This is a genomic window from Lysinibacillus sp. GW821-FHT14F06, assembly GCF_058803665.1.
Window position 1 is genome coordinate 57,469 of record NZ_JBXAPF010000008.1, and the last position, 56,511, is coordinate 113,979.

Consider the following 56,511-nt stretch of genomic DNA (forward strand, 5'->3'; position numbering starts at 1 on the left):
AACTGGTTTTGTTAACCCTGATATGGTGATTATCGCTCCAGATGTGACGGATGTACTTTTAAAAGACCCAGAAATGCTAAAGTTATTAGACATTCGAAATATCAATATTGGTGAATTTAAACCTGAGAAACTTCCGAATGGTGCGACTTATATCGGCAAAATTGCAGGTGTAGGTAATATTTATGAATACACAGCAACATATTATGATGATTTAGATGAACAAGTTAAACCGATGGTTCCAGCTGGCACAATTGCCTTAGCTTCGTCTGAAGTAGATTTTTCAATGGCGTATGCAGCGGTTACAATTGCAAAAGATGATGATTTAGTAACATATGAAGCTGATCGCGTTCCTGATTCTTGGACGGAAAAACGTCCAGCCCGAAAAATCTTACAATTAAGCTCTAAACCACTACCAATTCCAAAAGAAGTTGATGGTTGGTTCGTGGCGAAAGTACTGTAAGGGGGAATAAATGATGCTTAGAGCAAAACATCCTATTCGACATAACGATGTTGAATACAAAAAAGGTGCCATTATTGAGGGTCTTACAAAGCTGGAAGAACAACGTCTAGTACGATTAAAGTCAGCAGAGTATGTTATAACACCTGAAGAGGAAATGAAAAAGCAACAAGTGGCCGACGAAGCCAAAGTGATTCCTCCAGATGTATTTAAAGAATTACAAGAAGCACTCGATCAGGAATACAATGCTGAAGAATTAAAACGTGATGCTAAAAAAGCTGGCGTCGATTTAACAGGATTAACACGTAAAGACGAAATTATCGATGCTATTATTGAGCAAGGCAAAGCCGATGAGCTTTTAGAGGATGATCACAATGAGTAAAACGTTTAAAGACTTCGTTATGGAGGATTTGGACGTTTTTTTTAATGTGGATGAATTGGCAGAGGAGCACGAGTTAGAAGGAGAAACTTTGCCATTAGTCATTGTAGATAATAAGTCAAACAATGCTCTCACAGGTTTTCCAAGTGCTCAAATGTATGTATCTCAAGAGGTATTTAAGCAATTTAAAACAGTCTATGTGAAGGCCTCGGATTTTCATGTCCCTAGAATTGAAAGCATCATCGTGTTAGATGGAGAAGAGTACTACGTGGAGGATGCGAACGAGGGAAGTGGGGGCGTTATACGTATGCTGTTGAGCCTCTATGAAAGTTAGGTGATGTTTTAAATGATTGAAATTAATATTGTTCAGGTAGAGCAGTTAAAAGAGATATTTAAAAATACACCAGAGCAGATACCTATTGTTTTGTCTAGAGCTATAAATCGAGCAGGGCAAGCAGGGCGAACGCAAGCTGCTAGAGAAGCAAGGTCAAGGTATACAGTTCGACATGGTGATGTACTGAAAACATTAAAAATTAATCGTGCCTCAAGAGGGAATTTACAAGCTTCTATAAGCTCAAGAGGTGAGTTGATACCTTTAAGTTTATTTAATCCAAGAGTGACGAAAAAAGGTGTAAGTGTAGCTGTGAAAAAAGGAGAAAGGAAACAGTTAAAATCATTATTCATAACTACCTTAAAAAATCCTAGATATGGGGCAGGTGCTACAAATGTATTTGGGCGAGTCTCTACAGAGCGTTTTCCATTAAGAGGTCATTATGGTCCATCTATTCCTCAAATGATTGAAAATGAAGATTCTATGGCATCTGTTGAAGGAAGAATTGCCGAAGTTTTAAATGATCGAGTAAGACATGAGATTGATTTTTTACTAAGGGGGTAATTAACGATGCATGGAATAAATTTAGTGGATTCTTTAGTTAATTTTTTAGAAGAAATTTTAAAAGAATTAGAGCTACCTACAAAAATATCTGATGTTTATAAAACACCTAATATTTATGGAGGATATGCACCACCAAAACCAAATCAACGGAATGATGAAGATACGGAAGGGTATCCATTTGTTATAGTGCGGTATTTGGGCCAATCAGATGTGTTATACGATAAAAAAACTATAGCTGTACGTATCGTAATTGGCACATATAGCAAGGATGAGCAAAATGGTTGGCGTGATAATTTGAATGTATGGAACCGGATAGAGTTAGCGCTAAAAGAGACACAAATAATTGGAGCGTTTGCTTTAACTGGCAAAATAGAGGTGGATCTTTTTGAGGAGCAAATGCGCCCAACATGGCACTCTACTGCAATCATAGAGTTTGAAGCGCCACAAGTACAAAGGGATAGGAGTGTTTTACAAGATGAGTATTAAAATTGAAAAAGAAAAAGCGTCTCCAACACAAGTTGGAGATGCAATTAAAGAGGCATCTGCAAAGGAAAACGCAGATGTCCTTATTTATGTTGGTCCAACAGTAAAGCAGCTTACTCGCTATGCATCGTTTGTGGGTGGTAAACCAGAGCATTTAAAGGAACACTTTGAAAAGTGTAAGGTGCTTGAGAAATTGTTTATCCATACGAAAGATTTTGCAGCATTTGAACAGCAACTTACAGATGCGAATTCTGTTGAAACAATGTTATACAACAAAGTTCAAGATTATTTCCAAAGTGAGGTGAAATAAATATGGCATTTCGACATGGTTCCCGGGTTACTGAAGTTCCAACTTCCTTAATGACTCCTGTTGTGGCAACTGCAGCATTGCCTATTGTTTTTGGTACAGCGCCTGTTAACCTAGCCAAAACACCTCATATTAATCAAATCGTGGTGGCTTATTCATTTGGTGAGGCACAGGAGGCATTAGGTTATTCGGACGATTGGAAGAACTATACGTTGTGTGAAGCGATGGATGCAGCATTTCGTTTATTTAATGTAGCACCGGTTATTTTCGTCAATGTGTTAGATCCGGAAAAACATAATGAAACCGTCAAAGAAGTAGTACCAGTGGTCAATAAAAAAGCTGTCGTTAAAAAGACAGGGATTTTGATGAAAACTTTAAAAGTGAAAAAAAGCGTAGAAGAAAATGATCCGGTTTTAAAGCTGGATGAGGATTATGTTGTTTCCTTTGATGATGATGGTCAAGTTGTTATTGTGACTTTAATTGAAGCGACTCAATTACACATTGAGTGTACACGTATTGCGCCTGAGAAGGTAACAGCGAATGATGTTATCGGAGGTTCGGATATAAATACTGGCAAGTTAAAAGGCTTGGAATTGCTGAACAGTGTTTTCCCTAAAACAGGTATGATACCTGGCTTAGTTGTTGCACCAAAATGGTCCAAAGATCCAACGGTAGCAGCTGTTATGAAGGCGAAGGCATCTGTAGTAAATACCTATTTCCGAGCGGCATCCGTATCTGATATTGATACTGCAGAAGCAAATGTTTATACAAAAGCGATTGAGTGGAAAAATCAAAATAATTACACAGGCACTAATGAGTTTCCTGGTTGGCCATTATTGGGGTTAGGAGACAAAGTGTACCATTATTCAACGCAACTTGCTTTTCGAATTACGAAAACAGCGTCAGAAAATGGTGACTATCCACATGTAAGTCCATCTAATCAGTCTTTGCAAATGACAAAAATGTTAAATGAAGCAGGCGACGAAATTGATTTAGGGCCAGACCAAGCAGAGTTACTAAATAGCCAAGGCATTACAACGGCTCTTAATTTTATGGGTGGTTGGAAGTGTTGGGGAAACCGAACAGGCGCATTCCCTGCTAATACAGATGTAAAAGATATTTTCATTCCTGTTCGCCTTACACATAACTGGATTGCAAATACCATCATTTTAACAACGTGGAGCAAGGTAGATGCACCGATTACACGTCGCTTAATCGATAGCATTGTAGACACAATGAACATGTGGTTCAACGGTTTGCAATCACGCGGTGTCATTTTAGGTGGACGTGTAGTATTCAAAAAAGAAAATAATCCAATTCCAGATTTAATTAATGGAAAAATTCGTTTTAACTACTACGTAGCAGAGCCAACACCAGCTGAGGACATCGAAAATATTTTAGAGTTCGATCCAATGTATTACAACAATCTATTTAATTAATAGGGGGACATGTGAATGAGTATCATTCCAGAAAAATTAAATGATTTTCGGGTTTTCTTGAGTGGTAAACCTGACTTGAAGGGGGTTGCAGACTTGCAGCTCCCTTCTTTAGAGTACCTGACGGAAACCGTCAATGGTGCAGGTATTCTTGGGGAATACGATTCACCTGCCTATGGTCATTTCCAAAGTATGAAATTTACCATCAACTGGCGTGTAACAAGTGATGAATTATTAGATTTCTATAAACCTGAAGCTATTACGGTTGATTGTCGATTAGCCAATCAGGAGTATGATGCGGTAAAAGGTCGCCATCACTTTAAACCAAATAGGGTTTTAGTGCATGGATTGGCCACAAAAAATGATTTAGGAAAAGTTCAAAAAGGCTCACCTTACGATTCCTCTACAGAAATCGAAGTCCTTTATATGAAAGTAGAACGTGAAGGAACAGTCTTGTTAGAAGTCGATAAAATTAACTATATCTATATTGTAGATGATGTCGATTACACAGCTCGCCTACGCGAAGCATTAGGAATGGTCTAATTAAAAGGAGGAACAGACAATGAAAAACGAAAAACACAATGGACAAGAAATGCAAACAAATCAAGAGGTACGAAATCCAAATATAATCAACTTGGAAATTACAAAACCAATTCAGATAAATGGTAAAAAAACGAATGAGTTAGTACTAGACTTCACGGATCTTACAGGGAAAGATATTCTAAAAATCGATATGGAATTGCGAATGAATAATCGTCCAGGAGGTTTTGATAGTATCTATAATCAAGATGCACTATTGTTGTTAGCTGCACGTGGCATTGGTTGCGTTCCGGATGATTTAGAGGAATTACATGGTGTAGATTTTTTTGAGTTGTTGATGCAAGTACGACTTTTTTTCATCCAGTGATAGGTGACAAAGGCGGAGCAAAAGAATTTAGAAAAACATTTTTAGCATTGTCTGCGAACAATAACACTAGTATAGAATTTTGGCAATCTTTAAGTCTGATAGAGTTAAGAGCTTGGGGGGAAGCGGCTACTGAGGAGGTAGACAACGATGGCTAGAAAAGCATTGGAAATGACTATCGAAATTGGTGGACGTGTAGCGGGCACTTTAGGGAATGCATTTAGACGAGCAAATGGCGATATTGATGATTTACGTAATCGATCACGAGCAGCACAACGCGAATTGAATCGTTTAGGAAATGAATTCCGTCAAGGGCGAATTACTCAAACACAATATGCAGAATCGACAGCACGTATCACTGGAGAAATGCAACGACTAGAAAATTCCCAACGGCGTATTAAAGCAATTAGTGGCACTCTTCAAAGTGGATTTAATACAGGAAAAGCTGTAGCTGGTATTGCGGCAGTTGGAACAGCTACTGTAGCTGCAGGTGTAGCTATGTCATCACTTAATACAGCAGCAAATTTTGAACAACAAATGTCTAAAGTTTCTGCAATCTCAGGTGCAGCTGGTGCTGATTTTGATAAATTAAGGAATCGAGCAATAGAACTAAGTAAAACCTCCAAATTTACAGCCACTCAAGTTGCGGAAGGGGAGGAATTCTTAGCTTTAGCTGGTTGGAAAACCAATGCTATTGTGGAAGCTATGCCAGGAATGCTAAATCTTGCTGCAGCTGGTGCTATGGATTTAGGTCGAGCTGCAGATATTACGAGTAAACAAAATTGCTCGGTTGTGGAGAAATCCGCAGCATAAAACAGTGGGTGAATTCAGGGAAAACCTAAGTCTTACGAGATATGGCAATCCTGAGCCAAGCCGTTTGGAAACGAGCGGAAGGTGCAACGACTAGACGAAGTAACCTAACCCATTTGGTACGGTGAAACGTCCAAGAGCGCCCACCACCTAAACAAGTAAGGTTGTAGGTGAAGATATAGTCTGAGCCGAGGATGAAACAACATCCTATAATGCGGTGAAAGCCCCGGAAGTAAGGATAAAGAGCCTTACGATAACAAACTGGATACGATGCAAGCGTTTAGCATGAATGCAGATCAAGCTGGCCATGCCGCTGATGTGTTTGCATACGCACAGGCAAACGCAAATACCAATGTTGAGATGATTGGTGAAGCTATGAAATATGCAGCTCCTACCGCAAATCAATTTAGATGGTCGCTTGAAGAAACATCTGCAGCAATGATGGCAATGGCTAATCAAGGTTTGAAGGGTTCGATTGCAGGTCAAGCATTTTCAAGCTCAATGGGTAAATTAGCTGAAGATAACGGGAAAGCAGCGAAAAAAGCAAAAAAATTAGGCATGGAGTTTTTTGATGCTCATGGAAAAATGAAGTCTCTACCTGGCGTGATAAAAGAGATTGAAAAAGGTACAGCAGGAATGACTGATAAGCAGCGAGTTAATACGCTACAAACAATATTTGGTCTAGAAGCATTTAAACATTGGGCTATTCTGCTTTCAACTGGATCAGAAGAACTTCAAAAAATGACAACGGCATTGGAGAATTCTGACGGAGCTGCAGCGAAAATGTCTTCCACAATGATGGATAATTACGGTGGAGCTCTTAATAATTTACAAGCTAGTATCCAAACAGCTCAAATCGAGTTTATGTCGCCTGTCCTACCAGTGTTTCAAAAGTTTTTTGGCGGTATATCAGGTAATATCGAAGACAACATGAGTGTTATTAAAAAAGCTGGAGAAAAAACAGCACAAATCCTTAGTGATATTACCGAACCATTCCATTCAAAACCAATTAAACCAAAGATTCTGCCTAACATGGATCCAGCAGATACACGAGATATGATGATCCAATACGGTAAAGATATGAAGAAATACAATATGTTTAAAGATATGGATCTTGGTGATAAAGTAATTTACATGTTGGATACAGCTACTGACAAAATGGAAACTTGGTTAGGTGGTAGCGGCGGCGAAGCCATGACCAGAATATTCTCGAAATTAGGAGAAATCGCTTTTAAAGCTTGGCTCGGTGCATTTAGAAGTTCCTTAAAAGCTGCTAAAGATAATCTGATGGATGGAAACATTGGCGGAGCAGTTGGCATGGGTGCAGCTGCATGGATGATGGGTGGCGGTTTAATGGTGAAAGGGGCCATTGGGGCGGGTAAATGGGGTAAAGATATTTATAAATCAAGACGTGCTACTACTTTACCACCACCTCCAAGCCCAACACCAACGCCTCCAGCAAATCCGCCAAATCCATTGATTGGTCCAAGTCGTACCGGAACAATTACTAGGTATGGAGGAGGTCCGGCACCAGCGCCTTCACCAAATCCATTCGTTGGACCAAGTAGAACTGGAACAATCAATAGATATGGGGGAGGTCCGGCACCTCCTCCTGTGCCACCACCGAATCCACCTCCATCAAGAGGGGCTCGGATAATGGGGCAAGTTGGTAAAGTAGGTAAAGTTGCAGGGAAAGCATTGCTACCTCTCAGTATTGCAATGGAAGCCTACAATATCAGCAAGTCCGATGATAAAGTAAAAGCAACAAGCGAATCAGTCGGTGGACTTGCAGGTGGAATAGGTGGAGCCAAAATCGGTGCAGGTATTGGTACAGCTATTGCACCAGGTATTGGCACGGCTGTAGGCGGTATACTTGGTGGGGCTGTCGGCTATTTTGGTGGTAAATGGTTTGGTGGTAAAGCGGTCGATACTGCACGTGGAGGTAGTAGCGCAACAGCAACAAGCGCGCCTGCACCTACACCATCAAAACAAACAACTGAAAGCAAAGCGACAACTACTCAAACACTAGATACAACACAACTAAATGCATCTGCTACAAAACTAGCAGCAACGTTTGAGACAACCAATACAATGATGGCCAGCCTATCCACAAGTTTTGGACAAGTAAGTTCGACTGTCACAACTTCCTTTACTTCACTTCAAACTAGTGCTAGTACTACAGCTACTAATATGGATAATTTAACGATGTATTCAGGACAAGTAAGCACTGATTTTGTGACATCCTTCTACTCGTTGAAAACAACCACGGAGTTGTCTAGTGCGAATATGTCTACTTTAGCAGCAACCATTGGACAGGCTAATGGATGGATTAGTTCCATTCAAGGCATTCAAAGTGCTGCTAATAATGTAATTACAGCACTTAATAGCCTTAAAACACGTATAGATAATGTACAGCTACCAACTGGAGGCGGTGCTTCATCGAGGAGGACACAATATGAATAGTTATACTACTATCCAGAACGATACGTGGGATTTAATTGCATACAAATTATGGGGAAGCGAATATTTGCTTCCTCTTTTATTAGAGGCGAATCCGAAACACCGACATACCTTATTTTTTTCGGGTGATGTAGTGCTACATGTACCTGACATTGATACGGCTATTTATACAGCACGTCCTGCATGGCTAGGAAAGGATGAGGACTTATGAGCGAAGTATTAACAGCCAAACGCACATTTTTAGATCTGGACTATAATCATGAGAATATAAAAGAAGAATTAGAAAAGTATCTACTTGATTGGACATTTACAGACAATCTATCAGGTGAAATTGATGATTTAAATATTCGTTTGGAAGATAAAGATGCCTTGTGGTTAGGAAAATGGTTCCCAACAAAGGGCTCTTTATTAGAACCGACTTTAATTCGATCCTATTGGGCTGATAAACCCATAAAAACGAAGCTTGGGCGATTTGAAATTGATGACATATCAGGTGCCAAGTCTGTCATTACAATTAGTGCCTTGGCCACCTCAGAAGCAAATAGCCTTCGAGGTGAGGAAAAGTGCAAGGCATGGGAAAAAGCCACACTAAAAAAAGTAATTGGGGATGTCGCAAAAGCCAATGGTTTAAAGCTTATTTGGCAAACGTCTGAAAATCCTAAAAAAGATCGATATGAACAAGAAAATGAAACAGACTTAAAATATATTTTCCGTCTTTGTAAAGATGAAGGGCTTTGTCTAAAACTATCATCGAATACGATTGTCATTTTAGACGAAAAAGATTATGAGAAACAACCTGCAGTAGAAACGATCCGCAGAAACAGTAAAGGGACCGATGTGATTAAAGTGATTAATCGTTCCTTTAAAACGACATTAACAGATATTTATTGGGCTTGTCGGGTATCTAATCATGATACGCCCAAGAAAAAAACGGTTTCGGCTATATTCACAGCACCCAAAGCTCCAAAGGTGGGGCGTACTCTTGTGATAAAAGAAGATGTGAAAACGGTAGCGGAAGCTAGACGATTGGCAGAAAAAAAACTGCGCGAAAAAAACAAAGATGCCACAACCATGACTTTAGAGGTCATTTCCAGCATGCATATTGATGCGGGCATGACCTTTAATCTTGTGGATTTTGGCAAATTAAATGGTAAATATATTGTAACAAGAGTGGTCTATACGCAATTTACTGTAACGCTTGATTTAAGAAGATGTTTGGAGGGGTACTAATGAAAATGGAAGAGTGCATTGTATCCTCCGTCTATCCAGAGCGAGGTACTGTTCGTGTGAAACGTGAGCAATCGGATGGAATAGTTTCTCAGGAGTTGCCAATATTGTTTCAATGGACCCTGAAAAATCAAGAGTATACTATGCCATCAATAGACGAGCATGTTGTCTGTATTTTTAATGGATCCGTAGGCTATGTGTTAGGTGCTGTCTATAGTAATGTAACGGAGCCACCGGTGAAGGATGTCAATAAACACTATATCCGATTTGAAGATGGTACTTTTATTGAATATGACACAGCGGAACATGTAATGGATATAAAATGTGTCGGAAACATCTTTATTAAGGCAGACGAGGATATTTTCATGGACGCAAGAGAAATTCATTTGAACTCTGGAGGTCGATAATATGCCAGCAGCAATTAGAAAAGGTGATTGGTGCAAAGGACATCAGGATTGGGTACCGCGTAAAAATGATGAAGGTAGCCCGGATGTGTTTATTAATGGCATTCCAGCACATCGAAAAGAGGATCATTGGATGATTCATTGTAATTCTGCACCAGAGTGTCATGATAGTAGAGCAGCAGAAGGTAGTCCAAATGTTTTTGTCAATGGTCGACCATTATGCAGGGAGGATGACAAAACGTATTGTGGCTCGCCAATGGGGCTTACCAAAAGTCCCGATGTTTTCGTGAATGGTAGGTGATATTTATGGCTGTTATCGGCAGTTTTGGAGAAATTGTTTTTGAGGTGTCAGACAAAAAAATACAAACCTATGATGAATTTCAACGCACGAATAGCCCACGTTGGCAAGAACATGCCATTATTGGACAAAAGCCAATTTTAGAATTTGAAGGACCAGGTGTGGACACCATTTCCTTTACTGTTGTGTTACGAGCAGATCTTGGGGTAAATCCAGAGGAGCAATTGGTGAAGCTAAGGAAGTTTGCACGTTGGGGGCAGAAAGCGCTCTTTATACGTGGAAATCAACCAATCTCAACAAATTACTGGGTGATTGATAGTCTCATAGAAAAGCATCGTAACATCGATAAATTAGGAAATGTCTTAACCATTGAAGTGGAATTGAATTTAAAAGAATATGTCAATCAAACAGCCACTACAGAAGCCAAAAAAACAACGTCTTCCAATCAAAATGCAAATAATACAACAACATCTAAAAAAGCAACCGGCACTATGACCATTACAGTGAAATCAGTGCATATTCGTGGTGGTCCTGGTGTGAATAACAAAGTATTAGGGTATGCCATGAAAGGTGATACGTTAACGGTCTATGGTGAAAAGGATGGATGGTATTCATTAGGTGGTGGAAAGTATATTAGCGCAAATAATGCCTATTCCTCGTTTAAGAAAGGGTGATGTAATTGTATGAAGTAGAGCCAATGAAACATATAAAATTTGGAGCAACAGGTGTGGAAGAGATTCTGCAGAATGTTGCTTTTGTTTTGTCTACGCCTATTATGAGTTGCCCACTTGATCGCGAATTTGGTTGGAACACTGGTATTGATGATCCGATTCAGTTAAGAAAAGCGCGCTATGTGTATGAAGTGACAGAGGCTGTAATGAAGTTCGAACCAAGAGCCATTGTTTCAGCCGTTGTTTTTGAGGAGTCGGATGTTATGAATGGGCAATTAAGACCGAGAGTGAGAGTGAGTATTAATGACGAATCGCTTTAATTTGCCAGATTTAAATTTCTTTGAAAAAGAACCGGACTTGATTGAGCGTGAAATGCTATTACATGTTGAAGGAAAAACAGGCTTGACGCTGCAGCGTGCCGATCCAAGGCGAAAATTCTTGCAATCGTTAGTACCATTTGTGTCGGTAGAACGTAATCGATTAGATCATAAGTTAAAACAAAATCGACTTGCTTATGCAGAGGATGATACGTTATTGCACATGGGTATGGAAATGTCTACAGATAAGTTGGAAGCAAAGTCGGCAGTCACAACTATAGCATTTATACTCGAAGAAGATAGACCAGGAACCATTACTATTCCAGCGGGTGCCCTTGTAGGAGAAGAACCGTATTTTGCATTAGATGAAAATTTAATCGTTCCTGTTGGAGAAAATATTGTGACGATTGGTGCTACTTGTGTAGAAAAAGGCGAAATTGGTAACGATTTTTTACCTGGAGAAATTGATACGCTGGTGGAACCTCTACCCTATGTAAAATCGATTCAAAATACAACAATTTCAACCGGTGGTGTAGAAGTGGAAACGGACGATGCTTATGCAGAGCGTATTCGACTAGCACCTGAAAGCTTCTCGGTGGCAGGTTCAGAGTTGGCTTATATTTATTGGGCTAAATCTGCTAGTCAAGAAATAGTGGATGCAACAGCCGATTCACCTGAAGAGGGAGAGGTCGATATCCGTATTTTAATGAGAAATGGGCGTGTACCGACTGAAGAGGAAATAAAGCTTGTTGAAGAAACTGTATCACCTAAAAAAGTACGTCCTCTTACAGATAAGGTAGCTGTAGGAGCACCAACAGTAATAGAATATGAGGCAGCGGCTGAGTATTGGATTGCTCGCAAAAATGCTACAGTATCTACGATTATTGAAAAACAAGTAATGGCTGCATACCAAGATTACTTGATATGGCAGCGTGAAAAAATGGGGCGTGATGTAGACTTATCAGAATTAATAGCGAGATTAAAACGAGCAGGAGCTTCACGCGTAGCAGTAAATTCTGAAATGTTTATCGAGGTAGGTAAAACTGAAGTGGCACATCCTACTTTAACATCATTGACATTACGAGGATTGGCTGATGATTGACATAGACATGTATAACAAGTTGTTGCCCTATAGTTTGTCGCAAGATCCAGTCCTGGTTGCAATGTTTGAAGCCCTAGTGATTCAGTTAAAAGAGGCATATGATGAAGCAGATTTGCTCTTTGATTTAGTCAATATTGATAAATTGCCAGAGCCTTTACTTGATTTGATTGCTTACGAAAAACACGTTGATTTTTATGATCATCAATTAACGGTAACTCAAAAACGCGAGCTCATTAAATCATCAATTAGCTGGCATAGAAAAAAAGGCACGCGTTGGGCTGTGGAGCGTGTTGTCTCCATTGTTTATCCTAATGCCAACGTATATGAATGGTTTGAATATGATGGTCATAAATATCGATTTAAGATTGAAGTGGATGAACCTTTTATAGCAAGTAAAGACATGAAGCGATTACGTGAATTAGTAGAAGCGACAAAAAATAAGCGATCTTGGTTAGAATATATCGCTATTAAGATGCCGCAGACACAGTATATCGAATTGGAATCAGACCAATATCAATATCCTGTGTATTTGCCGATTTGCGGTACTTTCCGATGTGAAGGTATGCCAAGTAAATCAAACGAAAAAACAATTGAACTACAGCAAATAAACTACACATATCCAGTGTACTTACCGATTTGTGGTGATTTTTTTCCAAGTGAGGTGATGGATGAATGGTAACTCGTATAGTCATAGATCGAACGTTAGAATTTTTAAAGAGTATGGCCAAAAAAGCAATTGTCACAATTGATGATCAGCCACAAGAAAAAGAGTTTCATTCCCAATTAATCGAGGGCGACATGGTTAAAACATATATCTATCTAGATGATGGACATGGCGTAGTGTCAGAAGCGAAATTGGTGGATGAGCATGGTATTGAATTAGATAAATATACAGTGCAAATAGAGCAGAGTGAGGACGGTTTAATGATTGTATTCATGTTATCTGTCACACTTAAAGGAGTGATTCAAAATTGAGATTTTCGTTTAAAAATGATTATGAGCTGTTGCACTGGTTAGATCATTTATTAAAAGTCGGTCTAGACGGCAAATACATTCCTGTAAAAGATAAGGATGGAAATATTGAGTACAATCCACTTACAGGATTGCCTAAATACGAAGCTTCACAACAAGGGACTCGTGTATCAGCAAAACGTCTAAATCACATGGATTTAGGTATTTATATGGCACATGAATTTTTAGTAGAATTAGCTTCTTTGGTCAGACGGATGCAAATACAGCTTGAACTTGATGGACGTGTACCAGGTAATTCAGGAACGTTTTCAGATACGCTAGATGGTAGTACCAATAAAATCGTACTAGATAAGACATTGACTGATATTATCGAGCCTGTTTCTATTGGGACAACAGTTTTAAAAGTGGCTAGTGTAGAAGGATTTACACCATTTACGCAAGTCACTATTTTTGATGATCTGCATATGGAAAATGTCATAATCACATCCATTGGAACCAATACAATTACTGTCCAGGCTTTACAGCATAATTATAAAAAAGGTGCTAAAGTGGCTCGTAGTAATGTAGCTATTGATACAACATTGTCAGAGATGGGTATCGGGGATTGGCAGACCTACAAAGTAGAATTAGTGGAGGTGGTTTAGGATGGCAAGGTATTTTTGGTATAGATACAAAGCTAAAGCTAAATATACTTTTAAAGATACATTTTTACAAAACGAAAATATACCACCTGTATATGGATATGCGACAAATAATGTAGATGATACACGTCCTCCTTTTATTAATCCAAGAAGTGAACAAAATCCTGTTTTACATGAAATAATGCTGGGAGCAGATGGCAAAAATGACGGTGCGTTTATATTTGTTTTCAATAAACCTGTATCAGATTTTGTTACGAAATATGTAGCAGCTGGAGCTAGTAATTTTGCAGTTTATCGTCATACAGTTAGTTCTACCACCTATTCACCTGGTGAATATTTAACAACTATTACTGCCGATGAGAATGCATATATAAATAATGCTCGAAATGCTGATGGATATTGGTATGTAAGAGGTGAAAAAGCAAATACACCACCTACTTATACTCAGATACCGACACAATCTACTAAAAAAGATTTAACCGTTACAATTAATCTAGCTAATTATTTTAGTGATCCAGAGGGAGATCCATTGACCTATGCAGCTTCATCAAGCAATCCAAGCGTAGCGACAGCTAGTGTGGCAGGCAATACATTAACCTTGACTGGTAAAGAAATTGGTAGTGCTTGGATTTCAGTAGATGCAAATGATGGAGAGTTTACCACGTCACAAGGTTTTGCATTAAATGTAACTAATACAGCGCCAACGGTATCTGTAACTTCACCAAATGCAAATATGACCCTGTATGAAAATGATGTATTTAACATCGCTGGATCAGCAGCTGATGTAAATGCCAATCAATCTGTGACGATATATGGCCAAGTTAATCTTGAGTCAAAATTCGTAATGGGAATAGGACTAAGTAACGCGGCCATTCCGTTTAGCAAACAGCTTAAATTTAAAGGTGGCAGGCTATTTGACGGTGATATAGGTGTTACAAGGAATTTAACAGATGGTGTTCCCCATACGCTAAAAATATGGGCGCAGGATAGTGATGGTGGACAATCTACAATAACAGAACGTACATTTTATGTTGTGCCAAATAGACCACCTGTTTTAACTGTTGATACCGTACAACCAAGTGGCATCATTAATACTGATAAATTCAAAATCAGTGGTACAGCGAGCGACCCAGACAATAATCCTGTTACAGCTGCTTATCGATTAAACGGAGGCAATAGCGTAGAGTTGGAAATTGTAGAGGGTAAATGGGCTTTTGATATTACACTCGCTCAATTGCAGGTCGGTCAAAATGCCATCGTTGTAGAGCTGATGGATAGTTATGATTTCAAGGTTTCTAAAACCATCAAATTAAATAAAAATGAAGTTAACACGCCTATTTTGCAATCCGTTGCTCGTTACAAAATCGAGCCACCAAAGGGATCTGCAAAGGGCGTTTTATTATTCCTGGAACGTGACGAAGATATGGAGCTTGAAGTCTCTTTATCGATGACATTAATTGGTGAGCAGGAGCAATATATTGTTCTTACGCCTGAAAATACGGCACCTATGCCAAATCAAAATAATGTCGTAGAGGATACGTTCTATTATGAGGCAACTGAGCCAAAGAACAATATTATCCTGAAGCTTTCTACATCGCGTGAAACTGTAGACATCAATCATAAAATCCACTTAATATCGGGGGTTGTTGAGTAATGGCGATGGAGTATAAAGTCCGTGATCAAAGTGGTGATTTAGGTGCACCGAAAAAGGCCGGCACTGATGAAACAGCAGAGGAAAAAGCTGCACGTTTAGAGCAAGAAAATAAAATACTGAGGCTACAAAATCAAGCCAATACAGAGCGCATGGATTTCATGGAGGACCTGATTGCAGAAATTGCAACAAAGGTGTATGAATGATGCGCTTTTTACAATGGATTTTATTGTATTTGAGGGGAGGTGAAACCATGATGGCTATGTTTTTCGCACAACGAGTAATCTTAGAAAAAACAAAATTCAGTGAAGTACCTTCATCTTTACAAGAGGGTGTTAAAGAAATCTTGGAGGAATCAGGAGTAGGTTTCTTAGCTGAATAAATAAATGCGGGAGGTGCGGTTATGATTGAGTTTTTTGCCGACTTGATTAAACTTACGCCAATACAACATTTATTAAAACATGGGAGTTATTGGCTGATGTACCTAGTAATGCTATTTGGCGTGTTAGCTATATCATCCAAATTCCCAAGCGTTTGGGAATTTACCACAAACGTAAAAAAGAGGCTTGCTAAAAAGCGAGCCTCTTAAATACTGAATAAGAACGTGTGTTCCTACTCGATATTCATTATAGTGTATCGGGAGGAAAAAAGATATGAAAATTTGTAAAAATACCATTTATAACATGGATTGCCTAGAAGGTATGAAGTACATTCCTGACAAATCGGTTGATTTAATCCTGACAGATCTCCCTTACGGAACTACAAATTGTAAGTGGGATTCAATTATTCCGTTTGAGTCATTGTGGAAACATTATGAGCGAATAATTAAGGATAACGGTGCCATTGTGTTAACAGCAAGCCAGCCATTTACAAGTAAATTAGTTATGTCTAATCCTAAACTTTTTAGATATGAATGGATTTGGAAGAAAGGTAATCACGTTACAGGGTTTCCGAATGCTAATAGGATGCCATTAAAAAACCACGAAAATGTTTGTATTTTTTATAAAAAATTACCGACTTATAATCCACAAGGTGTTGAGTATGTTAAACCGAAAGTTGTTATTAAAAATTCACCTAGAATGCAAGTCTTAGGGAAAAATAATGACACTTTGAATAAACCACATGTTGTTAGAAAGAAAAAATTCCCTAAGTCAGTTGTGGATTTTCCACGCGATAGTGGTACATTTCATCCAACACAAAAACCTCTTTCATTGTTTGAATACTTGATTAAGACATACACAAATCCAGGTGAAATAGTCCTGGACAATTGTATGGGTGGTTTTACGACTGCAGTAGCATGTGATAACACAGCGCGTAATTGGATTGGCTTTGAATTAGAAGCGGAATATTGTTTAAAAGGTCAAGAACGTATTAATGAAAATCGCCAAAGGTTAAGTTTACCAGTAACGAAAATTATTAAAGTCTAAAGTCACAAACCTGTAGGGGTTGTGGCTTTTTATTATGCTAAAAGGAAGTGCTTTAATGGAGTTGACAGCAATAGTAGGTGTGTTAAGTGCGTTATTTGGCATGCTTTTTACGTATCTTGCATTCCTGAAAAATCGTGATAAAGATGTACAACAAAGTGCAGCAGAATCGGCTGTGATCAGCACTAAGTTAGATGCTATTAATAATGGTGTAGAAAATATTCGTGTGGATATGAAAGTTGAGCAGAAGGCGCGAATGGACCTGTCAGAACGTGTTACACGCGTTGAAGAATCAAGTAAACAAGCACATAAACGAATTGATGAATTGGGGGAAAAAGTATATGAAAATTAACTGGAAAGTACGTTTGAAACACAAACCATTCTTGGTGGCAGCATTCGCATTACTGCTTTTACTGGTACAACAAATTGGGTCATCATTTGGTTACGACACAACAATTTATAATGAGCGAGTGACAGAGTTATTTAACACTGTACTCGCTTTTTTAGTGCTGATTGGTGTGGTTATTGATCCAACGACAACTGGTACTGCAGACAGTGACCAAGCACTTGGATATAACAAACCACGTGATGATTTGGAGGGGAATAAATAATGGTAGTAATTCGTAAAAAGCTAGTATCTGATGCTCAAGCAGCAAAGGTCACAAATGGAAAAGGTAATACAAAAAGAAAAGTAGTTATTCATGGCACAGATAATTACCGTACAGGGGCAGATGCGGATGCACATGCTCGCTTACAAGCGAATGGCAATAGTCGTTCTGCTTCATGGCATTGGCAAGTAGATGATAAAGAGGCAGTACAATCTTTTGAACATACCTGGAAATGTTGGGCTGCTGGAACAGCTAAAGGTAATTCAGAAGGCATCCATGTTGAAATGTGTGTGAATGCTGATGGCAATTACAACAAAACGTTAGAAAATACTGCTATGTTAGTTGCAGAAATCTTAAAAGATGAGGGGCTTACAATTAACGATGTTGTGCAACATAATTACTACAGTGGCAAAAACTGTCCTCGTGAAATTCGAGCAGGCAATGTCGCTTGGAATATCTTCTTGAAAATGGTTAAAAACGCTGGCACTACTCAGCAACTAAAGCCAGAAACTGACAATAATAAATACCGAGTTATGACAGGCACATACAGTACAATTCAAGCCGCTGAAAACGTACTGGATGTTTTAAAACATCGGTTTGGTTGGGTGGCTTACATTGAAAAAGACGGCACAAAATGGCGTGTTAAAACAGGTACATTTACAGGTGCTGTAGCTGCACAAGCTGGCGCTAATAAAATAAAGACAGCTAAACTTGCACAAGTTGCAAACGTTGTAGCTGCATAAAAGCAAAAAAAAGCCCAGGTACTCAATTACTTTGAGCCTGGGCTTTTTCTATTTAAATTATTGGTATATTTAGTAATTAGAAGTATACTTATAATAGCAAATATTAGGAGCGATGAAGCATGGTTAAAGCATTAAATTGTCCAAACTGTGCTGCAGTATTTGACCCAAAACAAAATAACTGTGAATACTGTGGTAGTTACATCATTACGTCAGAAGCAAAACAGATTACCTTCGATTTAAAAGATTTCAAACCAACCTATAAAAAAATCTTTTTCCATGAAATTGAGATGGGCGTAAATGAATTACCAATACGTTCAGGTATGGCTAATATATATTATAGTGCAACTAAATCTGATGGAGGTCGTTTGTTATTAACAAATCAACGTCTGATTTTTTGTGCCCATGCCTTAAATATTAATCCAAATCTATATTGGGAATTAAGTTTAAAAGAAGTAAATCGAGCAGAACTAGGTTTAAATCTCCTTATCTCTCAAAGAGTGAAGATTCTAGATTTTAAAGGTAATGAAACAACCTTCGTAGTATATGGCGGAAAAAGTTGGATAGACGAAATCGAACGAGCTTTACATACAATAAAATAAAATTTAGGAATCAAATAGACCAGGGTCATTTTCAAAATGAACACCTGGTTTTTTATTTTGCTCAGAAATTACCACTTGATAAAATGCAAACGTTTGTTCTAAAATATATACAAACAAACGTTCTTGTAAAAGGAGTGTAGAAGAATGAAAGAACAATTAGTTAAAGCAATGCAACGTAATCAATTTGTAAATATGATGTACATGGCTCGGGATGGCAAAATATCAAAACGTCGTATAAGGATTATTAAGATTGTTGGTGATTCGTTTCAAGCATTTTGTTTTACAAGACATGCTAAACGTACATTTATTATCAGTAATGTTTTAGCGATTGTTCCCATTCTTCATAAGGAGCAGGAAGCTATTATATGATTAAATACGATCAGCAAAGACTATTGCACAAATTTGTATTATTGGATCTGGCCATTCAGTCGTTACAGCGAGATTTTTCGGTTATAGAAAATTTAAAAATGGTGAAAGTGTATGCTCCGATTATAGAAAATTTATTGAAGGCTATAAGTAGTGATCACTACACCATAAAAAGAGAATTAGCAAAAGAAAAAATAAAAATAGTAAAGTGGGAGAAGATTGATGAATACTTTAGCGACTTGACTGTTACGACACCAGGAGAGGACGAAGTATTACGCTATGCCAACCAAGCGTTAAAAACGCAAGTGGAAGAATTACTATTAAGCCATATAAACAAATGACCAGGACTCATTTCAAAATGAGTACCTGGTCTTTTTTTCGTTTTATAAAAGGGATTAAATAATTTATATTTCATACCCATCAATTTAATATATTTCCTTATTTGATAAACACGCATAAAAAACACGTATTATTTTTAGGGAAACTATTTACACGCATCATTAATGCGTGTTATAATTAGTGCAGAAAGGAGGTAAGGTAATGGGAAAGCAAGTAACTACAAGAGAAGTTCTCCAAAAACTAAAGAAAAGTGGATTCATCAAATCGCCTCAAAAAGGGAAAGGTAGTCATCAGAGATACATACATAAAGATGACCCAACAAGATTTGCAGACATAAGTGTAAAAGCTGATGGTCGATTGATTCCATTAGGCACACTTAAAAGTATTGAGCAGACTTCAGGGGTTAAGTTCTAACCCCACTCTGCTTTACCCATTGCCTTGCCTTATTGTAAACTGCCTTAAATTCACTTAAGGTTAATTAAATAACTACAAAAATTTAATTAGAAATGAGGTATTAAATTGAGTTACTCAAACCATTTTGTTTATCCGGTCGTGGTTGAAACTGCTGACGATGGTGGTTTAGGAATGTACTTTCCTGATTTTCCTGGTACAGCTATTTTAGCTGACAATATTACAGAAGGTATCCAAGAAGCGAAAGATATGTTAGCTTATCGTATTCTTGAAGTAGAGGAGAATTCTATACATCTTCCTGTTCCTTCAAATCCTGCCGATATAGAATTACATGCAGTAACAGATCGAATTGTCTTTATTGATGTGTATATGCCACCATTTCGTAATGAATCAGCTAATAAAGCTGTTACAAAGAACTGTACACTACCAAGATGGTTACGAGATGCTGCAGAGGATGCAGGATTAAACTTTTCGCATATATTACAAGCATCACTTAAAGATGCTTTAGGATTAGATCAAAACGATAAAAAAGCAGCCAATTAGGTTGCTTTTTGTTTTGAGTAAAAAAGTCATAATAAAAGACCACTCTGATTTGTGCTTTATTGATTAATACTTTTTATCACTGGTTAGAGAAAAGAAGTTGTTCAAAATAATGATATTAAAATGGATTGGAAATACATTCTTGTGAGTATGTATGATAGTATAGTTTTTATATATTCTTGTGAAAGGGAGGAATTTAATTGGGTAAAATTAGGGATTTGTGTAATCAGGGGTTCACAATACCAGATTTGAATAGGAAATATGAATCAATAGCATTTTCGACTTTGAAAATAGCTTTAAAATCATATTTTTCAACCTACCAAAGTATGTCTCATAAAGGATCAAATTTAGTAGAGTTAAAAGATAATGAACATACTCCTGAATATATTGTAAATTATTTTGAAACAATCATTCATTTTCAACATTTCTTTGAATTAATCATTATAGATAATTTAAAAGAGAGAAACCTCTTATCAACTATTGATCAAGAACATTATATAAACATAAATGAAAAAAAAGAGATAGTAGAGAAAATAAAAAATGGGCAAGAAGTGTCAAATTTAGAATTAGAAGAATTAATCACTACAAGGTATATAAAATTATTGAAGAAACTTAAAAAACTAAATTTAAATGAATTATCTTTTTTCAAGGATCCAAGTACTCAGGAAGTATTAAAACAATTAGCATATTTAAGAAATAAAATACTACATAGAGGTAGTTTTATTTTAATATACAAAGACCTGGATATGTTTATTGGTAAATACATTTTACCTATTGTAATAAAAATTATTAGTTTGCAAAAATATTCAGAGTTAAAAAGATTTTGGATATATAGACAGAATGAATTAAAGATTGATCCTATTGATAAGATTATTAACACTTTTAGAGGTAAAAACCCAAGCTCAAATCACATAGCATTTTTAAAAGAAATGGGGCGTGCTGCCTACCATAATCCACATTCTCATGGATTTGGTTATTTGAAACCGAAAATTGCTAATAACGCGATAGAACTAGCTAATAAAGCAGTTCAACATGAGGATAAAGGTAGTTATATTATTGAATGCCCTGTGTGTAGTACAAAATCATTAGTAAAAAGTTTTGAGTATAACTTTGAAAAGGAAGATTTTGAAAGTAAAAAAGTAAAATGTTATTGTTGTAGTTTCGAGCTCCAATCTTCAGGAATGAAAAATCCAAAAGAATATGGTTATGATGAAATAGATGATTTTTGGTATAAAGAAAAACTTGAAGGGGATAAGAATAAGACCACTCAATGATTGAAGTGGTCTTGCTACAATTATCGCCAAAAATTACAATCTCATTTTTAGTATTCGGGTTTTAAAACCATGTTGCAAATACATTCCACCCATTGTGAAGCAGTGGCATGGTTGAGCTTAACAGAGATATAAAAGTAAAATATATGGAATAAAATACCTTGCAAATGTTTGTTAAAAAACTAACATTTGCAAGGTATTTTTTTATGACAAGATTTATATGAATTAGCAATAATTATACTATTTGTCTTTTACGCTATTAACAACTTGACAGAAATCTAAATGGGGAGTAAGCTACATAAGCTGCAAAAAAAGTTATTGTGAAGTAACATTTTTTAAAATGCAATACTTATTTTAGATTTAAATTTAGATAAGTAAAAGGCAGGTGCAAAAATGAGAAATCTAGTAAGTAAAAAAGATGATCTATTACACAACTTTTTAGGAATATATTTATTAGCTGTTTTAATGCTATGGATTAAAACATATATCAGTCAACTATCACAATTTGACCTAGGCGTGGAAGGAGTTATTCAACAATTCCTTTTACTAATAAATCCACTAGGCTCGGCAATGCTATTTCTAGGATTTTCATTTTTATTTAGAGGAAAACGAAAATATACATCACTAGTTGTAATTTACACTTTGATGTCTATTGTTTTATATGCCAATATTGTTTATTACCGATTCTTTAGTGATTTCATTACATTACCTACACTTTCTCAAACGCAGAACTTCGGGGATTTAGGAGGTAGTGTTCTTTCTTTACTAAAGCCTTATGATATCTTGTTCTTTGTCGATGTATTTGTCATGTTTTATCTACGATTTTCAAGAAAAATACAAAAAGATACTCAGCGTTTTGGCTATAAAAAAGCAATGACAATCATTGCATTTGCATTAGTAGTATCAATCGTAAATTTAGGACTAGCTGAAACTAGTCGTCCACAGCTATTAACGCGTGGTTTTGATAGAAACTATATTGTGAAATATCTAGGAATGTATAACTATACGATTTATGATTCAGTAGAAACGATGAAAGCATCTTCTCAGAGGGCTTTGGCGGATAGTAGTGATATTACAGAAGTGATTAACTATACAAAATCGAACTACGCCAAACCTAATGCAGAATACTTTGGTGCAGCAAAAGGAATGAACGTTATCTATTTACATTTAGAATCATTCCAAAACTTCCTTATCAACTATAAATTAAACGGTGAAGAAGTGACACCATTTTTAAATTTATTAACGAAAGATAAGAATACAATTTATTTTGATAATTTCTTCCATCAAACAGGTCAAGGTAAAACGTCCGATGCAGAATTTATGTTGGAAAATTCTTTATTTGGGTTACCACAAGGTTCAGCTTATATAACAAAAGCACAAAATACGTATCAGGCAGCTCCGAGTATTTTAAAAGATTATGGTTATACATCGGCAGTATTCCATGGTAATAACGGAAGCTTCTGGAACCGAAATGTCATTTATAAATCATTTGGATACGACAAATTCTTTGATGCTAGTTATTATAATACGGGTTCTTCAGATGATATGGCCGAATATGGTGTGTTAGATAAACCTTTCTTTGAACAATCTCAAAGTCTTTTAAGTTCCTTACCACAACCTTTTTATACAAAATTAATTACGGTAGGGAATCACTATCCATATAAAATGGATCAAAACTTAGTAACGATTGATAAAGCTAATACTGGAGATCCAAGTGTTGATAATTATTTCCAAACTGCTCGTTATGCCGATGAAGCAATCGAACAGGTCTTCAATCAATTAAAAGAATTAGGCTTATATGAGAATACGATGATTGTTCTTTATGGTGACCATTACGGAATTTCCGATAATCATAATGCAGCGATGGAACAAGTGATTGGGAAAGAAATTACACCATATGAAAGTACTAATTTACAACGTGTGCCATTATTTATACATGTTCCAGGAATGCAAGGTGGAACTAACCATACTTATGGGGGTCAAATAGACCTTCTTCCGACGCTATTACATTTACAAGGAATTGATACGCAAAAATTTGTTCAATTTGGCTCAGACTTATTATCAGAAGAACATAATGAAATTGTGCCATTTAGAAATGGAGATTTTGTTAGCCCTACGATTTATTCAATTAATGAAAAATATTATGATAATAAAACAGGTTTACTACTGGATGACAGTCAATTAGAGTCTGCGAAAGCTATCAAAAATGAAGTAGATCGTAAATTGGAATTGTCTGATAAAGTCGTGAATGGTGATTTATTGAGATTCTATACGCCAACAGGTTATACTCCAGTTGATCCTTCTCAGTATAATTACTCCAAAGATGAGAATGTAGAATCGAATTAATAGTTACAATTTGCTTGGCAGTTCAAGAAAATGTGTTTGATATCAAAGAGTTTATCATCTGATTGCTTTATAATATCTTACTGTTATCTTGAATTGCCTTTTATTTTTAGATAAGAAATAAAAGGCATTCGATACTTTGTGAAGCTGTGTCGTGGTTGGAGTTGACGTAATAGAAAAGCAGTTGATATAGAATAATCTATACCATCTGCTTTTTGCGATTTTCACAATAGTTTTTCACAAATTATAAATGTCCAAAAGTACTTGTGTTTGATAATAAGTTATGAAGCATGTTATAAGTGTAAAAGAAGCTTTATATTTTTTAACCGAGAGTTTGAAGTTGTATTATAGTGAGAGGATTTGGATTTGAAATGATAGATAATTTTTGGCGTGATTTACCACGACCATTTTTTGTGCTTGCACCAATGGAAGATGTGACAGATGTTGTTTTTCGTCACGTAGTAAACGAAGCTGGCCGACCGGATGTATTTTTCACAGAGTTTACAAACTCGGATAGCTATTGTCATCCAGAGGGCATGAAAAGTGTGCGTGGTCGTTTGATTTTTACAGAAGATGAACAGCCAATGGTGGCACATATTTGGGGGGATAATCCTGAATATTTCCGTCAAATGAGTGTTGGTATGGCAGAGCTAGGATTTAAAGGTATCGATATTAATATGGGCTGCCCTGTACCGAATGTGGCATCAAGAGGGAAAGGTAGTGGCTTGATTCTGCGTCCAGATGTTGCAGCAGAACTTATACAAGCAGCTAAAGCGGGAGGATTGCCTGTCAGTGTGAAAACACGACTTGGCTATAACGATGTAAACGAGTGGGAGCAGTGGCTAACACATATTTTAAAACAGGATATTGCAAATCTTTCTATTCATTTACGAACAAGAAAGGAAATGAGCCAAGTAGATGCACATTGGGAGCTCATTCCTGTAATCAAAAAATTACGTGACCGTATCGCACCAAACACACTACTAACAATCAATGGAGATATTCCTGATCGTCAAACTGGGCTAAAGCTTGCTGAACAATATGATGTTGATGGCGTAATGATTGGGCGAGGTATTTTTAAAAATCCTTTTGCTTTTGAAAAAGAGCCAAGAGAACATAGTAGTAAAGAACACCTTGATCTTTTAAGACTACAGCTTGATCTTCAAGATCAATATGCAGAAGTACTACCACGTTCAATCACTGGGCTTCATCGCTTTTTCAAAATTTATGTAAAAGGATTCCCTGGAGCTGCTGAACTCAGAAATCAACTGATGAATACGAAATCAACAGATGAAGTGCGTGCATTGCTTGATAACTTTGAAAAAGAATGTTGATGTTAGACAGTGAAATGATATAACTTTTTAGAAAGTGTTTGAGAAAAAATAAATGTAAAAACACTTCTAAATCCTGATGTTATTAGGAGTAAATTACTAAATGTCGACAAAAATTGACAAGTCCTTTATAATGTAATTGTAATATATCAATGTGATGTTAGTATTGTTTTTATAAAATTGAAAAAGGCAAACTTATCGAAAGGTAAGGACGCAAAGCTACGAGTCTAAAATCCCCTTGGATAATGATAGTCGGGTTGCCAAGATAATAAGTGTTTTTTGGCTATCCTAATTATGTTCAGGGATAGTTTTTTTGTGGGAAAAATGAATGGACAGATGCCAATCAATCGTAGAGACAGATGTAATTATATTGAAATCTATGTATTTAGTGATATTTATAGAATAATACTAACAGTATCAAATAAAGTTATAAAAAGGAGATCTGAGATGATAGTCGTTGATAAAGAGAAATATAAAATGGCGATTTATGAGGCAAAAAAAGAAGTTCACGTCCAAGTGATAGGGTTTATTAAAGCAGCCCTTGTAGAGCAATATTTAAAAGATTTGGAAGAGACAGTGGCTAGAGTACAGAAAAATACATATATATTAGTTTTTGATGCAACTTATCAATCACCCCTTCCTTCAAAGGTTTCAACAGAGCTAGGAGAAACACTTATGTTTTATGCATCCCTAGGCTTCAAAGAAATATTTATTGTTAACCCAGCCTCTAAAATTGCATATGTGCAAGTACGAAATGCTTTAGAGACAGTTAATTTTCCAGGAACAGTAGTCGACAATGTTTCGCAATTACCGATTCGTTAATCATTAAATAGCTATAGTCACATTTTGAAAAGAGGAATTTACGATGCAAACAATTCAAGAATTATATACATATGAAATCCTTACAAAGGACCAACCAGATTTAATTGAAAAGGCAGCAGAATGTTTAGCAAAAACATTTATTGGAGTAGATGTTGCTGGCAAATGGGTGCAAGAGCCGATTATCGGGTACGCCCTACAACTCCCTTACGAAGATTTCTATCAATTTACAAAGGAATATATTGAAGCAAATGTTCATCAGGGATACTGTGCTATTGCACTAGATAAAGAGCAAAAAGTCGTAGGCGCATTAGTTGGAGATACGAATGTCCTTGAAATTATGGAAGAGGATATTTTTGAAGGCACTTTTGTTAATATGAATATAGTCATGCATGTATTAGAGGATATTGATGAACGTTTCCTAGAAGATTATAAAAAACGTTATGGGAAAGATATGGAGGATGGAGAGGTATTACATTTATTTTTATTAGGTGTAATTGCTGAGCATAACCGTCAGGATATTGTACAAGGCTTAGGCGATATATTAGTAAAACGAGCAACAGAAGAAGGCTTAAGATTAGTATTAGGTGAAGCAACCAATCCAAAGTCAATGCGTTTAATGGAGAAGTATCATGGTCTGACAAAATATGTAGATATAGAAGGGAATTTTATTGTTCATAAATATGAAAGCAATGAACATCTAAACAGTATTCCATCGACTGTTGCAGACGGAATTTACATCATTGTAAAAGAACTATAAAATTTCATCACTAATACGTTAGTAGAATAGGAGATTTTTTTCATGGAAGCCATTATGCTAGGGATTATTGTAGTTTTAATATGTACATCTTTGTATTTTGCTTACCGCTATTTTTCACTTAAACGTCATGCCCATCTAAATAATGATGAACTAAATGGAATGAACGAATTATCAGCGGGTCAAGTGGGTGAACAATTTTATAAATTTGCAAAAAATGTTAATGATAAAGGTGAAAATCTTTCTGAACATGGAGAATACGCAACTGAGAAGGCTGATACTGTAAGGGCAGCAATCGATGAAGTCGGTAAAGGTTTAAAAAAGCAACTTGTTGCTACTGAAGAAAGCTCTACTTCTATCGAAGACATCACAGTGGCTATTGAAGAACTGTCTATAAGATCAAATCAAATTTCTGAACAATCGAATACGACGTTAGAATTAACGCAAGAAGGTAACGATAAGTTAAAAGAATCGCTGGTGAAAATGGAGCAATTTAATCAAACGATTAATACGACATTTGATGCAATTAATACACTTGGAGAAAAATCGTACGAAATTGGAAACATTGTTAAAGTAATTACTGGAATTTCAGACCAAATAAATTTATTAGCATTGAATGCAGCTATCGAAGCAGCCCGTGCAGGTGAACACGGTAAAGGGTTTGCAGTAGTTGCTGATGAAGTTCGTAAATTAGCTGAACAGTCGCGTCAGTCAGCCGATGAAGTTTCAAATATTGTAAAAAATATTCAAGATGAGACGAACAAAGTCGTAACTTCAATGAAGCAAGGAACAGAAGAGTTTGAACAAACAAATACAAAAATTCTAGATATCGGAAAGATGTTCGAAAAAATTGTAGATACTACAAAAATTATTGCTGAAAATAATGCCAATTCATCTGCAAGTACAGAAGAATTATCTTCAAGCTCTCTACAAATTGTGGCAGCTATGAAGGATATCTCTTTTATTTCTCGAGAGTCAGTTGAAATGTTTGAAGAGTTAGTTGGAATTAGCGATGATGAGTTAAATACAATGGAAAAACTAGTTCAAGAAGCAGAGCATCTTGTAGATTTAAAAAATGATGCAGAAAAAATACTTCTTTCATTAAACCGTGGTGTTGAAACTGTAGAAGCTAGAGCGGTATAAGAGGCTAATTAGGTGCCATTTCACAAAGAGAATTGCTAACAGTTAGTATGTCAACGGGATAGTTAAAAGGCGCTTTTATGATTGCCGAAATATTTAACGTTTAAGAAAGTAGTTTACTCAATGTTCAATTAAGCAAGAACGAGTCCAAATAGGGGGATTCGTTCTTTTTCATTTAATTGAAAAAAGGATTTAGAGAAATAGAAGAGAATTGTATATAAGTGCCAAATCTAAATTTACATGCTTATAGGAGTTGTATAGATATGATTGTGACAACTAGACCTTTAAAAATTAAATATAAAAAGCCAGACAATCCTCTTCAGGAATTTATGCAAAATATCCAATACAATAGCTCCCTTACAAAGGAAGTTGTTTTTCTACGATATATTGGTATACCCGATTCTGTAGATCTTTATATGAAAGACATTTTAAAAATGGATGAGTATTTTTATACTAAGAAGCAAAGTATGCTTTATTTACGATTACATAAACTTGAGGTCATTACCAATAAAAAAGATGTAGATCGATTTGCGGAGCTTTGGAGAAATTGGCAAGCCGTCGTTGATAACCCTCCTTTACTTTATAAGACATCTTTATGCAGTAAACTAAAGAAAGATCATCTTGAATGGACAAAAAAACTTAGCTTTAAAGAAGTCATCCAAATGTATAAAGAAAATCAACCAAACGCCAATGATACTTTATTAAAAAATTTTGCAGTAAAATTTTTATACTGGATGGATTATTATTTGCCTCAAATTTTTTCTGAAGATAACCAAACGGTGCAGAAAATTGTTTTTATTGGTAACATCACTCAGCATGAATTATTATTCTTATATTTTTTATCGACACTTGGTTGTGATATCTGTTATATGAATCCTAAAGAAGATATTCCAAATTTGCCTCCAATTATAGCAACGTCATCTACTTTATATAAGTGTCCCGTTTTCTACGAAAAGGAAGTCGTAATACCTAAATCTCTGCCTAGGAAGAGTGCACCTCCTCAACAAACGATGATTGTTCCAGTTCGAAGTAAAACTACAGAAGAATGTAGCTATGAGCAATTAGCTTCTTTAGCCACATCTGTTGTAATGATTAAAACGTTTGGAGCGGATCACGAGGTGCTGTGCTTTGGTTCTGGTGTTGTTCTTCATCAAGATGGTTATATTTTAACAAACCTACATGTTGTGGGTGGCGGGGAATATTATTCTGTACTATATGAAAACGATACGAACGAATATATAACACATCAATTTGTGAAATATCATGATATGCATGATTTGGCCATTCTGAAAGTGGATAAACATAGCAAACCTTTACCTGTTAAAGTTGAAGGTCAATTAGTTCGAGGACAAAAAATCGTTGCTATTGGTAGTCCTCTAGGATTATTTAATTCCGTCTCTGATGGAATTGTTTCCGGTTTCCGGGATATTCGTAGTATGTCCATGATTCAATTTACAGCGGCCATATCAAATGGCAGTTCTGGTGGTGCTTTATTGGATATGCAGGGGAGATTGGTGGGGTTAATTACAGCAGGCTTTAATGATGGACAGAATCTTAACTTGGCTGTACCTGCTCATTTAATTTATCAATTTGCTCAAAATTTTATTGAATTGCCGAGCTAATTTCCACTATTAAACCATTGCTATTTCATTTGTAATCTTATAGAATGTAGAACGGTATAAATGAACGTTATAAATTCCTTTAATACAGTCCAGAGAGGCTGAAAAGGGCTCCGTGATATTTTTTGAGCGAATGAATATCTTTGCTTTGGCATGCCTTTTTGTCCTCTGTGACAGAAAGGCTTTTATTATTGTTCTATATCCCTCTTTTAATGGAAGTTCTGTGAGGCTTCAAAAGAGAATGGACAAGATACTTATAATCCATTCACTCGAATAACTAAAAGAGATAGACAACTAGAATACTGGAGGTTACAAAGAATGGATTATCGTAAAAAAACTGTAGTTGCATCGGTGGCTGGGTTAACGTTAGAAGGAATGGACATTATGTTTATTTCTTTTGCCATGACTATGATTATTGCAGAATTTAACATTGATCTTGCAACAGGTGGACTGATTTCATCCATTACGAATATTGGAATGCTGCTAGGTGGTATTATTTTCGGAGTGCTAGCAGATAAATATGGTCGGGTAAAGGTATTTACGTATACCGTGATATTGTTTGCAATCGGTACAGCTTTAACAGGATTAGCAACAAGTATTGAACAAGTTTATGTCTATAGATTTATCGCTGGTCTTGGCGCAGGCGGGGAATATGGTATTGGAATGGCGCTTGTGGCTGAGGCTTGGCCAAAGAATAAACAAGGAAGAGCTTCTTCTTATGTTAGTGTAGGGGCACAATATGGGGTTATTTTAGCAGCTTTATTGAGTGCTATCATTTTACCGACTTTTGGTTGGAGAGCTTTATTTTTTGTTGGATTATTACCAGTAATTTTTGCCTTTATCGTACGTAAAAATCTGGAGGAATCACCAGAGTGGCTTGCAACACAGAACAATGTAAACCAAAAGCAAGAGAAAGGAAAATTGGCACTATTATTTGCCTCGCCTCGTATTACAATAACGACGCTTTCTCTTATTTTAATGGCGACTGTTCAAATAGCTGGCTACAATGGCTTAATGATTTGGCTGCCATCCATGCTACAGAAATCTCAGGGGCTCTCTGTGTCAAGCTCTGCTCTTTGGACAATTAGTACCGCAGTTGGTATGATTATTGGAATGTTAACATTTGGACGGTTTATGGACAGATTTGGGGCAAAGCGTGCTTTTGGTATCTTTTTACTTGCCTCTGCTTGTGCCTAATTCCTTTATTCCTTTGCGACTGGTGCAGCAGCGATATTAATCGGAGGTGCGATTGTTGGCTTCTTCTCAAATGGAATGTTTGCTGGGTATGGAGCTTTAATTAGTAGCTTCTATCCTGTGCAAATTCGCAGTACAGCAACAAATACAATTTTTAACTTCGGTAGAGCAATAGGTGGTTTCTCACCTATCTTTGTTGGCTATATTCTTCAAAGCTATGATATGACGATTGTAATGATCTATTTAGCTATCTTATACTGTATTTCCTTTATAGTGATGCTAACACTTCAGAAAGGTTCTAGCGAGATTTTACAACCAATCGATTAAATAATTACATCACGAAAGAACGAATCCTATCAAAAGGGATTCGTTCTTTTAAAATTGTTATTATAATAAACCTTTTGAACGTTTTTCTGCCATTTCTACGAGGCGCTTTGTGATTTCTCCTCCGACTGAGCCGTTTGCGCGAGAAGAGGCTTCAGGCCCTAACTGTACATTAAATTCTTGTGCGATTTCATACTTTAATTGATCAACAGCTTCTTGTACACCAGGTACCTGAAGTTTATTGGAACTACGATTAGCCATTTTGCTCACCTCCTTGTGATTAGAATGGTCGAGAGTGAGCATTTCATACATTTAACTTAGGAAAATGCATATTCTTATTACTATAGTAAAGTAACTTTGTGGAAAGGAGCTAAAAATGTGAATGTCTCTGCTATAATAAAGTGAAACTTAATTAAAATTAGTTTTTTCTAAGTAAATGGAGGTTATTAAATGACGAATAATGATATTTTAATTCGTTTAAGATATGCATTAGATATCAAAAATACAGATATGGTTAAAATTTTTAAGCTAGGTGGCATGGATTTTACAAAAGATGAAGTTCTGAACATGCTTATTAAAGTTAATGATGAGCAAGAAGCACCAGAAGAATACATCAAATGTAATAATAAAATGCTTGAGGCTTTCTTAAATGGGCTCATCACATTTAAGCGAGGATCACAGCCTTCTAAACCAGGACAAGCTGAGGGAGCACAACCGATTTCAGGAAAAGAAAGTCCAAATAATATGTTACTAAAGAAAGTAAAAATTGCTTTAGCATTAACAAGTGAGGATATGTTGAATATTTTATATGATGGTGGTGTTAATGTTTCAAAGGGTGAATTGGGCGCCATTTTAAGAAATCCAAGTCATCGCAACTATAAGGAATGTGGCGATCGATTCGTGAGAAATTTTTTAAGAGGGCTAACATATAAATATAGAGAATAAATGGATATATTAAAACAACAGCAGCTACAGTTTTGTAGCTGCTGTTTTAATAGGTAATCTTACATAAATAGCTCTATAAGGTTACAAATAAACTGCGAAAATCACAATTTTCTTATTAAAATCTAGTTGACAAAATGTGACGGAATTGTGTACACTTTAGATGACACAAAGTTGTCACAAACGGGAAAAATAAATGTTTATGAACAGAGGGGTGCTTTTATGGTTTATTTTGACATCTTATTAGTTGCTATTGCATGTGTTAGTACGCCACTCATTGTTGCAATTATATTAGACATCTTTTATGCAGAGAAAAAACAAGTTCGTTTTTCATTACGTCGTACATCAGTATGGTATTTATGTATGTTTGTTTTATCTTTTACACCAACAATCTTACTTATGACACACAACGTATAGTTTACTTTAATAGGAATAGACACTTAGGGGTAAGTGAATATAAAACATAGGAGCAGCTACAATTTTAAACTACTTGTAGCTGCTCTTTTTATGTGTTTGTGTGTCATTATAATCATTCTTTGATTGTTAATTGATGGTAAATTAGTATTAAGATATGAGTATTTTAAATTGGCTCCATTGACTACTTTTACCCATTGTGTTAATTTGAGGAGGAAAAAGATAGGCAAATCTACTGAAAAGTAGAGACGCAAAGCCACGGGTCTAAGGCAATAAATGCTATGATGGCTGGGTTGCAAAAGATTGCTAGTTACGTACATATAATGCTAGTTATATTCTTTGTTGCCTATTTCTTTTTGTGAAATAGGTTATTTTTTTATAAAAAATTCGATAAGGGGGAAGTAGTAATGAAGTTCTTAAAAAATGCTTCATTAAAAAACAAACTTTTACTAACAGTTAGCGTTATTGTTTTACTTCTAATAACTGTGATTACTACACAAAGTATTAGAGAATTAAACAATCGAATGACTGTGGATTTAGAACAAGAGTTAAAAAGTGTTGGGTTATTAACAGCCATGAATCTTGATAGTGATGAAATAAAAGTTTTATTGACTGAAAAAGGTGAAACCAACTCTAAATTTACAAAAATTCAAAAGCAACTCGATAAAATTCAAGAGGAACAAGGAATTATGAGTTGGAGCTACATATGGGATGTCAAAGATGAGGGTGGCGTCAACCCGATAGGTTATACGACAAATTTAAATGATGTGTATGAAGCAGGTGAAATTTTTACGGATTTAGCAGATGAGCATGTAGAAACAGCTAAATTGGCTATTAAAAATAACAGTACACAGGTAACTGATATTTTCCAAGATCCTTTTGGTTCATGGAGAACAGTTTTTAGTCCTATTAAGGATGATAGCGGCCAACTAATAGCATTATTGGGAATTGATTATTCTGCGGATTACATTAATACCATTATAAAAAAAAGTGTCACTAAACAGATTGTGATTGCTGTTATTGGTATTGTTATTTTATTAATTTTAGTTTACATAATTATTGATCGTTTATTAAAGCCATTAAAGAAAGTGGTGAATGTAGCCAATCAAGTGGCAAACGGTGAATTGATGAATGTTGATTTAGAAATTACGAAGGATGAAATTGGGAATTTATCTGCATCTATTCATAAGATGGTGTCCAATTTGCAACACATCATATTAAATATAAGAAATACATCAAACAATGTATCCTCAGCAGCTAATCAGCTTACAGTGCATGCAGGTGAGACCTTTAACAGTTCCACAAATATTGCTCAGGATATGAGACAAATTACACAAAATGCTGAGGCTTCTATGGTAATGACAGAAGAAACAGCGGCTGCAATGGAAGAAACAGCGACAGGCATTCAGCAAATTGCCGACTCTGCTAATACAGCAGCTGAATCATCTATTGCTGCCTCTCAAGCTTCTGAACGTGGGGATCAAGTTGTTCAGCAAGTAATTACACAGATGGAGCTAATTAACGGCTCTGTGGAACAAATCGGCACAACCATCAATGGATTACATTTCAATACGAAAAAAATTAGCGATATTGTAAGCCTAATTACTGCCATCGCAGATCAAACAAATTTACTAGCCTTGAATGCCGCTATTGAGGCAGCTAGAGCTGGAGAGCATGGAAAGGGCTTCGCGGTGGTGGCTGATGAGGTAAGACGTTTAGCAGAGCAATCATCACAATCTGCTACTGAAATTTACAATTTAATTAGTACAATTCAAGCTGATTCAAACGCTTCTATTACGGTTATGGAAAAGGGTAAAGAGGATGTAAAGGCTGGTATGGAATTTACCAATGAGGTAGGAGAAATCTTTAAGGAAATTCTCACTTCGTCTGAAGAGGTTGCAAGCCAAATTCGCGAAATATCTGCTGCGTCTCAGCAAATATCTGCTTCATCTGAGGAAGTCGCTGCATCAGTAAATAACATTAAGCAATCAGCAGAGCAGTCTTCAGAATTCTCATCAAATGTTTCAACAGCAACACAAGATCAATTGACAGCAATGCAGGAAGTAAAAGAGGCATCTTCTTCATTAGGAAAAACAGCAGAAGAATTGCAGGCACTCGTTTCAAAATTCAAATTGGAGAATGATCATTATGGAAATAAATTTTAAAGGAAAAAATGTTCTTGTTACTGGTTCAAGTAAAGGCATCGGCAAAGCTATCGCATTAGGCTTTGCCGAGCACGGTGCCAATCTCTTAATCAACTATATTGGGGATGACAAGGAAGCAGAAGAAGTTCGTACACAAGCAGAACAGTTTGGCGTGCAGGCTTTAAAATTCAATGCAGATGTATCAAATTCTCAGCAAGTGCAAAACATGTATCAATATATGGATACACATTTAGGAGCGATTGATATTCTTGTCAATAACGCCGGATTTGCTCAGGCTTCAAGTATTACAGATTTGACTGACGAGCAGTGGGATAAAATGATTAAGGTGCATTTATATGGTTGCTTCTATAATTGTCGTGAAGCAGCAAAAAGAATGAAGGAACAGAACAGTGGAAAAATTATTAATATCTCCTCTGATATTGGTAGTTTAGGCTGTGAAGAGTTTACGCATTATTCGGCTGCTAAAGGTGGAATTAACGCCTTTACAAAAGCTTTAGCCAGAGAATTAGCTCCTTCTATTCTAGTCAATGCTGTAGCTCCTAGTGGAACATTTACAGATATCCTTAAGGAATTTGGTGACAACTACGTAGAGGAAGAGTCCGCTAAATATCCTTTAAAACGATTAGCACAACCAGAGGAAATTGCAAAGAGTGTACTATTTTTAGCCTCAGAAAATGCGAATTTCTATACAGGCCAGCTTTTAACGCCTAATGGTGGTGTGGTTATGAATGGATAAAGCGAAAAACTAAGGAGCCATACTTATGTTAAATATAATCATCTTTAGCTTATACTTAATTTTTATTTATTATATTGGCTATAAAGGCTATAAGCGTGTACATACTGCTGAGGATTTAATTGTTGCTGGATGGAGCATGCCGTTATCTGTCGTAACAGGAAGCTTAGTTGCCGCTCTATTAGCCGCACCCTTCTTTTTTGCCGCTGTAGGTTCAGGCTATACAAGTGGAGGTTTTGAAGGCTCAGCAACAATGGGTGGCTTAGGCACTTGTATGATTCTTGGTGCACTCATCTGGACAAAGCCACTACGAAGATTGAAGGGATGGACATTAGCAGATTACTATGGATTACGATATGGTAGTAAGAAGCTAGGTGCATATACAGGAGTTGTGATGGCAATAGCCTTTGGTGTCTTTAATGCAGCTGCGCTAACTGTGGGTGGAACATATATTATTCAGCAGCTTTTACAAATTGATTTTGTTCCTGCCGCATTACTATTTGTATCACTAACGGCTCTTTATTCAGTGATTGGTGGGCTATGGGCAGTAGCCTATACGGAGATTGTACAGGGTGCTCTTGCAGTAGCAGGAATCTTAGGAATTACGATTTTCATTTTGTTCTATTATCCAGATGTTACATTTAATCCTGAATGGTGGAATATCAGTACATTATTCGAAAAGGCTGGAGCAGAGTTTTGGACGCTTTATCTTGTGCTAGCACTTGGCGACATTCCGGCAGTGGATTTAGGACAAAGGGTAGCTGCTGCCAAAAGCCCGAAAGTAGCACAGCTCAGTATGATTATTGCTGGATCAATTATTATTGCAATCAGTTGGATTCCTGGAATGTTAGGAGAGGCATTCAAGACCATTTATCCTAATAGTTCAAATCCAGAAACATTAATGCTTACATTTGCGCAAGGCTATTTCCCTCCATTATTAGCGGCAATCTTTTTAACAGCAATGGCTGCTATGGGAATGTCAACGGTAGCTGCATGCTATGTTGCCACTTCAGGAATTGTGACAAAAAACATTTATTTAGACTTTATTAACCGTAATCCAGATCCTAAAAAGCTATTAAGATTTTCTCGTGCTATTATTCTTGCAAGTGCTTTACTAGGCTTAGTGCTTGCAGTGAGCTTCCAAAAAGTAATTGATTTAGCGTATTTAGCATGGGATATTATATTCGTAACAATTTTCTGGCCAATTGTGCTAGGCCCCTTCTGGAAACGAGTAAGTACGCCAGCAGTTTGGGCTAGTATTTCAGTAGGACTTGTATACTATATCGTGACATCATTGACATATGTACCGAGCCTCAATATCCAATCTGAAGGTTTCTTAGGCTTATTAAACGAGTTATGGCAGGCCCCTGTCTTCTCAGGTGTTGTGATTACAGGCATTACCATCGTAGTAGTAAGCTTGCTGATACCTCCTACACAGCATGTGCTTGAAATGCATAGGATTGAACAAGATAAGAGCTTAGATGATGTAGGAAGTAAGGAAGAGTTAATGGAGCAATCTAATTAAAAAGAATCCTGTTTGTAAAGGGATTTTTAAAAACCTGAGAGAGATGATGTCTGTATTGTGCAGGCATCATCTTTTTTTAAGTCCACTTTTGATTTATTGTTTAATATAATTTTAAACCTGTTTCATCTTTAAAATGTCAAATGAACGATTCTAGAGGAGCGTTAGTTTTCGTAAGTCCATAGACACCATGTTTTTTTAAAAATACAAATATTTTTTTCTTTTTCTAAAATGGACGTATGTTGTTCATATGTTTTGGGATTAGATGTCTTTTCAAGTAGTTGCATGAACATATCGTGAGCAAGATCAATTTACATCTATGTTTATAACAATGGTGTATTGGATCCCACTAAAGTTAAGCCCCTTTATACACGTCCATGCAGAATAGATTTAAAATAGAATTAGGTAACAGTGGCAAGGCTTTGGGCTGATAACCTCATGTTTTTTTGTTGCCGATATCATGAAAATACCCATGAAATATAAGAATGAAAAGGTTATTAGTAGAATAGAATTTCTACTATGTATGATTGTAATGTTCTATCAATTATCTTTTTGAGGGTGGGATATAGATGAAAACCTTTTTTGTCTTTTTTCTAGGGATTATCTATTTATTATTAGCTAAAGCAGTTGAGTCGATTCTATTTAATAGACTGTATTTTTTTATAGGCTTAGGTCTAATTATTGTCGGAAGTGTCCATTACGTGAAAGAGCGTAATAGATATTTAAGTAGGCTAAATGATTTGAGGGATGCAAGTAAACGGGAGCTGTTGGCAATTCCCCATACACAGTGCATCCTAGCAGAGGATTGCTTAAGTGCTTTATTATTAGACGAACCGACGAATACACTTTATCTCGCAAATAGGGAAGATTTAGAAGAAGAATTGATAAAAAAAGTAATCCCCTTCAATAAAATATATGAAGTGGCAATAGTGGAAGACGAAATATTTATTGCAAGAACTAGTAATCATTTAATAAGCGGCTCTTTATTAGAGGATCAGGAGATTGAAGTAGAGGAAGTAGATGAAGATGATCCTGAGTATAATACAGTCTCTCACTTAACTTTGAAAATTGTAGCTGATAATTTATCAGATCCTATTTTAGAATATGTTTTTTTAAATCAGGAGGAGCCAATTTCTAGGGAGGAGGACGAGTACCTTGAGTCCTTAGAGCTATGTGAGAAATGGTATCAGAAGATAAGTGTGATTATCAAACGTTATGAACTTGAAAGGGTACCAATTCGCCATTGGCAATAAAATTTAAAAGCTATCTCGATTAATTAAAATAGATCGAGATAGCTTTTTCTGATAAAAAGTCGGGTAGGGCGGGAAACTGATCAGGCAACCCCATGAATTGCTCAGGCAGAACAAGAAATCGCTCAGGTGGCCCCGCAAACTGCTCGGGTAAGACAAGAAACTGCTCAGGTGGCCTGGCGAACTGCTCGGGTAGCCCCGCAAACCGCTCAGGTAAGACAAGAAACTGCTCAGGTGGCCCCGCAAACCGCTCAGGTAAGACAAGAAACTGCTCAGGTGGCCTCGCGAACTGCTCAGACAGGGCAAGAAATTGCTCGGGTAGCCCCGTAAATTGCTCGGGCAGGGCAAGAAACTGCTCGGGTAGCCTCGCAAACTGCTCGGGTGGCCCCGCAAACTGCTCGGGTAGCCCCGCAAACTGCTCGGGTAGCCCTGCAAACTGCTCGGGTAGCCCCGCAAACTGCTCGGGTAGCCCCGCAAACTGCTCGGGTAGCCCTGCAAATTGCTCGGGTAGCCCCGCAAACTGCTCGGGTAGCCCCGCAAACTGCAAGGGTAGGTAGGGCGAGAACAGCCAAGCAGTCTAAAAAATAACAGTTATCAAGAAGTACCAAGTTTTAGATTTTAAATTGTTGTAGCTGACTGTTTAGCTCTTCAGACATACCAGCGAGCTGATTTGCGCTTCTTGAAATTTCCTCCATAGTACTTGCGGTTTCTTCTACGGTTGCTGTTGTTTGCTCCACACCAGCTGCAGATTCTTGGGAAATCGAGGCCATTTCATCGACAGAGGTATTGATGGACTCAGAGCTTTGGGCTAGCTTATTTAAATTTTCTGAAATGACATTAATATTGAGAATCATATCCTCAACCGCACCTGATATCTGTTCAAAGGTTTCATTCGTCTGATTTAATTGGGCTGATCCTTTTTTTACTTCCTCATAGCCTGATTGGAGTGCCGATGTTACATTGCCAGTCTCCCCTTGAATGCGGCTAACGATTGTTGAAATATCTGTCACAGAGAATTGGACTTGCTCAGCCAGCTTACGCACCTCGTCGGCTACCACTGCGAAGCCCTTTCCATGCTCTCCTGCTCGAGCCGCTTCAATGGCAGCATTTAAAGCAAGTAAGTTTGTTTGGTTTGAGATATCATCAATAACAGAAACCAATTTGGAAATTTCTGCTGATTGGTCGTTTAAACTTTCGACTTTTCTTACTGAATTTAAAACAATTTCATTAATCGCATTCATTTGTTGTGTTGATTGGATCATTAATTTTTTACCTGTCGATGTTAAACTTTGAACATGACCTGAATGCTCCTTCAATTCAATTCCTTCTTGTGTTGTGTCATGAATACTGCGTTGGAAGGATGTCATGGTTTCCGCTAAATCACCTGCAGTAGATGCCTGAGTTTCAGTACCAGAGGCAAGCTCCTGCATTGTTACAGTTATTTGCTCTGTTCCCGTTTGAACCTCATTGGCAGATTGAGCAAGCTCCTCGCTACTAGCTGCTACAGTTTCTGAAACAGTATGAATCGAGCTAATCGTTTGCTTTAATTTTTGATTCATTTCATTTGCGGCAAGCATTAATTGACCTATTTCATCTCGTTGATCAACAATAAGTGGATCATGACGAAGATTACCGTCAGCTAGTTCACTCATACGCTCTGAAACAATGGTAATGGGCTTTGAAATTTTACTTGCTGTAATAATGGCAATAACAATGCCAGTAATCGTCAAGACAATACTAGCTATCGTTCCAATTGTTTTATTGCTTGAGCTTGTAGTGACAACTTCATTCCCAACCTTTGTTATAGATTCTGAACGGTTACTTGCTAATTCCTCATAACCGATGCGAACTTCCGTTACAAGATCATTAATAGCTGTTAAATTTTGTAATGCTAATTCCTTGTCGCCTCTTTTATAGACATCAAATACTTGAGTATTTACACGATTACTCCATTCTCGTGCCATTGCTACTAATTTTTCACGCTCTGGTGTATTTTCAAATTTCTCTACAATACTATTGCTTTCCTCAGCAATTTGTCGATATTGATTAAACGTCTCTATGTATTTTTCGTCGCCTGATATAACATAGCTTAAAGCCGAAGATAATCGAACACTCATAGACATGGCTAAATTTTTACTTGCTGTCATAACAATTAAATCTTCGTTTACTAAACCTTTTGCTTGCTTTTCCATCTGAGTATTAGAAGTGTAAGTATAGGTCGTGAAGCAAACAACAAAAACTAACAATAGAAGAAATGCACTTAAGATCCTTGCTTTAAGTGTTTTAAACTGAAGTATCCCTTTCATCTTTCCCATCCTTTTGCTTGTTTAATTTTGAAATACTAGCATATTTTAGTGATGTGTTAACATGTAAATTATTATAGTACAAATATTATTTTATAACTAATTCAATATATAAATAAGTCCTTTTAATGGGAAAATTTAAAATAGTTTTTTAGTACAATAACAAATGAAGGAAAGTCTTGTTGATAGTTAAATGTATATGTTTTCAAAATATTCTTGAAAAAATTTTCCGTTTGTTAAGTATTTATACCTAAAAAGCACTTGCTGCAAATGCATCAAGTGCTACTCAAATTACTGTTTTACCTTTGCCTTTTTGGCTAGTCGTTCCCATTGTAATAATGAAGGATATGGATCAAATGCCCATTCTGTACGTCCATTGAATTTATAGATACCATAATGCAGATGAGGTGGGAATTTTCCCGATGTACCTTCCTTGCCATAGCCAGAGCTTCCAACATAACCGAGAACAGTGCCAGGCTCGACAATATCACCTACTTTAATATCCTTATGATAGCTACCAAGATGGGCATAATAGTGATATGAATTATGATTATCGCGGATGCCTATTCGCCAACCGCCAAATTGGTTCCAGCCTTTTATTTCCACTACACCATACGAAGTAGATACTACAGGAGTTCCGTAGCTTGCGAATATATCAGTTCCTTCATGGATGCGTCGTCCACCCCAGCCTCTGTTATCTCCCCATGTTCCTCGATAACTGTAATTGTAATTTGTAGGGATTGGAAAGGTATGAGCATCAAGTTCAGTTGTTTTAAAATGTCTATACATAGTGGAAATGGCGAAGATTTGATTAACGGCTTCCTCACTTCCATAATAATCCCATAACGCTAATTTAAAATCCTCGTCAGTTGTTCCAAATTTGCTTAAAAAACTTGCCATTGAAAATATGACATCTGCATCGTCTGTTGGACTGGCAACACCATCACCGTTGCCATCTAAACCCATTCCTCCAAAATAACTTATCGTTTCTGGAGAGGTATCTTCTTTTATTGGATTTAAGGCACCTGACCAATATTCATCGGAAAATTGAATGGCGATAAAACCATCTCTTTTGGGTATATCCTTGCGAACCGATTGCAGATTGCGTTCATATTGGTCAATGGCGGCTAAGAAATGCCATGGGATGAGTAATTCATCAAATTGAACATAGTAGGTCATGCGCTGCTGTAAAATTTCTTCTTCTGAGGGTTTTTCATTTGCCAAAGCAATGGTGGGGCTTGTATAACTCCATAATAATATCCATGATAAAAGAAAAATAAAGTGGCGATTCACTAATGGACCTCCTTTCTACCGTTAGAATAACCGAATTTTTTTTCTTCATTCAGCACTTTTTGTGGGAAAAGAAGTGGATTGCTGTAGTACATTACTAAATTAAACTAATACTATGTAGCCTTTTTTAAATAAAAATTCGAGGAAAATGATTGGCATCAGCTTGATTTATTCAGCGTTAACTCCATCCTAGTATGGAGTAAATAATAGAAACAATAAGAAGAAACTTTGGCAAAGAAAAAGTATTGGGTATCATAATGTCATTTACTTCATACTATGTTATAAATCAAGCCCTGAATGGAGGGAAGGCTATCAACATTTTAGATAAAGTGAAAAGCTATCGCGAAGAAGAAAATCGGCTGAAGTGGGAAGGTACATTTGCAGATTATTTGAGCATCATTAAGGAAAGACCTGAAGTTGCACAAACGGCCCATTCACGCGTCTACAATATGATAAAAAGCGCTGGTGTAGAGGAACGCGATGGGCAAAAGATGTACGAATTTTTTGGGCAAGAAATTTTTGGGCTTGAAACAGCAATTGAAAGACTGGTGGAGGAATATTTCCATCCAGCAGCACGAAGATTAGATGTCAGGAAGCGTATTTTGTTATTAATGGGACCTGTAAGTGGAGGAAAATCAACAATCGTGACCCTGTTAAAACGCGGACTTGAGCAATATTCGCGAACAGATGAAGGAGCCGTTTACGCAATTAAGGGATGTCCAATGCATGAAGATCCTCTACATTTGATTCCCCATCATTTGCGAAATGAGTTTTTTGAGGAGTATGGCATAAGAATTGAAGGAAGTTTATCACCTTTAAATTCGATGCGTCTGGAAAAGGAATACGATGGACGTATTGAAAATGTGATGATTGAACGTATAACTTTTTCAGAAGATAAACGTGTAGGCATTGGAACATTTACACCATCAGATCCGAAATCACAGGATATTGCAGATTTAACAGGTAGTATTGATTTCTCCACAATTGGAGAGTTTGGTTCAGAATCAGACCCTCGAGCGTATCGTTTTGATGGAGAACTAAATAAGGCAAATAGAGGTATGATGGAGTTCCAGGAAATGTTAAAGCTTGACGAAAAATTCTTATGGAATTTATTATCTTTAACACAAGAAGGGAATTTTAAAGCAGGTCGATTTGCATTAATTAGTGCTGATGAATTAATCGTAGCCCATACAAATGAAACGGAATATCGTTCATTTATTTCCAATAAAAAAAATGAGGCGTTACATTCACGTATCATTGTTATGCCAATTCCGTATAACTTGAAAGTTAGCCAGGAAGAACATATTTATGAAAAGATGATAAAAGAAAGTGATATGTCTCATGTGCATATTGCGCCACATGCATTAAAGGCCGCAGCAATCTTTTCGGTTCTCACAAGACTCGAAGTACCGAAAAAGCAAGGTGTGGATCTTATAAAAAAAATGCGCCTGTACGACGGAGAAAATGTGGAGGGATTTAATTCCGTTGACTTAGAGGAGCTTAAAAAAGAGTTTCCAAATGAAGGCATGAACGGTATTGATCCACGCTATATTATTAATCGTATTTCTTCTGCTATTATTCGCAAAGAGATACCATCTATTAATGCATTAGATGTCTTACGGGCACTGAAAGATGGATTGGATCAACATGCATCCATTTCTCAAGAGGATCGCGAAAAATACATGAATTACATCGCAGTTGCTCGTCGTGAGTACGATGAAATTGCTAAAAATGAAGTACAAAAGGCCTTTGTCTATTCGTATGAGGAATCGGCAAAAACATTGATGAACAACTACCTCGATAATGTAGAGGCGTTTTGTAATAAAAATAAAATTTTAGATCCTCTAACTGGGGAAGAAATGAATCCTGATGAAAAATTAATGCGCTCAATTGAGGAGCAAATTGGCATTTCGGAAAATGCTAAAAAGGCATTTCGTGAAGAGATTCTTATTCGAATTTCTGCCTATGCAAGAAAAGGTAAACGATTTGACTATAATTCTCATGAGAGATTACGAGAGGCGATTCAAAAGAAATTATTTGCAGACTTAAAGGATGTCGTGAAGATTACAACGTCTTCAAAAATGCCAGATGAATCACAGCTTAAGAAAATTAATGAGGTTGTTGCAAGATTAGTCGATGAGCATGGCTATAATACGGCATCTGCAAATGAATTATTGCAATATGTAGGCAGTCTGTTAAATCGATAAACTAGTTTGATAGGAGTGAATAGGAGTGTCCCATTTTAAGGGCCACTCCTTTTATCTTCATACTGAACAAAACGAACATAATTGATTTCTCGAAAAAAGTTCAAGAAAGAGGATTTCTAGCATAGTATAGAAAAAGCGAATTTGAGCAGATGGGTGAGGATAAAAATGACTGAACACGAAAACAAACGCTATGTCATCTCTCAGGAAAATTGGTCCCTCCATCGTAAAGGGCACCAGGACCAGCAACGTCATATGGAAAAAGTAAAAGATGCGATCAAGAATAATTTACCTGATTTAGTTAGTGAGGAAAGTATTGTCATGTCCAATGGCCGTGATGTTATTAAAATTCCTATTCGTTCACTGGATGAATATAAAATTCGATATAACTATGATAATTCCAAGCATGTTGGGCAAGGACAAGGAGACAGTAATGTGGGGGATGTAGTTGCTCGCGAGCCAGGCAGAGGCAATCAAGCTGCTGGTAAAGGAAAGGAAGCTGGTGATAAGCCAGGTCAAGACTATTATGAGGCCGAAGTAAGCATTGAAGAAGTCCAAAATGTCTTATTTAATGAGCTAGAGCTGCCTAATCTACAACAGAAAGAAAAAGCAGATATTAAAACTGAAAAAATTGAATTTAATGATATTCGGAAAAAAGGTCTGATGGGGAACGTTGATAAAAAACGCACGATTCTAAATGCAATTAAGCGCAATGCGATGCAGGGAAAACCAGAAATAACGCCAATTCATAATGAGGATTTACGTTTTAAAACATGGGATGAGGTTGAGAAGCCTGAATCCAAGGCTGTTGTTCTTGCAATGATGGATACAAGTGGATCGATGGGTTCCTTTGAAAAATATTGTGCAAGAAGCTTCTTCTTCTGGATGACAAAATTTTTACGTTCTAAGTATGAAACAGTGGAAATTGAATTTATTGCCCATCATACAGAGGCAAAAGTGGTAACGGAGGAAGAATTTTTCACGAAGGGAGAAAGTGGAGGCACTATATGTTCGTCAGCCTATATAAAAGCGTTGGAGCTAATTCGAGAAAAGTATAATCCTTCTCGCTATAACATTTATCCAGTGCATTTTTCAGATGGGGAGAACATTTCAATGGATAATGAAAAGTGCTTGAAACTGGTTGGTGAGTTAATGGAAGTTTCGAGTATGTTTGGATATGGCGAAGTGAATCAGCATAATCGTTTTTCTACACTTATGTACACCTACAAAAAGATAGATGATCCAAAATTTAGGTATCATATTTTGAAAAAGAAAAGCGATGTGTATGATGCTTTAAAGAGTTTTTTCAAAAAAAATGAGGAATAAAACAAAAACGTTTCAAGCATATATGTTCAAAGGAGGGGGCAGAAAAAATGGAGATGAATGAGCTGCATCAAGCGATTGATGAAATTACGGAAATTGCCTCAGGCTTTGGCTTAGATTTTTTTCCAATGCGTTATGAAATTTGTCCAGCAGATATAATCTATACCTTCGGCGCATATGGTATGCCTACACGATTTTCACATTGGAGCTTTGGAAAACAATTCCACAAAATGAAGCTTCAATATGATTTAGGACTAAGTCAAATATATGAGCTAGTAATTAATTCGAATCCATGCTATGCATTTTTGCTTGATACAAATACCTTAACGCAAAATAAATTAATTATTGCCCACGTGTTGGCGCATTGTGATTTCTTTAAAAATAATGTACGTTTCTCTAATACTAGAAGAGATATGGTGGAGAGCATGACAGCCACGGCTGAACGGATTGCTGGCTATGAAAGAGACTTTGGCAAGGATGAGGTTGAAAAGTTTTTGGATGCGGTTTTAGCGATTCAGGAGCATATCGATCCATCCATTTTACGTCCAAAGCTATCCTGGGATACAGAGAATGAAATTGAAGAGGAAATTCTCCCCACAAAATCGCCTTATGATGATTTGTGGAATTTAGATAATAAGGAAAAACAATCGAGTCCAATTCGTCGAAGAATAAAGCAATTTCCACCAAAGCCAGAAAAAGATCTACTATTATTTTTAGAAGAGCATAGCCGTGAGCTAGAGGATTGGCAGCGAGATGTGTTGACGATGATGCGAGAAGAGATGCTTTATTTCTGGCCCCAGCTAGAAACAAAAATTATGAATGAGGGTTGGGCTTCCTTTTGGCATCAGCGTATTATGCGGGAGCTTAAACTAACAACAGCTGAAACGATAGAATATGCAAAATTAAATGCGGGCGTAGTGCAGCCTTCAAAGACGTCTATAAACCCTTATTATCTTGGTGTGAAAATATTTGAGGATATTGAAAATCGTTTTAATCATCCAACTGAAGAAATGAAAAAGTTAGGTGTTCAACCTAATTCAGGTAGGGAAAAAATGTTTGAGGTAAGAGAGATAGAATCAGACATATCCTTTATTCGCAACTATTTAACAAAGGATTTAGCGAAACAAGAAGATCTCTATTTATTCCAAAAAAAGGGTAATGAATATCGTATTACAGATAAGGAACATGAGATGGTAAGGGATCAGCTGGTTTCTATGCGTGTAAATGGAGGATTCCCTTATATAGTCGTCAAAAATGGAGATTATCTTCGAAATGGGGAGCTTTATTTAGTGCATGGCTACGAGGGAATGGAGCTAGATCCACACTATTTAGAAAATGTCCTGCCGTATATTTATCAGCTCTGGGGGCGCCCTGTTCATTTAGAAACAAATGTTGATGGTAAACCCGTACTATACTCGTATGATGGTACAAAAAATTATAAACGAAATGTCTGAAATAGAGTCACTGGTTGACGCTCTTTCAAACAAAAAGCTTCTATCATTGTTGGAATGTAATATTCATTCAGATAGAAGCTTTTTATTTTTTAGCATATATACTTATTCAATCTCCTCTTCATTACTTTCAATGTGGTTAGAGGAAGAATGGATATCGCTGTCAATAACTAGACTATCTCTTACTTTTATTCCTTGTTGTCCCCCAGCTTCATCATTATCGTTCCCAGCAATACCGCTTCGACCATTTCCATCGGCGAATTGAGAGTTTACGTTTCTAGTACTGCCATTAATTGCATTTTGACCGCCTTGGTTGGCATTAGTACCAACATCCTTATTGATTTGCCCTCCACCCTCAGCCCTTTGTTCAAAGTGAATATCTGTATTACCAATGTTAAAAGTAAAATTGATGGTAATATGATTTTTGGCTTGATCCTTTGAATTTTCGTTATCACGTTTATGATCAGACATAGTTTTCACTCCCTTCATTTTAGTATCATTAATGTTTTTCTAACTTACTTGTACATGTAGCCATACAATGAATAAAAAACGAAGGATAAGAAAATACTGAAAGCTGCTCTTTATCATATAAATTTGTTAAAATAAATAGGATTTGAATATTTAAAGAACTGGAACGGTGAATCAACTTTGAGAACATTTAAAAAGGTTTATATAGAGATAACAAGTGTCTGTAATTTAGCCTGTAGCTTTTGTCCACCAACTGCCCGCGCAAAGGGCCTGATAAAAGTAGAACAATTTAATAACATACTGGATGAAATACGTCCGCACACAAAATATATTTATTTGCATGTAAAGGGTGAGCCTCTGTTACATCCACGTATTGACCAGCTACTTGATGCTGCACATGCAAAAGGTTTTAAAGTGAATATTACAACAAATGGTACGCTGATTAAAAAGAATCGGGAAAAGCTACTAGGAAAGCCAGCCTTACGTCAAATCAATTTCTCTTTACATAGCTTTGATGGACATGAGGGGTCAGAAAATCGTGAAAAATACTTGGGAGATATCTTAGATTTCGTTCGTGCTGCGCGAGAATACAATACAATTATTTCCTATCGTTTATGGAATTTACAAAAGGATCATATCACTGATGTCGCTGCCCGCAGAAATCGTGAAACACTGGAAATTCTTGAGAACGAATATAGTCTGGACTATCGCATTGAAGAAAAAGTGCAGCCTGGTAAAGGTGTAAAAATTGCACCTAATATTTATTTAAATCAGGATCATGAATTCAGGTGGCCAAGCTTACTTGCCCCTGAGGATGAAGGCAAAGGTTTTTGCCATGCTCTTCGAAGTCAAGCAGCTATTTTAGTGGATGGTACTGTTGTGCCATGCTGTCTAGATGGTGAGGGTGTCATTAATTTAGGAAATGTGCATGAGAAATCCTTTGGTGAAATTGTAGAAGGAGAGCGTGCAAATAATATTGTAGATGGTTTTTCAAGAAGAGAAGCGGTCGAGGAGCTTTGTAGAAAATGCGGCTATCGTCAAAAGTTTGGTATGGAATAAAATCTTTAAAATGCAAGCTGAAGAAGATTTCCGTTCGGCTAAAAGTAAATCCTTGGTGTTTGTTTTGTCGAATACATAAGGAAATCTTTGTTTTGAGGTTGGAGATTGCTGAATTAATAATATGTCCATGATTGATTTATATTTGTGCTAGGTAGAAGGCTTTTTCTATTTAATAGTATTCGTCATAGCTTGCTTTCCTATGGGTGTGCGATGAGCCGCTGCTATTCCATTTTGATATAAACCTTTATTATTTAGGCTTCGTTATTTCATTGACATAATATTTTTTACAACATTAAATTCATTTGGCTTTAGCTAAATGGATTTTTTTATATGGACAAAATAAGGGTATGCCTTTTGATAAAATAAAGAGGATTTAGAAAAAAAGGAGGCAATCTTGGCTATGACCATCTATGAGCAAATTAAAGAATTATTGGCGGATAAAGTGAATCAAATCGTAACAACTGCACAAGTAAAAGAAGAGTTACAACGAAAGTTCAATACAAATCCAGGAAGTGTTATTTTATCGGACTATTGTTACAATCGGTATAACAAAGGAATTCTTTTCCAAAAGCATTTATTTCAATACATTACAAAAAGCACATACAAATACATAGGAGAAAATTTTGCATATACTGGCCTTATATTTCATAAGCCACAAAAACAGAATGGTGAACTAATTGTTGGAGAGTGGCGAAACGGTGTAAAGGTTCTATATGATAAACCTATTAACATTGATACTACACCTGAGTCATTAAATATTATTAGTACTAGTCAAATCGTTAAATTATATGAGGATTATAACGAGATACTAAAGTATGAAATGAGTCTCCTTGGCTGTAAACCTACAGAATTACGTCATTTAATTGGACGAATTGGTGAATTTTTATGTGCAATCGTTACGAAGGGCAGTCTTTCTAAACAGACGAATCAACATGGGTTTGATGTCATCAGTAATGGAAAAAAAATTAGTGTAAAAACGACAGCACAAAGCACAGGTTTTATTACCTTAAATCAGAATACATTTAACGCATTTGATGAAATTTTTGTTGTGCAATACAGTAATGATGATTTTAATACTATTTATTATGGACCTAAGGAGCCAATACAAAATATTGCTAGAAAGTATGAAAATAAATATGAGGTAGATATTAATCGCATTAAGGCAGTGTATCAAGAAAATTCAAAAAAGAATTTGTAACCTTATTGTTAAAACAGCCCCAATGTTATTGACCATTGGAGCTGTTTTTCTTTGATTGTGAATCAATCGTATCTAAAAAATCCTTCGTAATGCGTACTACGTATTTTACCTCGTTTAAATTACGCTCCCTTAATAATGAACGATGTATATCAAGCATGAGGTTCTTTTCTTCGATATCAGTAACGCCAGATAATTTTTGAAAATTAAAAAGTTCCTCAGGGGCAATATCTAACGCTTTCATTAGTGTTTCTAAAGTACTCAATGTAATATTCGATTGCCCATGTTCAATATTTGAAACTCTACCTTTGCTAAAACCTAATTTTCCCGTTCTTTCTGCTACTTCTTCCTGACTAAGTCCTTTGGATACTCTAATAATACGGAGTTGTTCACCTACTAGCTTTAAAAAGTCTGACATATGAATCACCTCTATGTAAAAAGCTAGTGAAAAACCTTAAAAATGCATATACTATTATAGTGGTATAATAGAGATAAAGTTACGTTAAAATGGTACAATTGATAAAAGGAAACTCTATTAAGGCAAGTGGTATGTGAAAAATGAGTTTCAATGTATGTTAGATTGGAGGATTCAAGCATGGTTAAATGTTATCGATTAGATGAGGTAGCTATAATAGAGACTGGTGAAATAGTACCGAAGAAGAAATATTTCTCCAAAAGAGGGTATCCCTTCATTTCTGCTAAATACTTAAAGCAGCTAATACTAGATGGTAAAATGGATGAAATACCAAAAATTAATTGTACATATGAAAAATATTTTAAGTGTACAACAGTACCCGCAAAAACTATCATACTTACGAAGGCTAATTTAAATGCTAGCAATAAACATGTGTATCAGTGTGAAGATGAAGTATGGATTGCCCATGATCTCGTAGCGATTATTCCAGATGAAAGGATTATTTTAAGCGATTATTTATACCATTTTCTAAACTGGTATCAAGCAAATAAAGAATGGTACCATCTATATCAAATTTCCCTCAATGTTCCAATAATAGAGGTTCAGTATGGTATGGTACAAATTTTAAATACAGTGCAGCATATAATAAAAAATAAAGAATTTCTATTGACAAAAATAGATGGACTACCACAGTATTTTCATCATCTTACCTCGCCTATAGAAGGGCACGTAAAAAATGTATATCATGGTTTTAATCAGGGGCAGCATCTTTACAATCTTTTGTTATATAAAATTTTTAAGGGCGAATTAATCAAGGATATACAGGGGACAGATTTCTTTAAAACATTAAGCATTCAGTAAGGTAATTGAGTGGGTGCGAGAGAAGGCGAACCCTCGCACCGACTTTTATATATCAATAATAATAGGTAGTATCATTGGTTTTCTTTTTGTTTGTGTAAAAAGATATTGGCCAACAGCGCGTTTAATTTCTCTTTTTAAGACATGAATTTGCTGTCTACTTTCTTCCTGTAGTTCATTAACTGTTTCTTTCACAAGAAAATTTACTTTTGTCAAAAGCTCCTCAAAATTCTTCGCATAAACAAAACCTCGTGAAATGGTATCAGGTTCTGAAATAAATGTTCCATCAGTCTTACTAAGTGTTAAAACGATGACTAACATACCATCTTCTGAAAGCTGTTTACGATCACGTAGGACAATACCCTCTACTTCACCTATACCTATGCCGTCTACATACGTGTCTCCAGATGGAATTTTTCGAGTTTGCCTAGCCATTGTATTTTCAATATCAACAACATCTCCATTTTTCATAATAAAGGTATGTCCTCTTTTGACACCAACAGATTCTGCAAGTAAGCGATGCTGGTGTAACATTCGGAACTCCCCATGAATGGGAATGAAAAATTTTGGCTTCATTAAAGTGAGCATTAACTTTAAATCCTCCTGATAGCCATGTCCTGAAACATGCATGCCTGTATGGCTGGAGGAGCCATAAATAACCTTTGCACCAAGCTGAAATAAATTATCGACAATGCGTGAAACACCCTTCTCATTTCCTGGGATAGGGGATGAAGCTAAAATAACGGTGTCATCAGGTAAGATTTTCACCTCGCGATGATTACCATTTGCTAGTCGTGATAGAGCTGCTAATGGCTCCCCTTGACTACCAGTACATAGCACAACTACTTCCTCAGGAGAGAGATATTTTACTTCCCGTGCGTCGATTAACATATCCTCTGGTATGTTTAAATAGCCTCGCTCAAGTGCTACGTCCACCACATTCACCATACTGCGGCCTAGCAATGCAAGCTTTCTATCCGTAGCGATAGTAGCATTGACAATTTGTTGAATACGATTCACATTTGAGGCAAACGTTGAAATAATAATTTTTCGCTCGGCATGTAAAAATGCTTCTTCAATATGATCACCGACAAGCCTTTCTGATGGTGTTAACCCAGGTCTTTCTGCATTAGTACTTTCAGAAATAAGTGCCAATACGCCATTTGTGCCGATTTCAGCCATCTTATGAATATCTGCAAACTGATTATTGACAGGTGTTAAATCAAATTTAAAATCACCAGTGTGTACTATATTGCCTTCAGGAGTATGGAAAACGATTCCTAGACAATCAGGTATACTGTGATTTGTTCGGAAGAAACTAACATCAACTTGTCCAAAGTTTAATGATGAATCAGAGTGGATTTCTATTAAATCAGTTTCTCGTAAAAGCTTATGCTCTTTTAGCTTTAATTCGATTAATCCAAGCGTAAATCGTGTAGCATAAATAGGAACATTTGCCTTTTTTAGAAAGTAAGGAATTCCACCTATATGATCCTCATGTCCATGAGTCACAATTAATGCTTTAATTTTTTCTTTATTCTCCTGTAAATACGTAATATCAGGGATGATTAAATCAATTCCCAGCAAGCTTTCATCTGGAAACTTTGCACCACAGTCAATGATCAGTATATCGTCTCCATATTGTACTACATACATATTTTTACCAATCTCATTAATGCCACCTAAAGCAAAAATAGATAATATATTGTTTTTTATGGACAAGCGAATCCCTCCCAATTCTTTTTGTTGCTTCAGCATTATGTAGTATAGCTATAAGCGTTTCATCCTATACGAAACACAATTTGAGGGACTAACTTTTATCCGATTATTAATATTAGATTTTTAAGAAGAATAGAATAGAACAACGAACAGAATAAAGGAGATGTAGCTGCTTGTCGAATTACTTACAGCATGCAGTATTTGAGCATAGGTTTTGGCTGAGAATACTGAAAGATCATTCGCAATTCATTCATGATTCATTATATCCATCGGAAACAGAGGAAATTAAAAAAGCGAGTTCATTTATTCAACAATTTACACAACTACTTGCTTATGTGAATTCAATAGATGCTAATAATGCGGTATCCTTTTCAGTTACTGTTGATGAAACAGTAGAGCAACTAAAGCAATTTAAATTTTATATCCTCAGAAAGCAATTAGTAGGAAATATTAATATTCATCTACCCCCAACCTTTATTAATCACATGGTCAATGAATTAGAGGAATATCAAATTGTACTCAGCTATCTCAAGAAAGGAGAAGTTCCCCCTATTTTTCATGAACTGCATCATCATTTACTCTGGCTTTTAGATGCATCAGGACATGCAGGAATCATAAATGATGATTTGGATGGGGTGGAAAAAAGATTGAAGCAAAAAAGCCATGAATTTACCCAGCATTTCGAACAATTTTATTTAAAAGCAGTTGAGCTTACAGGTTATTTACGTTCAAATATAGAAACATTCCCCGCATTAAATCGCTTTAATAAAGAAGTAGAGCTAGAAATGACCTTATTTAAAACTTTTTTACGTGAGTTAGAGGAAATGGAATTAAGTGCAGAAGTATTAGGAACGTTTACAGCACTTATGGCGGACCATATGCTGAGAGAAGAGCAATATTATTTATCGAAGCTAGCTCAATCTAGAGAGGTAGAATAACTAATAAGGAGGCTATCTGACTACGAAGAGGAGATAGCCTTTTAATTTTCTAAGGATGTATAAATACACTCGTGCCAATTGGAATAATGCTCGCTAGCTCCTCAACATCCTGATTATGCATACGAATACAGCCATGTGATACGGCATGCCCGATAGAGCTGGGATCATTGGTTCCATGAATGCCGTAATGCTCCTTAGAGAGACTCATCCACATTGTGCCGAAGGGACCACCAGGGTTTGGGGCCTTATTGATGATAATAAAATTACCAATCGGCGTATTATGTAGCATTCTACCAACTGCAATGGGATACTGTTTTTGCAGAACATCATTTTTATATAATCGAAGCCAGCGATTATCTGTGGAAATTTCAATTTTATAAGGAATTGTATTGGGATTAGGGAAACCAGGGATCATTAGTTGCTGCCCGATATAAAGTGAATTTGGATTGATTCCTGGATTAGCAACAATGATAGATGAAAGTGGTGTGCGATAATCTCGTGCTATTTGAGGCAATGTTTCTCCTGCTTTCACTGTATGGATCAATGACATCACCTCCTATTGTTTTACTATAAGATATGCTAAAGGTATGAAAAAATCCGATAAAGTAATACATAATGGGATATGATAAGCAGTAAATCCAGTAATCAAGGAGCTATAGCCTAAATGAAAGAGTTTAAAATAACGTATTTCTTTGATGAAATGCATTATGTCAGGAGATTTATTCATATTGAGTCTCAGGAAAAGGCAGAGGCATTGGTACGAAGCGAACGAGAACAATATATATCCTTTACAGATAGTAGAGGAATATATCATGAACTGCATACAAAGCATGTGAGAGTTATTCAAATTTCTGAATATCACCGCGTTGATAAAAGTGTAAAAATGAAAAACACATAATATACTCGCCATTACACACATTAGTGTAAAGGAGTGTGAATAATGGATAAAGACAATTTACCACATGAAAAAAAGATGTTTATGAATTTAGCAAGTAAGGATAAGCCTGATATGGTTGATTCAGATAGGATTAGCATTTTTGATTTGCACGAAGATATGCAAACGGTAGACGCTATACCGATTGAAGAACTAAATAAAAGAGTGCAACGTGAAGGTGACGAACTAATTGAACTGCAGCCTGATGAATTATAGGAGGTTATAAAAGTCATGAATAATCAAAATGAAGCCCAGTATACTGCTGCTGGTACCGATATTAATGACGTCAAGAGAAAAAATGCAGAGGCAGGCTTATCGTACAATGAGGTAAAAAAACTTTTAGCACAAAATGGCGGGCACGGTACAGCCATGTATAGTGATACAGACGTAACAGAGGTAAAGCAGCAGATTCAGGGAAAAAAGCAATAAGCTAATTCTAGAGGGGTATATATCTATGTACTCCTCTTTTGCTATTATTTAGAGTAATGACTAGGAGGTGTTTTGCCCAATGACAGTAGAGAAAAACAATTGTCCGTTATGTGGAGAAGATAATCATTGTGGTGTAATCAAAGGACAAAATGATTGTTGGTGCATGACAGTGAATTTTCCTGAAGAAATCTTTCAAAAAGTGCCACAGGATTTACGCAAATGCATTTGTCAAAATTGTTTAGATACATATAAAAATACAAAATAAGTTTGGGCGTAATGTAGAGAAGTGTAGCAAAAACGTCCAATGAGCCATACTATACTCCTGACACGATAAAATAATAAAAACATATTGTAAGAAGAAACTAATGATTATTCATTGGTACAATTGTCTACCACACATCAACCTTTCAGGCATACATTACTCTGAAAGGAGTGTGTCTAATGACTAAATCAATTGAACTCAGTAATGTAACGAAGGCGTATTTAGAGGAATATAAACGAATCCTCGATAAGATGATGCAGGGTATGACCTATGTGACCATTACATGTAGTATTTCTGAAAATTTTATTAAACAAATTATCCCACATCAAGTAGCTGCCATTAAAATGTCAGAAAATGTTTTACGCTATACAACAAATATACCTGTTCAAAATCTCGCATTAGAAATTATTAATACAAGTACAGAGACGTTAGAATGTTTGGAAGCAATACAAAATAGATGCTGTATCGTCCAAAACTCGGAGTATGAATTGTATGAATATATGTGTGCCTATAAAGAAATTACCGAAGTGATGTTCCAGGCAATGTGCGCACCACCAGTCTCTAATAATATTAATATCAATTATCTAAGAGAAATGATTGTTCATCACCAAGGTGGGGTTCGACTGGCACAGAATGTGTTAAGATTCTGTATTTGCCAAGAGTTAATACCAATCCTGCGATGTATGATTGATACAATGTGCCAGCAGATTTGCGATATGGAAAAACTTCTAGATGCTTTAAAGGATTGTGAAAATTGCTAGCTTTATCGCAAAATAAGCCCTGTCGAAAAAAACGCTAAAATCAAAAGAAGATTTTGGCGTTTTTTGTTGAATATTATATAGATATGACAAAATGAAATTGTCAATAAGGTGTACAAAAGAATAAGAAAGTGTAAAGAATTTATAGAGATTCTATGCTTGTTTTTGTATTATTGGTAAAATGTATATGCTAATTTTCATTCATAATTATGATAATTGCTAATGGATGAAAAGGTGCCAAGTCATGGATAAAAATTAAAAAGAAAGTTTAACGAATTATAGATTGTGATAATTGTATTTAACATTAAGGGAGTGGACCATTATGTTCAAAAGGAAGAAAATTAATCTAGATTATGATTATTTTTCAGCTGAAAAAAATTCAGACATTGAGGCAAATGAGCGTTTTAAAGAAAAACTAGATTTCCTCGCATTATCTAGAATTAGAAGAGAATCTGTAAGCTTCTTAAGAAAAATTTACGAAAATAATAGAAAGGAAATATTAGATAATTTTTACGATCGATTACTAGAAATACCCGAATTTAATCATGTCATCAATACACATTCAACTGTGGAACGCTTAAAAGGCTTATTCGACAACCATTTTATCAGCTTGTTTGATGATGAGCTGGACTTAGAC

General features: G+C 36.3%; 68 protein-coding genes, 1 pseudogene and 2 riboswitches (2 of these 71 cut by a window edge). Of the genes and pseudogenes, 61 read left to right on the forward strand and 8 right to left on the reverse strand.

Annotated elements, in window-relative coordinates:
• From AC1RNS_RS09705 to AC1RNS_RS09910, 42 genes and pseudogenes are all read left to right on the forward strand, one after another.
• Positions 1-460: the final stretch of a major capsid protein gene (locus AC1RNS_RS09705; protein ID WP_492992231.1), read on the forward strand. Its footprint begins 566 nt before the window's first position; only the last 460 of its 1,026 coding nucleotides appear in the window; its start codon lies beyond the left edge, outside the window; it ends in the stop codon at positions 458-460.
• Positions 461-473: 13 nt separating this feature from the next.
• Complete coding sequence (locus AC1RNS_RS09710) at positions 474-839, forward strand: hypothetical protein (RefSeq protein ID WP_492992232.1); 366 nt, start codon at positions 474-476, stop codon at positions 837-839.
• Positions 832-1,170 (forward strand): hypothetical protein, encoded by a 339-nt coding sequence (locus AC1RNS_RS09715; RefSeq protein ID WP_492992233.1) that lies wholly within the window; start codon positions 832-834, stop codon positions 1,168-1,170. The genes AC1RNS_RS09710 and AC1RNS_RS09715 overlap by 8 nt, the downstream gene beginning before the upstream one ends.
• A gap of 12 nt (positions 1,171-1,182) precedes the next feature.
• Complete coding sequence (locus AC1RNS_RS09720; RefSeq protein WP_492992234.1) at positions 1,183-1,731, forward strand: phage tail protein; 549 nt, start codon at positions 1,183-1,185, stop codon at positions 1,729-1,731.
• A gap of 6 nt (positions 1,732-1,737) precedes the next feature.
• Entirely contained in the window at positions 1,738-2,217 is a 480-nt protein-coding gene (locus tag AC1RNS_RS09725; RefSeq protein ID WP_492992236.1) for a hypothetical protein, read from the forward strand.
• The gene (locus tag AC1RNS_RS09730) at positions 2,207-2,524 is read left to right on the forward strand and encodes a hypothetical protein (RefSeq protein ID WP_492992238.1); all 318 of its coding nucleotides are present in this window, start codon (positions 2,207-2,209) and stop codon (positions 2,522-2,524) included. Before AC1RNS_RS09725 ends, AC1RNS_RS09730 begins: the two co-directional genes overlap by 11 nt.
• 2 nt (positions 2,525-2,526) lie before the next feature.
• Positions 2,527-3,960: a phage tail sheath family protein gene (locus AC1RNS_RS09735; RefSeq protein WP_492992240.1), complete on the forward strand. Its 1,434-nt coding sequence runs from the start codon at positions 2,527-2,529 to the stop codon at positions 3,958-3,960.
• A 15-nt stretch (positions 3,961-3,975) separates the two neighbouring features.
• The gene (locus AC1RNS_RS09740; RefSeq protein ID WP_492992242.1) at positions 3,976-4,500 is read left to right on the forward strand and encodes a phage major tail tube protein; all 525 of its coding nucleotides are present in this window, start codon (positions 3,976-3,978) and stop codon (positions 4,498-4,500) included.
• 19 nt (positions 4,501-4,519) lie between these two features.
• A complete protein-coding gene (locus AC1RNS_RS09745) occupies positions 4,520-4,864 on the forward strand; it encodes a hypothetical protein (protein ID WP_492992243.1) in 345 nt (114 codons plus the stop codon).
• A 147-nt stretch (positions 4,865-5,011) separates the two neighbouring features.
• Positions 5,012-5,674 (forward strand): phage tail tape measure protein, encoded by a 663-nt coding sequence (locus AC1RNS_RS09750; protein WP_492992244.1) that lies wholly within the window; start codon positions 5,012-5,014, stop codon positions 5,672-5,674.
• 267 nt (positions 5,675-5,941) lie between these two features.
• Entirely contained in the window at positions 5,942-8,134 is a 2,193-nt protein-coding gene (locus AC1RNS_RS09755) for a phage tail tape measure protein (RefSeq protein ID WP_492992245.1), read from the forward strand.
• Entirely contained in the window at positions 8,127-8,342 is a 216-nt protein-coding gene (locus AC1RNS_RS09760) for a tail protein X (RefSeq protein ID WP_492992246.1), read from the forward strand. The genes AC1RNS_RS09755 and AC1RNS_RS09760 overlap by 8 nt, the downstream gene beginning before the upstream one ends.
• The gene (locus AC1RNS_RS09765) at positions 8,339-9,361 is read left to right on the forward strand and encodes a phage late control D family protein (protein ID WP_492992248.1); all 1,023 of its coding nucleotides are present in this window, start codon (positions 8,339-8,341) and stop codon (positions 9,359-9,361) included. Before AC1RNS_RS09760 ends, AC1RNS_RS09765 begins: the two co-directional genes overlap by 4 nt.
• Positions 9,361-9,765, forward strand: a complete 405-nt coding sequence (locus tag AC1RNS_RS09770; RefSeq protein ID WP_492992250.1) for a phage baseplate assembly protein V — start codon at positions 9,361-9,363, stop codon at positions 9,763-9,765. Before AC1RNS_RS09765 ends, AC1RNS_RS09770 begins: the two co-directional genes overlap by 1 nt.
• A gap of 1 nt (position 9,766) precedes the next feature.
• Positions 9,767-10,063: a PAAR domain-containing protein gene (locus AC1RNS_RS09775; protein WP_492992251.1), complete on the forward strand. Its 297-nt coding sequence runs from the start codon at positions 9,767-9,769 to the stop codon at positions 10,061-10,063.
• Positions 10,064-10,068: 5 nt separating this feature from the next.
• Positions 10,069-10,734 carry a phage tail protein gene (locus tag AC1RNS_RS09780; RefSeq protein WP_492992253.1) on the forward strand — a complete coding sequence of 222 codons (666 nt, stop codon included), beginning with the start codon at positions 10,069-10,071 and terminating at the stop codon, positions 10,732-10,734.
• 5 nt (positions 10,735-10,739) lie between these two features.
• The gene (locus AC1RNS_RS09785; RefSeq protein ID WP_492992255.1) at positions 10,740-11,051 is read left to right on the forward strand and encodes a hypothetical protein; all 312 of its coding nucleotides are present in this window, start codon (positions 10,740-10,742) and stop codon (positions 11,049-11,051) included.
• On the forward strand, positions 11,035-12,150 hold the full coding sequence (locus AC1RNS_RS09790) for a baseplate assembly protein (protein WP_492992256.1): 1,116 nt from the start codon (positions 11,035-11,037) through the stop codon (positions 12,148-12,150). Before AC1RNS_RS09785 ends, AC1RNS_RS09790 begins: the two co-directional genes overlap by 17 nt.
• On the forward strand, positions 12,143-12,829 hold the full coding sequence (locus AC1RNS_RS09795) for a phage tail protein I (RefSeq protein WP_492992257.1): 687 nt from the start codon (positions 12,143-12,145) through the stop codon (positions 12,827-12,829). Before AC1RNS_RS09790 ends, AC1RNS_RS09795 begins: the two co-directional genes overlap by 8 nt.
• Complete coding sequence (locus tag AC1RNS_RS09800) at positions 12,823-13,125, forward strand: hypothetical protein (RefSeq protein ID WP_492992259.1); 303 nt, start codon at positions 12,823-12,825, stop codon at positions 13,123-13,125. Before AC1RNS_RS09795 ends, AC1RNS_RS09800 begins: the two co-directional genes overlap by 7 nt.
• Positions 13,122-13,766, forward strand: coding sequence for an integrase (locus AC1RNS_RS09805; RefSeq protein ID WP_492992260.1), 645 nt, complete (start codon positions 13,122-13,124; stop codon positions 13,764-13,766). The genes AC1RNS_RS09800 and AC1RNS_RS09805 overlap by 4 nt, the downstream gene beginning before the upstream one ends.
• A gap of 1 nt (position 13,767) precedes the next feature.
• Positions 13,768-15,417, forward strand: a complete 1,650-nt coding sequence (locus AC1RNS_RS09810) for a hypothetical protein (protein WP_492992261.1) — start codon at positions 13,768-13,770, stop codon at positions 15,415-15,417.
• Positions 15,417-15,620 carry a hypothetical protein gene (locus tag AC1RNS_RS09815; RefSeq protein WP_492992262.1) on the forward strand — a complete coding sequence of 68 codons (204 nt, stop codon included), beginning with the start codon at positions 15,417-15,419 and terminating at the stop codon, positions 15,618-15,620. Before AC1RNS_RS09810 ends, AC1RNS_RS09815 begins: the two co-directional genes overlap by 1 nt.
• 47 nt (positions 15,621-15,667) lie before the next feature.
• A complete protein-coding gene (locus AC1RNS_RS09820; protein WP_427546390.1) occupies positions 15,668-15,796 on the forward strand; it encodes a CD1375 family protein in 129 nt (42 codons plus the stop codon).
• Positions 15,797-15,817: 21 nt separating this feature from the next.
• Positions 15,818-16,003, forward strand: a complete 186-nt coding sequence (locus tag AC1RNS_RS09825; RefSeq protein WP_492992264.1) for a hypothetical protein — start codon at positions 15,818-15,820, stop codon at positions 16,001-16,003.
• A 64-nt stretch (positions 16,004-16,067) separates the two neighbouring features.
• Positions 16,068-16,841, forward strand: a complete 774-nt coding sequence (locus AC1RNS_RS09830; RefSeq protein WP_492992265.1) for a DNA-methyltransferase — start codon at positions 16,068-16,070, stop codon at positions 16,839-16,841.
• A gap of 55 nt (positions 16,842-16,896) precedes the next feature.
• Positions 16,897-17,190, forward strand: coding sequence for a hypothetical protein (locus AC1RNS_RS09835; protein ID WP_492992266.1), 294 nt, complete (start codon positions 16,897-16,899; stop codon positions 17,188-17,190).
• A complete protein-coding gene (locus tag AC1RNS_RS09840) occupies positions 17,180-17,449 on the forward strand; it encodes a phage holin (protein ID WP_492992267.1) in 270 nt (89 codons plus the stop codon). The genes AC1RNS_RS09835 and AC1RNS_RS09840 overlap by 11 nt, the downstream gene beginning before the upstream one ends.
• Positions 17,449-18,189, forward strand: a complete 741-nt coding sequence (locus tag AC1RNS_RS09845) for an N-acetylmuramoyl-L-alanine amidase (RefSeq protein ID WP_492992269.1) — start codon at positions 17,449-17,451, stop codon at positions 18,187-18,189. The genes AC1RNS_RS09840 and AC1RNS_RS09845 overlap by 1 nt, the downstream gene beginning before the upstream one ends.
• 119 nt (positions 18,190-18,308) lie before the next feature.
• Positions 18,309-18,788, forward strand: coding sequence for a zinc ribbon domain-containing protein (locus AC1RNS_RS09850; RefSeq protein WP_492992270.1), 480 nt, complete (start codon positions 18,309-18,311; stop codon positions 18,786-18,788).
• Between the two features lie 144 nt (positions 18,789-18,932).
• Positions 18,933-19,157 (forward strand): transcriptional regulator, encoded by a 225-nt coding sequence (locus AC1RNS_RS09855; protein WP_492992271.1) that lies wholly within the window; start codon positions 18,933-18,935, stop codon positions 19,155-19,157.
• Entirely contained in the window at positions 19,154-19,495 is a 342-nt protein-coding gene (locus AC1RNS_RS09860; RefSeq protein ID WP_492992272.1) for a YhjD family protein, read from the forward strand. The genes AC1RNS_RS09855 and AC1RNS_RS09860 overlap by 4 nt, the downstream gene beginning before the upstream one ends.
• Positions 19,496-19,694: 199 nt before the next feature.
• The gene (locus tag AC1RNS_RS09865) at positions 19,695-19,907 is read left to right on the forward strand and encodes a type II toxin-antitoxin system HicA family toxin (protein ID WP_492992273.1); all 213 of its coding nucleotides are present in this window, start codon (positions 19,695-19,697) and stop codon (positions 19,905-19,907) included.
• Between the two features lie 105 nt (positions 19,908-20,012).
• Entirely contained in the window at positions 20,013-20,447 is a 435-nt protein-coding gene (locus tag AC1RNS_RS09870; RefSeq protein ID WP_492992274.1) for a type II toxin-antitoxin system HicB family antitoxin, read from the forward strand.
• Between the two features lie 197 nt (positions 20,448-20,644).
• Positions 20,645-21,718: a hypothetical protein gene (locus AC1RNS_RS09875; RefSeq protein ID WP_492992275.1), complete on the forward strand. Its 1,074-nt coding sequence runs from the start codon at positions 20,645-20,647 to the stop codon at positions 21,716-21,718.
• Between the two features lie 390 nt (positions 21,719-22,108).
• Positions 22,109-24,061: a lipoteichoic acid synthase gene (ltaS, locus tag AC1RNS_RS09880; RefSeq protein ID WP_492992276.1), complete on the forward strand. Its 1,953-nt coding sequence runs from the start codon at positions 22,109-22,111 to the stop codon at positions 24,059-24,061.
• Positions 24,062-24,429: 368 nt separating this feature from the next.
• The gene (locus AC1RNS_RS09885) at positions 24,430-25,392 is read left to right on the forward strand and encodes a tRNA dihydrouridine synthase (protein ID WP_492992277.1); all 963 of its coding nucleotides are present in this window, start codon (positions 24,430-24,432) and stop codon (positions 25,390-25,392) included.
• 175 nt (positions 25,393-25,567) lie between these two features.
• A riboswitch (cyclic di-GMP riboswitch) is annotated at positions 25,568-25,654 on the forward strand.
• Positions 25,655-25,836: 182 nt separating this feature from the next.
• Positions 25,837-26,211 carry a hypothetical protein gene (locus AC1RNS_RS09890; protein ID WP_492992279.1) on the forward strand — a complete coding sequence of 125 codons (375 nt, stop codon included), beginning with the start codon at positions 25,837-25,839 and terminating at the stop codon, positions 26,209-26,211.
• A 43-nt stretch (positions 26,212-26,254) separates the two neighbouring features.
• Positions 26,255-26,968: a hypothetical protein gene (locus AC1RNS_RS09895; RefSeq protein ID WP_492992280.1), complete on the forward strand. Its 714-nt coding sequence runs from the start codon at positions 26,255-26,257 to the stop codon at positions 26,966-26,968.
• A gap of 42 nt (positions 26,969-27,010) precedes the next feature.
• Positions 27,011-28,108: a methyl-accepting chemotaxis protein gene (locus AC1RNS_RS09900; protein WP_492992282.1), complete on the forward strand. Its 1,098-nt coding sequence runs from the start codon at positions 27,011-27,013 to the stop codon at positions 28,106-28,108.
• A gap of 260 nt (positions 28,109-28,368) precedes the next feature.
• Positions 28,369-29,727, forward strand: a complete 1,359-nt coding sequence (locus tag AC1RNS_RS09905; RefSeq protein WP_492992283.1) for a S1C family serine protease — start codon at positions 28,369-28,371, stop codon at positions 29,725-29,727.
• A 315-nt stretch (positions 29,728-30,042) separates the two neighbouring features.
• Positions 30,043-31,245 (forward strand): annotated as a pseudogene (locus tag AC1RNS_RS09910) (MFS transporter).
• A gap of 60 nt (positions 31,246-31,305) precedes the next feature.
• On the opposite strand, the gene AC1RNS_RS09915 reads toward AC1RNS_RS09910, so the two are convergent.
• Positions 31,306-31,503, reverse strand: coding sequence for an alpha/beta-type small acid-soluble spore protein (locus tag AC1RNS_RS09915; protein ID WP_285399819.1), 198 nt, complete (start codon positions 31,501-31,503; stop codon positions 31,306-31,308).
• A gap of 189 nt (positions 31,504-31,692) precedes the next feature.
• Here AC1RNS_RS09915 and AC1RNS_RS09920 point away from each other — a divergent pair, with 189 nt between their 5' ends.
• The 6 genes from AC1RNS_RS09920 to AC1RNS_RS09945 all read left to right on the forward strand — a co-directional run bounded on the left by AC1RNS_RS09920 (position 31,693) and on the right by AC1RNS_RS09945 (position 38,271).
• A complete protein-coding gene (locus tag AC1RNS_RS09920; protein ID WP_492992284.1) occupies positions 31,693-32,187 on the forward strand; it encodes a YehS family protein in 495 nt (164 codons plus the stop codon).
• A 219-nt stretch (positions 32,188-32,406) separates the two neighbouring features.
• On the forward strand, positions 32,407-32,601 hold the full coding sequence (locus tag AC1RNS_RS09925; RefSeq protein ID WP_492992285.1) for a hypothetical protein: 195 nt from the start codon (positions 32,407-32,409) through the stop codon (positions 32,599-32,601).
• A gap of 212 nt (positions 32,602-32,813) precedes the next feature.
• Positions 32,814-32,899, forward strand: a riboswitch (cyclic di-GMP riboswitch).
• Positions 32,900-33,005: 106 nt separating this feature from the next.
• Positions 33,006-34,763 carry a methyl-accepting chemotaxis protein gene (locus tag AC1RNS_RS09930; RefSeq protein ID WP_492992286.1) on the forward strand — a complete coding sequence of 586 codons (1,758 nt, stop codon included), beginning with the start codon at positions 33,006-33,008 and terminating at the stop codon, positions 34,761-34,763.
• Positions 34,747-35,499 carry an SDR family NAD(P)-dependent oxidoreductase gene (locus tag AC1RNS_RS09935; protein ID WP_492992288.1) on the forward strand — a complete coding sequence of 251 codons (753 nt, stop codon included), beginning with the start codon at positions 34,747-34,749 and terminating at the stop codon, positions 35,497-35,499. The genes AC1RNS_RS09930 and AC1RNS_RS09935 overlap by 17 nt, the downstream gene beginning before the upstream one ends.
• 25 nt (positions 35,500-35,524) lie before the next feature.
• On the forward strand, positions 35,525-37,021 hold the full coding sequence (locus tag AC1RNS_RS09940) for a sodium:solute symporter family protein (protein WP_492992289.1): 1,497 nt from the start codon (positions 35,525-35,527) through the stop codon (positions 37,019-37,021).
• Between the two features lie 566 nt (positions 37,022-37,587).
• Entirely contained in the window at positions 37,588-38,271 is a 684-nt protein-coding gene (locus AC1RNS_RS09945; RefSeq protein WP_492992290.1) for a hypothetical protein, read from the forward strand.
• 19 nt (positions 38,272-38,290) lie between these two features.
• Here the strand turns inward: AC1RNS_RS09945 and AC1RNS_RS09950 are convergent, their stop codons facing one another.
• The 3 genes from AC1RNS_RS09950 to AC1RNS_RS09960 form a co-directional block, all read right to left on the reverse strand.
• A complete protein-coding gene (locus AC1RNS_RS09950; RefSeq protein WP_492992291.1) occupies positions 38,291-38,815 on the reverse strand; it encodes a ribosomal eL19 family protein in 525 nt (174 codons plus the stop codon).
• Between the two features lie 64 nt (positions 38,816-38,879).
• Positions 38,880-40,574, reverse strand: coding sequence for a methyl-accepting chemotaxis protein (locus tag AC1RNS_RS09955; RefSeq protein ID WP_492992292.1), 1,695 nt, complete (start codon positions 40,572-40,574; stop codon positions 38,880-38,882).
• Between the two features lie 288 nt (positions 40,575-40,862).
• A complete protein-coding gene (locus tag AC1RNS_RS09960; protein WP_492992293.1) occupies positions 40,863-41,864 on the reverse strand; it encodes a M23 family metallopeptidase in 1,002 nt (333 codons plus the stop codon).
• A 308-nt stretch (positions 41,865-42,172) separates the two neighbouring features.
• Here AC1RNS_RS09960 and AC1RNS_RS09965 point away from each other — a divergent pair, with 308 nt between their 5' ends.
• The 3 genes from AC1RNS_RS09965 (at position 42,173) to AC1RNS_RS09975 (ending at position 46,842) form a co-directional block, all read left to right on the forward strand.
• The gene (locus tag AC1RNS_RS09965) at positions 42,173-44,068 is read left to right on the forward strand and encodes a PrkA family serine protein kinase (protein ID WP_492992409.1); all 1,896 of its coding nucleotides are present in this window, start codon (positions 42,173-42,175) and stop codon (positions 44,066-44,068) included.
• Between the two features lie 165 nt (positions 44,069-44,233).
• Positions 44,234-45,391, forward strand: coding sequence for a sporulation protein YhbH (yhbH, locus tag AC1RNS_RS09970; RefSeq protein ID WP_492992294.1), 1,158 nt, complete (start codon positions 44,234-44,236; stop codon positions 45,389-45,391).
• Positions 45,392-45,438: 47 nt separating this feature from the next.
• Complete coding sequence (locus AC1RNS_RS09975) at positions 45,439-46,842, forward strand: SpoVR family protein (RefSeq protein WP_492992296.1); 1,404 nt, start codon at positions 45,439-45,441, stop codon at positions 46,840-46,842.
• Between the two features lie 102 nt (positions 46,843-46,944).
• On the opposite strand, the gene AC1RNS_RS09980 is transcribed toward AC1RNS_RS09975, so the two are convergent.
• Entirely contained in the window at positions 46,945-47,310 is a 366-nt protein-coding gene (locus AC1RNS_RS09980; RefSeq protein ID WP_492992297.1) for a hypothetical protein, read from the reverse strand.
• A gap of 177 nt (positions 47,311-47,487) precedes the next feature.
• Between AC1RNS_RS09980 and AC1RNS_RS09985 the strand changes: the two genes are divergently transcribed.
• Both AC1RNS_RS09985 and AC1RNS_RS09990 read left to right on the forward strand, forming a co-directional pair.
• Complete coding sequence (locus AC1RNS_RS09985; protein WP_492992298.1) at positions 47,488-48,366, forward strand: radical SAM/SPASM domain-containing protein; 879 nt, start codon at positions 47,488-47,490, stop codon at positions 48,364-48,366.
• Between the two features lie 400 nt (positions 48,367-48,766).
• The gene (locus tag AC1RNS_RS09990; protein WP_492992300.1) at positions 48,767-49,564 is read left to right on the forward strand and encodes a DUF7225 domain-containing protein; all 798 of its coding nucleotides are present in this window, start codon (positions 48,767-48,769) and stop codon (positions 49,562-49,564) included.
• A 25-nt stretch (positions 49,565-49,589) separates the two neighbouring features.
• Here AC1RNS_RS09990 and AC1RNS_RS09995 read toward each other — a convergent pair whose 3' ends face one another.
• Positions 49,590-49,979, reverse strand: coding sequence for a helix-turn-helix domain-containing protein (locus AC1RNS_RS09995; protein ID WP_492992301.1), 390 nt, complete (start codon positions 49,977-49,979; stop codon positions 49,590-49,592).
• A gap of 177 nt (positions 49,980-50,156) precedes the next feature.
• Between AC1RNS_RS09995 and AC1RNS_RS10000 the strand changes: the two genes are divergently transcribed.
• Complete coding sequence (locus AC1RNS_RS10000) at positions 50,157-50,837, forward strand: restriction endonuclease subunit S (RefSeq protein WP_492992303.1); 681 nt, start codon at positions 50,157-50,159, stop codon at positions 50,835-50,837.
• Positions 50,838-50,882: 45 nt separating this feature from the next.
• On the opposite strand, the gene AC1RNS_RS10005 is transcribed toward AC1RNS_RS10000, so the two are convergent.
• Positions 50,883-52,556, reverse strand: coding sequence for a ribonuclease J (locus tag AC1RNS_RS10005; RefSeq protein ID WP_492992304.1), 1,674 nt, complete (start codon positions 52,554-52,556; stop codon positions 50,883-50,885).
• A 170-nt stretch (positions 52,557-52,726) separates the two neighbouring features.
• Here AC1RNS_RS10005 and AC1RNS_RS10010 point away from each other — a divergent pair, with 170 nt between their 5' ends.
• Positions 52,727-53,491 (forward strand): DUF2935 domain-containing protein, encoded by a 765-nt coding sequence (locus AC1RNS_RS10010; RefSeq protein ID WP_492992305.1) that lies wholly within the window; start codon positions 52,727-52,729, stop codon positions 53,489-53,491.
• 49 nt (positions 53,492-53,540) lie between these two features.
• On the opposite strand, the gene AC1RNS_RS10015 is transcribed toward AC1RNS_RS10010, so the two are convergent.
• Entirely contained in the window at positions 53,541-54,035 is a 495-nt protein-coding gene (locus tag AC1RNS_RS10015) for a L,D-transpeptidase family protein (protein ID WP_492992307.1), read from the reverse strand.
• A gap of 120 nt (positions 54,036-54,155) precedes the next feature.
• On the opposite strand from AC1RNS_RS10015, the gene AC1RNS_RS10020 reads away from it, so the two are divergent.
• The 6 genes from AC1RNS_RS10020 to AC1RNS_RS10045 form a co-directional block, all read left to right on the forward strand.
• A complete protein-coding gene (locus AC1RNS_RS10020) occupies positions 54,156-54,389 on the forward strand; it encodes a hypothetical protein (RefSeq protein WP_492992308.1) in 234 nt (77 codons plus the stop codon).
• Positions 54,390-54,431: 42 nt separating this feature from the next.
• A complete protein-coding gene (locus AC1RNS_RS10025) occupies positions 54,432-54,641 on the forward strand; it encodes a YczO family protein (RefSeq protein ID WP_492992310.1) in 210 nt (69 codons plus the stop codon).
• A gap of 15 nt (positions 54,642-54,656) precedes the next feature.
• Complete coding sequence (locus AC1RNS_RS10030) at positions 54,657-54,854, forward strand: gamma-type small acid-soluble spore protein (RefSeq protein WP_492992311.1); 198 nt, start codon at positions 54,657-54,659, stop codon at positions 54,852-54,854.
• A 79-nt stretch (positions 54,855-54,933) separates the two neighbouring features.
• On the forward strand, positions 54,934-55,119 hold the full coding sequence (locus tag AC1RNS_RS10035; RefSeq protein WP_492992312.1) for a cysteine-rich CWC family protein: 186 nt from the start codon (positions 54,934-54,936) through the stop codon (positions 55,117-55,119).
• 176 nt (positions 55,120-55,295) lie between these two features.
• A complete protein-coding gene (locus AC1RNS_RS10040) occupies positions 55,296-55,877 on the forward strand; it encodes a DUF305 domain-containing protein (protein WP_492992314.1) in 582 nt (193 codons plus the stop codon).
• Between the two features lie 319 nt (positions 55,878-56,196).
• A protein-coding gene (locus tag AC1RNS_RS10045; protein ID WP_492992315.1) for a protoglobin domain-containing protein crosses the window boundary here: on the forward strand, positions 56,197-56,511 show its beginning. 1,437 nt of this gene lie beyond the right edge of the window; 315 of the gene's 1,752 nt are visible here — the first part of the coding sequence; its start codon is at positions 56,197-56,199; the stop codon falls past the right edge of the window.

What these genes read in the sequence shown, in the direction of transcription:
- AC1RNS_RS09730 (WP_492992238.1), top strand. Translation starts at nt 2,207, where the DNA reads ATGAGTATTAAAATTGAAAAAGAAAAAGCGTCTCCAACACAAGTTGGA.
- AC1RNS_RS09925 (WP_492992285.1), top strand. Translation starts at nt 32,407, where the DNA reads ATGGTTTATTTTGACATCTTATTAGTTGCTATTGCATGTGTTAGTACG.
- AC1RNS_RS09720 (WP_492992234.1), top strand. Translation starts at nt 1,183, where the DNA reads ATGATTGAAATTAATATTGTTCAGGTAGAGCAGTTAAAAGAGATATTT.
- AC1RNS_RS09835 (WP_492992266.1), top strand. Translation starts at nt 16,897, where the DNA reads ATGGAGTTGACAGCAATAGTAGGTGTGTTAAGTGCGTTATTTGGCATG.
- AC1RNS_RS09770 (WP_492992250.1), top strand. Translation starts at nt 9,361, where the DNA reads ATGAAAATGGAAGAGTGCATTGTATCCTCCGTCTATCCAGAGCGAGGT.
- AC1RNS_RS09825 (WP_492992264.1), top strand. Translation starts at nt 15,818, where the DNA reads ATGATTGAGTTTTTTGCCGACTTGATTAAACTTACGCCAATACAACAT.
- AC1RNS_RS09760 (WP_492992246.1), top strand. Translation starts at nt 8,127, where the DNA reads ATGAATAGTTATACTACTATCCAGAACGATACGTGGGATTTAATTGCA.
- AC1RNS_RS09975 (WP_492992296.1), top strand. Translation starts at nt 45,439, where the DNA reads ATGGAGATGAATGAGCTGCATCAAGCGATTGATGAAATTACGGAAATT.
- AC1RNS_RS09780 (WP_492992253.1), top strand. Translation starts at nt 10,069, where the DNA reads ATGGCTGTTATCGGCAGTTTTGGAGAAATTGTTTTTGAGGTGTCAGAC.
- AC1RNS_RS09795 (WP_492992257.1), top strand. Translation starts at nt 12,143, where the DNA reads ATGATTGACATAGACATGTATAACAAGTTGTTGCCCTATAGTTTGTCG.
- AC1RNS_RS09820 (WP_427546390.1), top strand. Translation starts at nt 15,668, where the DNA reads ATGATGGCTATGTTTTTCGCACAACGAGTAATCTTAGAAAAAACAAAA.
- AC1RNS_RS09935 (WP_492992288.1), top strand. Translation starts at nt 34,747, where the DNA reads ATGGAAATAAATTTTAAAGGAAAAAATGTTCTTGTTACTGGTTCAAGT.
- AC1RNS_RS09865 (WP_492992273.1), top strand. Translation starts at nt 19,695, where the DNA reads ATGGGAAAGCAAGTAACTACAAGAGAAGTTCTCCAAAAACTAAAGAAA.
- AC1RNS_RS09905 (WP_492992283.1), top strand. Translation starts at nt 28,369, where the DNA reads ATGATTGTGACAACTAGACCTTTAAAAATTAAATATAAAAAGCCAGAC.
- AC1RNS_RS09920 (WP_492992284.1), top strand. Translation starts at nt 31,693, where the DNA reads ATGACGAATAATGATATTTTAATTCGTTTAAGATATGCATTAGATATC.
- AC1RNS_RS09940 (WP_492992289.1), top strand. Translation starts at nt 35,525, where the DNA reads ATGTTAAATATAATCATCTTTAGCTTATACTTAATTTTTATTTATTAT.
- AC1RNS_RS10040 (WP_492992314.1), top strand. Translation starts at nt 55,296, where the DNA reads ATGACTAAATCAATTGAACTCAGTAATGTAACGAAGGCGTATTTAGAG.
- ltaS (WP_492992276.1), top strand. Translation starts at nt 22,109, where the DNA reads ATGAGAAATCTAGTAAGTAAAAAAGATGATCTATTACACAACTTTTTA.
- AC1RNS_RS09725 (WP_492992236.1), top strand. Translation starts at nt 1,738, where the DNA reads ATGCATGGAATAAATTTAGTGGATTCTTTAGTTAATTTTTTAGAAGAA.
- AC1RNS_RS09860 (WP_492992272.1), top strand. Translation starts at nt 19,154, where the DNA reads ATGATTAAATACGATCAGCAAAGACTATTGCACAAATTTGTATTATTG.
- AC1RNS_RS09855 (WP_492992271.1), top strand. Translation starts at nt 18,933, where the DNA reads ATGAAAGAACAATTAGTTAAAGCAATGCAACGTAATCAATTTGTAAAT.
- AC1RNS_RS10025 (WP_492992310.1), top strand. Translation starts at nt 54,432, where the DNA reads ATGGATAAAGACAATTTACCACATGAAAAAAAGATGTTTATGAATTTA.
- AC1RNS_RS09890 (WP_492992279.1), top strand. Translation starts at nt 25,837, where the DNA reads ATGATAGTCGTTGATAAAGAGAAATATAAAATGGCGATTTATGAGGCA.
- AC1RNS_RS09850 (WP_492992270.1), top strand. Translation starts at nt 18,309, where the DNA reads ATGGTTAAAGCATTAAATTGTCCAAACTGTGCTGCAGTATTTGACCCA.
- AC1RNS_RS09995 (WP_492992301.1), bottom strand. Translation starts at nt 49,979, where the DNA reads ATGTCAGACTTTTTAAAGCTAGTAGGTGAACAACTCCGTATTATTAGA.
- AC1RNS_RS09740 (WP_492992242.1), top strand. Translation starts at nt 3,976, where the DNA reads ATGAGTATCATTCCAGAAAAATTAAATGATTTTCGGGTTTTCTTGAGT.
- AC1RNS_RS10035 (WP_492992312.1), top strand. Translation starts at nt 54,934, where the DNA reads ATGACAGTAGAGAAAAACAATTGTCCGTTATGTGGAGAAGATAATCAT.
- AC1RNS_RS09990 (WP_492992300.1), top strand. Translation starts at nt 48,767, where the DNA reads ATGACCATCTATGAGCAAATTAAAGAATTATTGGCGGATAAAGTGAAT.
- AC1RNS_RS09930 (WP_492992286.1), top strand. Translation starts at nt 33,006, where the DNA reads ATGAAGTTCTTAAAAAATGCTTCATTAAAAAACAAACTTTTACTAACA.
- AC1RNS_RS10020 (WP_492992308.1), top strand. Translation starts at nt 54,156, where the DNA reads ATGAAAGAGTTTAAAATAACGTATTTCTTTGATGAAATGCATTATGTC.
- AC1RNS_RS09750 (WP_492992244.1), top strand. Translation starts at nt 5,012, where the DNA reads ATGGCTAGAAAAGCATTGGAAATGACTATCGAAATTGGTGGACGTGTA.
- AC1RNS_RS09945 (WP_492992290.1), top strand. Translation starts at nt 37,588, where the DNA reads ATGAAAACCTTTTTTGTCTTTTTTCTAGGGATTATCTATTTATTATTA.
- AC1RNS_RS09815 (WP_492992262.1), top strand. Translation starts at nt 15,417, where the DNA reads ATGGCGATGGAGTATAAAGTCCGTGATCAAAGTGGTGATTTAGGTGCA.
- AC1RNS_RS09775 (WP_492992251.1), top strand. Translation starts at nt 9,767, where the DNA reads ATGCCAGCAGCAATTAGAAAAGGTGATTGGTGCAAAGGACATCAGGAT.
- AC1RNS_RS09830 (WP_492992265.1), top strand. Translation starts at nt 16,068, where the DNA reads ATGAAAATTTGTAAAAATACCATTTATAACATGGATTGCCTAGAAGGT.
- yhbH (WP_492992294.1), top strand. Translation starts at nt 44,234, where the DNA reads ATGACTGAACACGAAAACAAACGCTATGTCATCTCTCAGGAAAATTGG.
- AC1RNS_RS09790 (WP_492992256.1), top strand. Translation starts at nt 11,035, where the DNA reads ATGACGAATCGCTTTAATTTGCCAGATTTAAATTTCTTTGAAAAAGAA.
- AC1RNS_RS09895 (WP_492992280.1), top strand. Translation starts at nt 26,255, where the DNA reads ATGCAAACAATTCAAGAATTATATACATATGAAATCCTTACAAAGGAC.
- AC1RNS_RS09710 (WP_492992232.1), top strand. Translation starts at nt 474, where the DNA reads ATGCTTAGAGCAAAACATCCTATTCGACATAACGATGTTGAATACAAA.
- AC1RNS_RS09800 (WP_492992259.1), top strand. Translation starts at nt 12,823, where the DNA reads ATGGTAACTCGTATAGTCATAGATCGAACGTTAGAATTTTTAAAGAGT.
- AC1RNS_RS09735 (WP_492992240.1), top strand. Translation starts at nt 2,527, where the DNA reads ATGGCATTTCGACATGGTTCCCGGGTTACTGAAGTTCCAACTTCCTTA.
- AC1RNS_RS09900 (WP_492992282.1), top strand. Translation starts at nt 27,011, where the DNA reads ATGGAAGCCATTATGCTAGGGATTATTGTAGTTTTAATATGTACATCT.
- AC1RNS_RS09745 (WP_492992243.1), top strand. Translation starts at nt 4,520, where the DNA reads ATGAAAAACGAAAAACACAATGGACAAGAAATGCAAACAAATCAAGAG.
- AC1RNS_RS09765 (WP_492992248.1), top strand. Translation starts at nt 8,339, where the DNA reads ATGAGCGAAGTATTAACAGCCAAACGCACATTTTTAGATCTGGACTAT.
- AC1RNS_RS09840 (WP_492992267.1), top strand. Translation starts at nt 17,180, where the DNA reads ATGAAAATTAACTGGAAAGTACGTTTGAAACACAAACCATTCTTGGTG.
- AC1RNS_RS09915 (WP_285399819.1), bottom strand. Translation starts at nt 31,503, where the DNA reads ATGGCTAATCGTAGTTCCAATAAACTTCAGGTACCTGGTGTACAAGAA.
- AC1RNS_RS09715 (WP_492992233.1), top strand. Translation starts at nt 832, where the DNA reads ATGAGTAAAACGTTTAAAGACTTCGTTATGGAGGATTTGGACGTTTTT.
- AC1RNS_RS09885 (WP_492992277.1), top strand. Translation starts at nt 24,430, where the DNA reads ATGATAGATAATTTTTGGCGTGATTTACCACGACCATTTTTTGTGCTT.
- AC1RNS_RS09980 (WP_492992297.1), bottom strand. Translation starts at nt 47,310, where the DNA reads ATGTCTGATCATAAACGTGATAACGAAAATTCAAAGGATCAAGCCAAA.
- AC1RNS_RS10030 (WP_492992311.1), top strand. Translation starts at nt 54,657, where the DNA reads ATGAATAATCAAAATGAAGCCCAGTATACTGCTGCTGGTACCGATATT.
- AC1RNS_RS09810 (WP_492992261.1), top strand. Translation starts at nt 13,768, where the DNA reads ATGGCAAGGTATTTTTGGTATAGATACAAAGCTAAAGCTAAATATACT.
- AC1RNS_RS09955 (WP_492992292.1), bottom strand. Translation starts at nt 40,574, where the DNA reads ATGAAAGGGATACTTCAGTTTAAAACACTTAAAGCAAGGATCTTAAGT.
- AC1RNS_RS10000 (WP_492992303.1), top strand. Translation starts at nt 50,157, where the DNA reads ATGGTTAAATGTTATCGATTAGATGAGGTAGCTATAATAGAGACTGGT.
- AC1RNS_RS09755 (WP_492992245.1), top strand. Translation starts at nt 5,942, where the DNA reads ATGCAAGCGTTTAGCATGAATGCAGATCAAGCTGGCCATGCCGCTGAT.
- AC1RNS_RS09845 (WP_492992269.1), top strand. Translation starts at nt 17,449, where the DNA reads ATGGTAGTAATTCGTAAAAAGCTAGTATCTGATGCTCAAGCAGCAAAG.